General features: G+C 71.1%; 41 protein-coding genes, 2 rRNA genes, 1 other RNA gene and 1 riboswitch (2 of these 45 cut by a window edge). Of the genes, 26 read left to right on the forward strand and 18 right to left on the reverse strand.

The window, feature by feature from the left end; genetic code table 11:
• Positions 1-1,796, forward strand: a 23S ribosomal RNA gene (locus tag B4N89_RS18825) (it extends 1,332 nt beyond the left edge of the window).
• A gap of 126 nt (positions 1,797-1,922) precedes the next feature.
• Positions 1,923-2,039: ribosomal RNA gene (gene rrf / locus B4N89_RS18830) — 5S ribosomal RNA — on the forward strand.
• Between the two features lie 1,268 nt (positions 2,040-3,307).
• Here the strand turns inward: rrf and B4N89_RS18835 are convergent.
• The 5 genes from B4N89_RS18835 to B4N89_RS18855 are packed head-to-tail and all read right to left on the reverse strand — an operon-like array spanning position 3,308 to position 9,211.
• On the reverse strand, positions 3,308-4,603 hold the full coding sequence (locus tag B4N89_RS18835) for a DUF58 domain-containing protein (RefSeq protein WP_078977000.1): 1,296 nt from the start codon (positions 4,601-4,603) through the stop codon (positions 3,308-3,310).
• A 6-nt stretch (positions 4,604-4,609) separates the two neighbouring features.
• Positions 4,610-5,578: an AAA family ATPase gene (locus tag B4N89_RS18840; RefSeq protein WP_078977002.1), complete on the reverse strand. Its 969-nt coding sequence runs from the start codon at positions 5,576-5,578 to the stop codon at positions 4,610-4,612.
• Positions 5,575-6,825, reverse strand: coding sequence for a DUF4350 domain-containing protein (locus B4N89_RS18845; protein ID WP_107504169.1), 1,251 nt, complete (start codon positions 6,823-6,825; stop codon positions 5,575-5,577). Before B4N89_RS18845 ends, B4N89_RS18840 begins: the two co-directional genes overlap by 4 nt.
• Positions 6,822-7,487: a DUF4129 domain-containing protein gene (locus tag B4N89_RS18850; RefSeq protein ID WP_078977003.1), complete on the reverse strand. Its 666-nt coding sequence runs from the start codon at positions 7,485-7,487 to the stop codon at positions 6,822-6,824. The genes B4N89_RS18845 and B4N89_RS18850 overlap by 4 nt, the downstream gene beginning before the upstream one ends.
• Positions 7,484-9,211 (reverse strand): hypothetical protein, encoded by a 1,728-nt coding sequence (locus B4N89_RS18855; RefSeq protein ID WP_078977005.1) that lies wholly within the window; start codon positions 9,209-9,211, stop codon positions 7,484-7,486. The genes B4N89_RS18850 and B4N89_RS18855 overlap by 4 nt, the downstream gene beginning before the upstream one ends.
• 362 nt (positions 9,212-9,573) lie before the next feature.
• Between B4N89_RS18855 and mtrA the strand changes: the two genes are divergently transcribed.
• The 6 genes from mtrA (at position 9,574) to B4N89_RS18885 (ending at position 16,323) form a co-directional block, all read left to right on the forward strand.
• The gene (mtrA, locus tag B4N89_RS18860; protein WP_026219725.1) at positions 9,574-10,251 is read left to right on the forward strand and encodes an MtrAB system response regulator MtrA; all 678 of its coding nucleotides are present in this window, start codon (positions 9,574-9,576) and stop codon (positions 10,249-10,251) included.
• A 16-nt stretch (positions 10,252-10,267) separates the two neighbouring features.
• Entirely contained in the window at positions 10,268-12,052 is a 1,785-nt protein-coding gene (gene mtrB, locus B4N89_RS18865; protein ID WP_414646379.1) for an MtrAB system histidine kinase MtrB, read from the forward strand.
• Positions 12,049-13,824 (forward strand): LpqB family beta-propeller domain-containing protein, encoded by a 1,776-nt coding sequence (locus B4N89_RS18870; protein ID WP_078977009.1) that lies wholly within the window; start codon positions 12,049-12,051, stop codon positions 13,822-13,824. The genes mtrB and B4N89_RS18870 overlap by 4 nt, the downstream gene beginning before the upstream one ends.
• A gap of 635 nt (positions 13,825-14,459) precedes the next feature.
• The gene (locus tag B4N89_RS51500; RefSeq protein WP_235618951.1) at positions 14,460-14,825 is read left to right on the forward strand and encodes a phosphoribosyltransferase family protein; all 366 of its coding nucleotides are present in this window, start codon (positions 14,460-14,462) and stop codon (positions 14,823-14,825) included.
• Complete coding sequence (gene hpf, locus B4N89_RS18880; RefSeq protein ID WP_078977011.1) at positions 14,713-15,393, forward strand: ribosome hibernation-promoting factor, HPF/YfiA family; 681 nt, start codon at positions 14,713-14,715, stop codon at positions 15,391-15,393. The genes B4N89_RS51500 and hpf overlap by 113 nt, the downstream gene beginning before the upstream one ends.
• A gap of 219 nt (positions 15,394-15,612) precedes the next feature.
• Positions 15,613-16,323 (forward strand): response regulator, encoded by a 711-nt coding sequence (locus B4N89_RS18885; RefSeq protein ID WP_078979456.1) that lies wholly within the window; start codon positions 15,613-15,615, stop codon positions 16,321-16,323.
• Between the two features lie 78 nt (positions 16,324-16,401).
• Here B4N89_RS18885 and B4N89_RS18890 read toward each other — a convergent pair whose 3' ends face one another.
• Together B4N89_RS18890 and B4N89_RS18895 are read right to left on the reverse strand one after the other, a co-directional pair.
• Positions 16,402-17,610, reverse strand: coding sequence for a winged helix-turn-helix domain-containing protein (locus B4N89_RS18890; protein WP_078977013.1), 1,209 nt, complete (start codon positions 17,608-17,610; stop codon positions 16,402-16,404).
• 28 nt (positions 17,611-17,638) lie between these two features.
• A complete protein-coding gene (locus tag B4N89_RS18895; RefSeq protein WP_143658018.1) occupies positions 17,639-18,169 on the reverse strand; it encodes a GNAT family N-acetyltransferase in 531 nt (176 codons plus the stop codon).
• 139 nt (positions 18,170-18,308) lie between these two features.
• On the opposite strand from B4N89_RS18895, the gene secA reads away from it, so the two are divergent.
• Complete coding sequence (gene secA / locus B4N89_RS18900; RefSeq protein ID WP_078977016.1) at positions 18,309-21,077, forward strand: preprotein translocase subunit SecA; 2,769 nt, start codon at positions 18,309-18,311, stop codon at positions 21,075-21,077.
• A 943-nt stretch (positions 21,078-22,020) separates the two neighbouring features.
• Here the strand turns inward: secA and B4N89_RS49035 are convergent.
• Positions 22,021-22,635 (reverse strand): Rv3235 family protein, encoded by a 615-nt coding sequence (locus B4N89_RS49035; protein ID WP_078977018.1) that lies wholly within the window; start codon positions 22,633-22,635, stop codon positions 22,021-22,023.
• A 242-nt stretch (positions 22,636-22,877) separates the two neighbouring features.
• On the opposite strand from B4N89_RS49035, the gene B4N89_RS18910 reads away from it, so the two are divergent.
• The 3 genes from B4N89_RS18910 to pruA are packed head-to-tail and all read left to right on the forward strand — an operon-like array spanning position 22,878 to position 25,698.
• The gene (locus B4N89_RS18910) at positions 22,878-23,339 is read left to right on the forward strand and encodes a DUF6912 family protein (protein WP_078977019.1); all 462 of its coding nucleotides are present in this window, start codon (positions 22,878-22,880) and stop codon (positions 23,337-23,339) included.
• A 26-nt stretch (positions 23,340-23,365) separates the two neighbouring features.
• Entirely contained in the window at positions 23,366-24,025 is a 660-nt protein-coding gene (locus tag B4N89_RS18915; protein WP_078977021.1) for an HAD family hydrolase, read from the forward strand.
• A gap of 44 nt (positions 24,026-24,069) precedes the next feature.
• Positions 24,070-25,698, forward strand: a complete 1,629-nt coding sequence (gene pruA / locus B4N89_RS18920; RefSeq protein ID WP_078977022.1) for an L-glutamate gamma-semialdehyde dehydrogenase — start codon at positions 24,070-24,072, stop codon at positions 25,696-25,698.
• Between the two features lie 10 nt (positions 25,699-25,708).
• On the opposite strand, the gene B4N89_RS18925 is transcribed toward pruA, so the two are convergent.
• On the reverse strand, positions 25,709-26,272 hold the full coding sequence (locus tag B4N89_RS18925; RefSeq protein ID WP_078977023.1) for a DJ-1/PfpI family protein: 564 nt from the start codon (positions 26,270-26,272) through the stop codon (positions 25,709-25,711).
• A gap of 401 nt (positions 26,273-26,673) precedes the next feature.
• Here B4N89_RS18925 and B4N89_RS18930 point away from each other — a divergent pair, with 401 nt between their 5' ends.
• A complete protein-coding gene (locus tag B4N89_RS18930) occupies positions 26,674-31,557 on the forward strand; it encodes an NAD-glutamate dehydrogenase (protein WP_078977024.1) in 4,884 nt (1,627 codons plus the stop codon).
• Between the two features lie 78 nt (positions 31,558-31,635).
• Here the strand turns inward: B4N89_RS18930 and B4N89_RS18935 are convergent, their stop codons facing one another.
• The 5 genes from B4N89_RS18935 to B4N89_RS18955 form a co-directional block, all read right to left on the reverse strand.
• Positions 31,636-32,061, reverse strand: coding sequence for a hypothetical protein (locus B4N89_RS18935; protein ID WP_078977025.1), 426 nt, complete (start codon positions 32,059-32,061; stop codon positions 31,636-31,638).
• Positions 32,062-32,270: 209 nt separating this feature from the next.
• The gene (locus B4N89_RS18940; RefSeq protein WP_235618952.1) at positions 32,271-33,131 is read right to left on the reverse strand and encodes a carbohydrate ABC transporter permease; all 861 of its coding nucleotides are present in this window, start codon (positions 33,129-33,131) and stop codon (positions 32,271-32,273) included.
• A gap of 53 nt (positions 33,132-33,184) precedes the next feature.
• Positions 33,185-34,546, reverse strand: coding sequence for an ABC transporter permease subunit (locus B4N89_RS18945; RefSeq protein WP_078977027.1), 1,362 nt, complete (start codon positions 34,544-34,546; stop codon positions 33,185-33,187).
• 9 nt (positions 34,547-34,555) lie between these two features.
• On the reverse strand, positions 34,556-35,899 hold the full coding sequence (locus B4N89_RS18950) for an ABC transporter substrate-binding protein (RefSeq protein ID WP_078977028.1): 1,344 nt from the start codon (positions 35,897-35,899) through the stop codon (positions 34,556-34,558).
• On the reverse strand, positions 35,896-37,107 hold the full coding sequence (locus B4N89_RS18955) for an ABC transporter ATP-binding protein (protein ID WP_078977029.1): 1,212 nt from the start codon (positions 37,105-37,107) through the stop codon (positions 35,896-35,898). Before B4N89_RS18955 ends, B4N89_RS18950 begins: the two co-directional genes overlap by 4 nt.
• Before the next feature lie 159 nt (positions 37,108-37,266).
• Positions 37,267-37,354, forward strand: a riboswitch (ZMP/ZTP riboswitch).
• A 30-nt stretch (positions 37,355-37,384) separates the two neighbouring features.
• Here B4N89_RS18955 and glyA point away from each other — a divergent pair.
• Complete coding sequence (glyA, locus tag B4N89_RS18960) at positions 37,385-38,635, forward strand: serine hydroxymethyltransferase (protein ID WP_078977030.1); 1,251 nt, start codon at positions 37,385-37,387, stop codon at positions 38,633-38,635.
• A 114-nt stretch (positions 38,636-38,749) separates the two neighbouring features.
• Here glyA and B4N89_RS18965 read toward each other — a convergent pair whose 3' ends face one another.
• Positions 38,750-41,368 (reverse strand): FHA domain-containing protein, encoded by a 2,619-nt coding sequence (locus B4N89_RS18965; protein WP_078977031.1) that lies wholly within the window; start codon positions 41,366-41,368, stop codon positions 38,750-38,752.
• A gap of 315 nt (positions 41,369-41,683) precedes the next feature.
• On the opposite strand from B4N89_RS18965, the gene B4N89_RS18970 reads away from it, so the two are divergent.
• The 3 genes from B4N89_RS18970 (at position 41,684) to prfB (ending at position 46,612) form a co-directional block, all read left to right on the forward strand.
• On the forward strand, positions 41,684-43,255 hold the full coding sequence (locus B4N89_RS18970) for a serine/threonine-protein kinase (RefSeq protein ID WP_235618688.1): 1,572 nt from the start codon (positions 41,684-41,686) through the stop codon (positions 43,253-43,255).
• A 149-nt stretch (positions 43,256-43,404) separates the two neighbouring features.
• The gene (locus tag B4N89_RS53370) at positions 43,405-45,462 is read left to right on the forward strand and encodes a protein kinase domain-containing protein (protein ID WP_078977033.1); all 2,058 of its coding nucleotides are present in this window, start codon (positions 43,405-43,407) and stop codon (positions 45,460-45,462) included.
• A gap of 37 nt (positions 45,463-45,499) precedes the next feature.
• Positions 45,500-46,612, forward strand: a complete 1,113-nt coding sequence (gene prfB / locus B4N89_RS18980; protein ID WP_078977034.1) for a peptide chain release factor 2 — start codon at positions 45,500-45,502, stop codon at positions 46,610-46,612.
• A gap of 330 nt (positions 46,613-46,942) precedes the next feature.
• Here the strand turns inward: prfB and B4N89_RS47740 are convergent, their stop codons facing one another.
• Both B4N89_RS47740 and B4N89_RS18990 read right to left on the reverse strand, forming a co-directional pair.
• A complete protein-coding gene (locus B4N89_RS47740; RefSeq protein ID WP_143658019.1) occupies positions 46,943-47,863 on the reverse strand; it encodes a hypothetical protein in 921 nt (306 codons plus the stop codon).
• Positions 47,864-48,336: 473 nt separating this feature from the next.
• Positions 48,337-48,519: a hypothetical protein gene (locus tag B4N89_RS18990; RefSeq protein WP_078977035.1), complete on the reverse strand. Its 183-nt coding sequence runs from the start codon at positions 48,517-48,519 to the stop codon at positions 48,337-48,339.
• Positions 48,520-48,755: 236 nt separating this feature from the next.
• Between B4N89_RS18990 and ftsE the strand changes: the two genes are divergently transcribed.
• The 7 genes from ftsE (at position 48,756) to B4N89_RS19025 (ending at position 55,230) form a co-directional block, all read left to right on the forward strand.
• Entirely contained in the window at positions 48,756-49,445 is a 690-nt protein-coding gene (gene ftsE / locus B4N89_RS18995; RefSeq protein ID WP_078977036.1) for a cell division ATP-binding protein FtsE, read from the forward strand.
• A gap of 56 nt (positions 49,446-49,501) precedes the next feature.
• Positions 49,502-50,407, forward strand: coding sequence for a permease-like cell division protein FtsX (ftsX, locus tag B4N89_RS19000; protein ID WP_078977037.1), 906 nt, complete (start codon positions 49,502-49,504; stop codon positions 50,405-50,407).
• 171 nt (positions 50,408-50,578) lie between these two features.
• On the forward strand, positions 50,579-51,835 hold the full coding sequence (locus B4N89_RS19005) for a M23 family metallopeptidase (protein ID WP_143658020.1): 1,257 nt from the start codon (positions 50,579-50,581) through the stop codon (positions 51,833-51,835).
• Positions 51,836-51,884: 49 nt separating this feature from the next.
• Positions 51,885-52,364 (forward strand): SsrA-binding protein SmpB, encoded by a 480-nt coding sequence (smpB, locus tag B4N89_RS19010; RefSeq protein ID WP_078979457.1) that lies wholly within the window; start codon positions 51,885-51,887, stop codon positions 52,362-52,364.
• A 143-nt stretch (positions 52,365-52,507) separates the two neighbouring features.
• Positions 52,508-52,877, forward strand: a transfer-messenger RNA (tmRNA) gene (ssrA, locus tag B4N89_RS19015).
• A gap of 429 nt (positions 52,878-53,306) precedes the next feature.
• Positions 53,307-54,713 (forward strand): NAD-dependent malic enzyme, encoded by a 1,407-nt coding sequence (locus tag B4N89_RS19020; protein ID WP_078977039.1) that lies wholly within the window; start codon positions 53,307-53,309, stop codon positions 54,711-54,713.
• A gap of 235 nt (positions 54,714-54,948) precedes the next feature.
• A complete protein-coding gene (locus B4N89_RS19025; RefSeq protein ID WP_020553331.1) occupies positions 54,949-55,230 on the forward strand; it encodes an HU family DNA-binding protein in 282 nt (93 codons plus the stop codon).
• A 169-nt stretch (positions 55,231-55,399) separates the two neighbouring features.
• Here the strand turns inward: B4N89_RS19025 and murA are convergent, their stop codons facing one another.
• Positions 55,400-56,743, reverse strand: a complete 1,344-nt coding sequence (murA, locus tag B4N89_RS19030) for a UDP-N-acetylglucosamine 1-carboxyvinyltransferase (RefSeq protein ID WP_078977040.1) — start codon at positions 56,741-56,743, stop codon at positions 55,400-55,402.
• A 160-nt stretch (positions 56,744-56,903) separates the two neighbouring features.
• On the opposite strand from murA, the gene B4N89_RS19035 reads away from it, so the two are divergent.
• Positions 56,904-57,290: a hypothetical protein gene (locus B4N89_RS19035; RefSeq protein ID WP_201260861.1), complete on the forward strand. Its 387-nt coding sequence runs from the start codon at positions 56,904-56,906 to the stop codon at positions 57,288-57,290.
• Between the two features lie 5 nt (positions 57,291-57,295).
• Positions 57,296-57,671, forward strand: the 5' portion of a protein-coding gene (locus tag B4N89_RS19040) for a YqgE/AlgH family protein (protein ID WP_078977041.1). The gene runs 182 nt beyond the window's last position; the window shows 376 of its 558 coding nt (coding positions 1-376); its start codon is at positions 57,296-57,298; its stop codon lies off the right edge, out of view.

A 57,671-nucleotide genomic window follows, 5' to 3' on the forward strand; every position in this document is an offset into this window, starting at 1 on the left:
CAGCGAGTGAAGTCGCGGTGGAAACCAGTGGTGGACGCTGCACGAGTGAGAATGCAGGCATGAGTAGCGAATCACACGTGGGAAACGTGTGCGCCGGATGACCAAGGGTTCCTGGGGCAGGCTAATCCGCCCAGGGTAAGTCGGGACCTAAGGCGAGGCCGACAGGCGTAGTCGATGGACAACGGGTTGATATTCCCGTACCCGCTACGATGCGCCAGCGCCGAACCTCGTGATGTTAAGGCCGTGAAGCCGCCGGGATCCTTCGGGTGATCGGATGGGTGGAGCCGCCGAACCAATCGGGTAGTAGGTGAGCGATGGGGTGACGCAGGAAGGTAGTCCAGCCCGGGCGGTGGTAGTCCCGGGGTAAGGGTGTAGGGCGTCGTGTAGGCAAATCCGCACGACATACAGCCTGAGACCTGATGCCGACCCGATTGTGGGGAAGTGGATGATCCTATGCTGCCGAGAAAAGCCTCTAGCGAGTGTCGTGGCGGCCCGTACCCCAAACCGACTCAGGTGGTCAGGTAGAGAATACCAAGGCGTTCGGGTGAACTGTGGTTAAGGAACTCGGCAAAATGCCCCCGTAACTTCGGGAGAAGGGGGGCCATTGTTGGTGATCCCTCTTGCAGGGTGAGCTGGTGGTGGCCGCAGAGACCAGCGAGAAGCGACTGTTTACTAAAAACACAGGTCCGTGCGAAGTCGTAAGACGATGTATACGGACTGACGCCTGCCCGGTGCTGGAACGTTAAGGGGACCGGTTAGCTCTTCGGGGCGAGGCTGAGAACTTAAGCGCCAGTAAACGGCGGTGGTAACTATAACCATCCTAAGGTAGCGAAATTCCTTGTCGGGTAAGTTCCGACCTGCACGAATGGCGTAACGACTTCTCGACTGTCTCAACCACAGGCCCGGTGAAATTGCACTACGAGTAAAGATGCTCGTTTCGCGCAGCAGGACGGAAAGACCCCGGGACCTTTACTATAGTTTGATATTGGTGTTCGGTTCGGCTTGTGTAGGATAGGTGGGAGACTGTGAAGGGGACACGCCAGTGTTCTTGGAGTCGTCGTTGAAATACCACTCTGGTCGTGCTGGATGTCTAACCTGGGTCCGTGATCCGGATCAGGGACAGTGTCTGATGGGTAGTTTAACTGGGGCGGTTGCCTCCCAAAGGGTAACGGAGGCGCCCAAAGGTTCCCTCATCCTGGTTGGCAATCAGGTGTCGAGTGTAAGTGCACAAGGGAGCTTGACTGTGAGACCGACGGGTCGAGCAGGTGCGAAAGCAGGGACTAGTGATCCGGCGGTGGCTTGTGGAAGCGCCGTCGCTCAACGGATAAAAGGTACCCCGGGGATAACAGGCTGATCTTCCCCAAGAGTCCATATCGACGGGATGGTTTGGCACCTCGATGTCGGCTCGTCGCATCCTGGGGCTGGAGTAGGTCCCAAGGGTTGGGCTGTTCGCCCATTAAAGCGGTACGCGAGCTGGGTTTAGAACGTCGTGAGACAGTTCGGTCCCTATCCGCTGTGCGCGTAGGAGTCTTGAGAAGGGCTGTCCCTAGTACGAGAGGACCGGGACGGACGAACCTCTGGTGTGCCAGTTGTTCTGCCAAGGGCATGGCTGGTTGGCTACGTTCGGGAGGGATAACCGCTGAAAGCATCTAAGCGGGAAGCTTGCTTCGAGATGAGGACTCCCACCAGCTTCGGTTGGGTAAGGCCCCCGAGAGACGATCGGGTTGATAGGCCGGGTGTGGAAGCCCTGTGAGGGGTGGAGCTGACCGGTACTAATAGGCCGAGGACTTGTCCTCAGTTGCTACGCGTCCACTGTGTGGTTCCCGAACCGCAATCGGTTTCGGGGAACCTGTTTGATAATTGAATCACCGCATGTGATTTCTGGTTCACCGAACGGCCCATGGTTGTGGGTTCGATGGTTTTCCGGTGGTCTTGGCGGAGAGGAAACGCCCGGTCTCATTCCGAACCCGGAAGCTAAGCTCTCCAGCGCCGATGGTACTGCACTCGAAGGGGTGTGGGAGAGTAGGACGCCGCCGGAATCTACGTGTGAAAGGCCCGCCCCCTTTTCGGGGGCGGGCCTTTTGCGTTTTCCGGGCCCGGTTTCCCTTTTCCGGTGGGGGATGTGGGTGTGGGAGCCGGGTGTGGTGGGGGCCGGGCGGCTGGTGCGGGGCTGGTCCGGGTCGTGGAGTGGGCCGCCGCCGGTGGTGTGGGGCTGTGGGGTGGGCCGTTCGTCGTGGCGGGTGCCCGGGTCGGGGGGAAGAGCGGCCGGGGGCGGGTGGCGGGGAGGGGGTCGGGTTGGGTTCCGCCGGACTGGCGTTCCCGGGTGGGTGGGGTTTGGTTCGGCGTGCGTTGCGTCTGGGGTTGCGGGTGGCCGGTGCGGGGTTTGTCCGGTGACAGAGGTCGGCCGCCGCCGGCGTTCGAGGCTCCGAGACGAGGGGTCCTCGATGGAACGCGCGCCTTGCTCACCGAAAACCGGCTGGCAGCGGGGGCGGGGAGGGCGGCCGGGTCGAGTCCTCCGGGGAACCTTCCCGAGTGGGCCGCGTGTTTACGGCCGGCGGCGGCATGTGGGTGACGAAGGATCACGAACCCGGATCGCGATCGGCGGTTGCGGCCTTCGAGCTTCGGTGACCTTCGGTTTTGTGGCGTCGGGGCGGAAGGTCGAGCGTCGAGTGCCGGGGTTTCGTGCGCTGAGACCTCATTGAGGCCGTCGAGGAGACCGAAAGTGCCCGGTGAGGGCCCGAACCGGATCCCGAGACACCCCAAAACCCTCCCCCTTCGCACTGACCTGCGGTTTTCCCTCACACCCAGGCCACGACACCCCACGCCGTCCGGTTTCGAACCCCACCCCCCTGCAAACGCACGCCAAACGAACCCGACCCACTCGAGAACGCCAGTCCGGCGGAACCCAACCCGGCCCTCCTCTCTGCCGCCCGCCCCCGGCCGCTTTTAACCCCCGACCCGGGCACCCGCCCCGACGAACGGCCCACCCCATAGCCGCCGGCGGTCAACCACGCGTGCCGGACCAAGCCCGCACCAGCCGGCTCGCAACCCAAGGGCAACAGCACGCCGGAAACGCCCCACCCCGTGCCTGGGAGCGCATGAGGGCGGGGCCGTGGGGGCTGAGTGGTCGTGGCGTTGGCGTGCGGGGACGTCGAGCGGCGTGGTGGGCGTGTGATGCTCGGGGCGGGCCATGACTTGCCGGCTGCCGGGGCGCGGCGGTGCCCGGCCGAGTTGGGTGTGCGCAGCCGGGTTGGTGGCGCCGTCTGGGTGGCGGAGACGGATCCGGCCCCGGATCCGGTCCCGGCTTTTACAACCGGCCCGCCAGCTTCAGTGCCAGGTACATGTCCGTGACCGCCGACGCCAGTTCGCCCGGTGGTGCGTCCACCACTGTGACGTTTCGGCGGCGGAGGTCGGCTGCCGTGGTGCGGCGTTCGGCCAATTCCTTTTCCGCGGCGGCGGCTTCGTAGACGGCGGTTGCGTCGCCTCGGTGGGCTGCCATGTGGGTGATCGCCGGGTCGGCGACCGCGGCTACGATCACCTCGTGTCGGGCGGCCAGTTGCGGGAGTACCGGCAGGATGCCCTCTTGGACGGCCTCGCGTTCCAGGCCGGTCATCAGCACGATCAGTGAGCGGCGCGGGGAGCGGCGGAGGATTTCCGCGACCAGGCCGCGGGCGTCGGGTTCGACCAACTCCGGTTCCAGCGTGGCCATCGCCTGGACGAAGGCGGGGAGTATCCCGTTTCGGGGCGCGCGGCGGACCTCGGCGCGGACCCGGCGGTCGTAGGCGAGCAGGTCGACCCGGTCGCCCGCGTGGTTCGCCACCGCCGTCAGCAGCAGGGTCGCGTCCATCGCGGCGTCCAGGCGCGGGATGTCGCCGATTCGGCCCGCGGAGGTGCGGCCGGTGTCCAGGACGACCAGGATGTGCCGGTCGCGTTCGGGGCGCCATGTGCGCACCACGACGCCCTGGTTGCGGGCGGAGGCGCGCCAGTCGATCGACTTCGCGTCGTCGCCGGGCACGTACTCGCGGAGCGTGTCGAATTCGGTGCCGGCGCCCCGGGTGAGCAGGGCCGAGCGGCCGTCGAGTTCGCGCAGGCGTTCCAGCTTGGAGGGGAGCAGGCGGCGGCTGGGGAAGCCGGGCAGGACGCGCAGGCGCCACGGCACCAGGTGCGAGCCCTGGCGGGCGGCCAGGCCGAGGGGGCCGACGGAGCGCAGGGTGACCCGGTGGGCGTGCCGGTCGCCGCGGCGGGTCGGGGTCATCGTGGTGGTGACGCGGCGGCGTTCGCCGGCGGGTACGGCCAGGTCGTGGCGCTGCGTGGTGGTGCCGGTGCTCGGCGGCCAGGCGTCGCGCAGTCGGCCGCGCAGTGCCCGGGTGCCGGGGTTGGTCACGGTCAGCGTCACCTCGGCGGATTCGCCGAGGCGGACCGCGGTGTCGCCGGCGCGGGTGAAGGTCAGGTCGCGGACGCCGGCGGCGAGCAGCAGGTCGGTGAGTACGCCGAGCAGAAGCAGGCCCTCGACCACGGCCAGGCCGAGCAGCGAGGGCAGCAGCAGGCCGACCACCAAGGCGCCGATTGCCGCGGCCAGTACGGCGCGTCCGGTCAGGGCCATGGGCGGTTAACGCGGGACCGGGGTGTGGGCCAGTACGGAGTCGATGACCACGTCGGGGGTCACGCCCTCCATCTCGGCCTCGGCGCGCAGCCGTACGCGGTGCCGCAGTGCCGGGCGGGCCAGCGCCTTGACGTCGTCGGGGGTCACGTAGTCCCGGCCGGCGAGCCAGGCCCACGCGCGGGCGGCGGCGAGCAGCGCGGTGGCGCCGCGCGGGGAGACGCCCATGGCCAGCGACGGGGAGGTGCGGGTGGCCCGGCAGACGTCGACGACGTAGGCCAGCACGTCCGGCTCGACGCGCAGCTCGGCGACCGCCCGGCGGCCCGCGGCCAGATCGTCGGCGCCCGCCACCGGTCGTACCCCCGCGGCGGCGAGGTCGCGCGGGTCGAAGCCCTCCGCGTGTCGGCGCAACACGGTGATCTCGTCGCCGCGTTCCGGCATCGGCAGGGTGAGCTTGAGCAAAAACCGGTCCAGCTGGGCTTCGGGCAGCGGATAGGTGCCCTCGTACTCGATCGGGTTCTGCGTCGCGGCGACCAGGAACGGGTCGGGCAGCGGGCGCGTGGTGCCGTCGACCGAGACCTGCCGCTCCTCCATCGCCTCCAGGAGCGCGGCCTGGGTCTTGGGCGGGGTGCGGTTGATCTCGTCGGCGAGCAGCAGATTGGTGAACACCGGGCCCTCGCGGAACGAGAACGCGGCGGTGCGCGCGTCGTAGACCATCGAGCCGGTGACGTCGCCCGGCATCAGGTCCGGGGTGAACTGCACGCGGGTGGTGGTCAGTTCGAGGCTGCGGGCGAGGGCGCGCACCATCAGGGTCTTGGCCGTGCCGGGCACGCCCTCCAGGAGCACGTGGCCTCGGCACAGCAGGGCGATCACCAGGCCGGTGACGGCGGCGTCCTGGCCGACCACGGCCTTGCCGATCTCGCCGCGCAGGGCTTCGAGGGCGTCGCGCGCCCCGCGGGTCTGCTCGGGTGCGCTCACGTCGTGCGTACCTGCCTTATCAGCGCGTCGAGGTCGGCGGACAGGGTGACGAGGGCCTCGTCGCTCTCCGGGATCGCACCGTACAACAGGGCGTGCACGTGTGCGGACGTGTGGTCGGTGCGGGCGGTGATCGCGGCGGTGAGCGCGGCCTCGCCGGTGTCGCCGCCGAGCAGGCGCGCGAGGTGTTCGCGGGCGGCGGCGCGGAGCAGTTCGGCGGCGGTGTCCCGGGCCCGGCCGCGGCGGTACAGCCGGGCGCGGCCCTCGACGGTCTCGGCGGCGCGGACCACGACCGGCAGCGGTTCGGTCACGACCGGGCCGAGCCGGCGGGCCCGCCACAGCGCGAGCAGGACGGCGGCGACGGCCAGTTGGGCCGCGCCCCAGCGCCAGCCGGCGGGGAGCAGGTCCCACAACGAGTCGTCGGCGGGTGGGAGTTCGCCGCTGCCGGGCAGGTACCAGACCAGGTGCGGGTGGGCGCCGAGCAGGTTCAGGGCCAGCGCGGCGTTGCCGTGCGCGTCCAGGCGGTCGTTGGTGAGCATGGTGCCGGAGCCGAGTACGACCGTGTCCCTACCGGGGCCGGCCGGGGCGAGCACCAGGGTGGGCAGCCCCGCGTACGGGTAGCAGCCGGTGGCGGCGGGGAACGGGCCGAGGTCGAAGCGTCCGCCGCCGACGTCGGCGCTGCCCGCGCGTTGCGCCGCCGGGAGCCGGCAGTCCGGGTCCAGCTCGCGGCCGGAGGTGTCGCGGGCGGTGCGTACGCCGGGGGCCAGCGCGGTGAGCGCGGCCTGGTCGGGGCGGATCAGCACGGTGCGGGCCGGCGCGGCGGCGGCGAGGCGGGCCAGGTGCGCGTCGGTGATCAGGTCGGGGTAGGCCACCACGAGCGTGGTGTCGGGGCGGATCGCGCGCTCCGCCTCGTCGGCCGAGCGGACCAACTCCACTTCGACGCCTCGGGCACGCAGCAGTTGGGCCACCGCCTTGCTGCCGGCCTTGCCGGTCGAGCGCGGGTCGAGGCGGCCCTCGTGGCGGTCGCCCTGGACCAGTACAAGGGCGGAGACGACGACCACCACGAGGGCGACCAGGGCCAGCGGGACGCGCAGGCGGCGCCAGGTCTGCTCGGCGGTGCGGCCGAGGGGTGTGGGAGCGGGCAGGGCGGGGCCGGATGCGGCCGTGCCGGAGATGCCCGAGCTGTCCGGCGCGGGGGAGTCCGGTGCCGCGGGACCCGGTGCGCCGGGGCCCGCCGTGTCGGCGCTCATCCGGGGATCCGTTCGGCGGCGCGCGGGCGGGCGGCGGCGCAGCGGGTGTCGAGGTCGCGCAGCCGGTCGTCCAGGGCCCGGTCGGCGGTCCGGCCGCCGTAGTGCACGTCGTCGAAGATGGCGGCCGCGGCGCGCAGGTCCGCGGCGACCTCGGGCAGCGCCCGGCCGCCCTCGACGGCGGCCTCGTCGGCGGTGCGGCCCGGGCGTACGTCCAGCACGGCGCGTTCCTCCAGGTCCCGCACGATCGCGCGGAAACGTTCCCGGACCGCCTCGTCCCAGCGGCCGGCCGCGGCGTGTGCGTCGGCCGCCGCGCGGTGTCGGGCGGCGGGCATCGGGCCGTGCTCGCCGTACAGCGGCAACTCGGCGCGCCGGGCCGTGCGCAGGGGCCCCAGCCGCAGCCGCAGCAGGACGAGCGCGCCGATCAGCACGAGCACGATCACCGCGAGGCCGGTGAAGCCGCCGGGGGTGTTGTCGCCCGCCCGGGAGACCAGGTCGCCGAGGCGGTCGAAGAGCCAGTCCAGGATCCGGCGGACCGGGTTGGGGTCGTCGCGGTGGTACTCGACCCGGGACAGCTCGTCCCGGGCGGCATCCCGCGCGTCGTCGCGCGGGATGTCCACCGGTGCCCAGTCCCGGGGCAGGAGCGGGAGCGCGAGTCGGGTCACGCGGGCGTGGGTCCCGCGGCCGACCCGGTGCCGGTCTCCTCGTCCAGGACGCCGGCCGCGCGGGCGAGTTCGAGGTCGAGTGCCTCGCGGCGGATGCGCTGGTCGATGTAGAGCAGCGCGGTCGCGCCGGCGGCGAAGGGGTACAGCAGCGCGGAGGCGATCACCGCGCCGATGCCGGTGATCAGCAGGTCGACGAACGTGGGGTCGGGGATGTCGGACGTCTTGGAGGCGGTGATCGCGGTGAAGCCGTCGGAGACGAGCAGGAACGGCATCTGGATGATGCCGCCGACGATCGCCATGATCAGCCAGATCAGCAGCAGGATGCCGCACACGCGCCACCACGAGCCGGTGACGAGCTTGCGCGAGCGCTCCAGGGCCTTGCGGACCGTCTGCTTCTCCAGCATCAGGACGGGGCCGGCGAGGGTCAGGCAGACGTACAGGTAGATCGCCGCGACCACGCCGCCGATCAGGCCGGGGAGCAGCAGCAGCGCGCCGAGCCCGTCGGCGCCGACGGCGAGCAGGACCAGACCCGGCAGGATCGCCACGAGCAGTGTGCCGACGGGGACCAGCCAGGTCGCGAAGGTGACCCCGAGCAGGCGCGGCAGCAGCGGGCGGACCGCCTTCCAGGCCTGGGCCGCCGACATGGACTTGGCGATCACCGCGCGGCTGACCACGACGGTGAGCATCCCGGTGGCGGCGATCTGGCCGAGGGTGGAGACCACGATCGGCACGATCAGTACGGCGGAGGTGTCGCGCAGGTAGCGCCACAACTCCTCCCCGGTGGGGTCGTCGGAGAGGTCGCCGGGGGAGAACTCGCGGTTGAGCAGCCAGGTGGCCGGCACCTCGAGGCACTGGGTGAGCAGGGCGATCACGACGGCGATGCCGATCATGACCTTCCAGTGCGTACGCATCGCGGCGAACGCGCCGTCGAGGATCTCGCCGACGCTCAGCGGGCGCAGTGGGATCACGCCGGGCTTGGCGGCCTGGACGTAGGGGCCGTTCCAGCCGGGGGGCGCGCCCCAGAGGGGCTGGGTGCCGCCCCAGCGCGGGTCGGATGCGGCGCCGGGGTGATCGGCGCCCTGGTGCGGGGGTCCCCAGCCGGCGGCCGGGCCCTGGTGGGGCGGCCCCCAACCGGCGGCGGGGGGCTGGACCGGCGCCCAGCCCGGTGCGGGGGCCTGCGGCGCGGGCCGGTGGGACTCCGGGCCGGCGGGCTTGTCGAGCGAGGTCGGCTTGTCCGGGGCGCCCGGTCCGTCCGAGGGCGCGGCCTCGCCCGAGGTGGTCGGCTCGGAAGCGGCCGGTGCGCCCGGGGTGGCGCGATCGTCTGTGGCTCCCGATCGGTCCGACGTGGTGGGGCCGTCCGTCGTGCCCGGTCCGTCCGAGGGTGTGGCCTCGTGCGAGGCCGTCGGCTCGGAGGTGGTCGGTGCGCCCGGGGAGGTTGCCCCGAGGGAGGTCGGCTCGCCTGCGGAGGTCTGCTCCGGGCCGGCCGTCCCGTCCGAGGCCGTCGCTCCGTCCGCGCCCGCCGCGTCGCCTGAGCGTGACTCCGCAACTGTGGCCGCCGGGTCGGCCGGGGACGAGGGTGGCGCGGTTGATTCCGGCTCGGAGGCCGGGGGCGCCGCGCGCTCGGGCTCGGGCGCGGATCGGTCGGGTGACGTGGCGTCGTCCGCCGGGCGTGCTGCGTCCGGCCCCGGGGCGTCCGGGGTGGGCCGGCCGGGCGAGTCCGTCATGTCGATTGCGCTCCTCGTCCTGATGGGTGGTGACTCATCGTGGCATGCCCGTGCGGCCCCTTGGTGAACGGGCGGCCGGCGGATCCGAACGACGGGCCGGGCGGGCCGGCCGGGTGGACAACGACGGGCGCCCGGCCGCACGTTCCGGATGGCGTCCGGCGCCGGCCGCGAGGGTCGTGTCGATGGCCCGAAACGTCCGTTGCGTGCCCGGTCGGGACGGCGTACCTTCCGGCATTCGGGGTGACTCCGCACTCCATGGGCATGCCAATCGTCAGAGAAAAGTACGTTTTGTTCCCCGAGGACGCGGCCGGAATCGGTCGGATGAGTGCAGGTCACAATCCGGTAATGCGACGATGAGCCACATGAAGGGACGCGTCCTCATCGTTGACGACGACACCGCACTGTCCGAGATGCTCGGCATCGTGCTGCGTGGCGAAGGGTTCGAGCCGTCGTTCGTGGCGGACGGCGACAAGGCACTCCAGGCATTCCGGGACGTCAAACCGGACCTGGTGCTGCTCGACCTGATGCTGCCCGGCCGCGACGGCATCGACGTCTGCCGCCAGATCCGTGCCGAGTCCGGCGTGCCGATCGTGATGCTCACCGCCAAGAGCGACACGGTCGACGTCGTGGTCGGCCTGGAGTCCGGAGCAGACGACTATGTGATCAAACCGTTCAAGCCCAAGGAGCTTGTCGCTCGTGTGCGGGCCCGCCTGCGCAGAGCCGAGGAACCCACCCCGGAGCAACTGGTGATCGGCGATCTGGTGATCGACGTGGCCGGCCATGCCGTGAAGCGGGACGGGCAGAACATCGCGCTGACCCCGCTGGAGTTCGACCTCCTTGTCGCACTCGCCCGCAAGCCCTGGCAGGTGTTCACCCGCGAGGTACTGCTCGAACAGGTCTGGGGATACCGACACGCGGCCGACACCCGCCTGGTGAACGTCCATGTCCAGCGGCTGCGCTCGAAGATCGAGCGTGACCCCGAGCGTCCGGAGACGGTGGTCACGGTGCGCGGGGTCGGCTACAAGGCGGGACCGGCCTGACCTTGAGATCGTCCCGGTGAGCACCGCACAGCGGTCGCCCTCCCCGTCGGCCTGGTCCCTCGCCCTGCGTCGTGTGCGCGGCGGCGTGGGCCGTGTCATGGCGCTGTGGAACAGGTCGATCCAGTTCCGCGTCGTGGCCACCACCCTCGTGCTGTCCGTCGCCGTCACGGTGCTGCTCGGGGTGGTGGTGGTCGGCCAGGTCCGCAACGGCCTGCTCGACGCGAAGGTGGCCTCCGCCCGGTCCCAGGCCCAGGGCGGCTTCGCCGATGCCCGTACGCAGGCCGACGAGATCGCCACCAGCCCCGGCCGGCACGTCCAGGTGCCCACCGGCATGCCCGCCGGCACACCGGCAACCGGCAACCGGGTGAACACCGGCGACTGGCTCAACGCGCTGGTCAAGCAGCTCTCCAGTGGCGGCCAGGGGGTGTACGACGTGGCCGCGACCAGTCAGGACACGGTGGACAGCCCACCCGGGTCCGGCCGCAGCCCCCGCGCGTCCGGCGACGTGGTCCCCGACGCCAGCGTGCCGGCCGAACTGCGCCGCGAGGTCGGCCTCAAACACGGGGTGGCGCTGCTCCAGTACACCCAGATCGTGCGCGAGGGCCAGCACGGCGAGGGCCCGGCGGAGACCACCCGCGAGGCGGGCCTGGTGGTCGGCGCCCAGTTGGAGGACCCCGACGGCGGGTCGTACCAGCTGTACTACTTCTTCTCCTTCGGTCCCGAGGAGAAGACCCTGGGCCTGGTGCGCAGCACGCTGGCCACCGCCGGGGTCTTCCTCGTGCTGCTCCTGGTGGCGATCGCGGCGCTGGTGACCCGGTGGGTGGTCACCCCGGTGCGGATGGCGGCCCGGATCGCCGAGCGGTTGGCGGCGGGCCGACTGGAGGAGCGGATGCGGGTGGTCGGCGCGGACGACCTGGCCCGGCTGGGCTCGTCGTTCAACAAGATGGCGTCCAACCTGCAGAACCAGATCAGACAGCTGGAGGAGTTGTCCCGGGTGCAGCGCCGGTTCGTCTCCGACGTCTCGCACGAACTGCGCACCCCGCTGACCACCGTGCGGATGGCCGCCGACGTGCTGCACGAGGCGCGCGAGGACTTCGACCCGGCCACCCGGCGCTCGGCCGAACTGCTGCAGAACCAGCTGGACCGGTTCGAGGCCCTGCTGTCGGACCTGTTGGAGATCAGCCGGTTCGACGCGGGCGCGGCGGTGCTCGACGCCGAGCCGGTGGACCTGCGCGACCTGGTGCGGCGGGTGGTCGAGGGCGCCGAACCGCTGGCCGAGCGGCGCGGCAGCCGGCTCGTGGTGCGCGTGCCGGACAAGCCGTGCGTGGCCGAGGTCGATCCCCGGCGGATCGACCGGGTGCTGCGCAACCTGGTGGTCAACGCGATCGAGCACGGCGAGGGGCACGACGTGGTGGTCACCGTCGCCGCCGGCGAGGACTCGGTCGCGGTGGCCGTGCGCGACTACGGCGTGGGCCTCAAGCCCGGCGAGTCCTCGCTGGTGTTCGCCCGGTTCTGGCGGGCGGATCCGGCCAGGGCGCGGACCACCGGCGGTACCGGCCTGGGCCTGTCCATCGCGCTCGAGGACGCGCATCTGCACGGCGGCTGGCTCCAGGCCTGGGGCGAGCCGGGCGGCGGCTCGCAGTTCCGGCTGAGCCTGCCCAAGACCGCGGGCGGCGAGCTGGTGCGGTCCCCGCTGCCGTTGGAGCCCGAGGACTCGCGGGCCAATCGGGGCCTGGGTCCGGCGGGCTCGCCGTATCGGCGCGGCGTACGTACGGCCGGTTCCGCGGGAGGCAGTCGATGAGGCGGATCACCCCGTTCCTGGCCCTGCTGTGCGTGCTGTGCGCGCTCGGCGGCTGTGCGTCGATGCCGCACAGCGGCAGCGTGCGCGAGGCGGCCAAGGGCGGCACCAAGGACCAGGGCCCGGAGCAGCAGGTACGGGTGTTCGCCGTGCCGCCCAAGCCCGGCGAGCAGCCGTACGGCATGGTGGCCGGCTTCCTGGAGGCGGTCACCAGCGACGAACCCGACTACACCACCGCGCGCGCCTATCTGACCCCGGAGGCCCGGGCCAAGTGGGTGCCCACGCGCGAGATCGTGGTGCTCAACACGATCGCGAAGATCGAACTCGTGGCCGGCGCCGACGAGCGGACCTATCGGGCGGAGGTCTCCGGCACCCGGGTCGGCACCGTCGACAGCCGCAACGCCTACCAGCCCGAACAGCAGGTGGGCGCGCCCTACCTGGCGACGTTTCAACTGCACCTGGGTACCGACAACCAGTGGCGGATCGCCGACCTGCCCGACGGGTTGATCCTGTCCAACGCCGAGTTCCACCGGATCTACCGGTCGGTCAACACCTACTGGTTCGCCACGTCGATGCCGCTGGGCCAGGACGTCCTGGTGCCCGATCCGGTCTATCTGCGCAGCCGGGTGGGGCTGACCTCGGCGCTGGTGCGGCAACTGATGAACGGCCCCACCGACTGGCTGCGGCCGGTGGTGGAGACCGCCTTCCCGGCCGGCACCGAGCCCGCCGACCGGGTGGTGTCGATCGAGGACAACCGCACCGCCCGGGTCCAGCTCAACCGGCAGGCCAGACTCGCGCAGGGCAAGGGCTGCGAGCGCATGGCCGCGCAACTGCTGTTCACGCTGCGCCAGGTCTCGGGGGTGGACTCGGTCTCGATCACCGGCGGCGGCACGCCGATGTGCCTGCTCTCCGACGACGACGCGGCGCACTACGACCCCGCGCGGGCGGCCAAGACGCCCGGGCCCACGGGCTACTTCATCGCCAAGGGCGGCATGGTCAACGTGGTGCCCGGTGCGAACGGCAACCCGCCGGCGCTGCCGGGGCCCTTCGGCGACGGCACCTACAAGGTGGACCAGATCGCCGTCTCGCGGGACCAGTTCCGGCGCCGGATCGCGGGCATCGACACCGGCGGGCGCAAGTTGTGGGTCGGCGACGTGGACGGTCACGGCGAGGCCCAGGAGTGGCTGAACACCGCGCCCGGGTCGCTGTCGAGCCCGACCTGGGACGGCCGCGGCGTGTTGTGGGCGCTGGATCGCACCAGGAACGCCGAGCAGGTGCTGGCACTGTACGAGGACGAGCGGCGCCAGATCACCAAGGTCGCGGTCGACGTGGAAGGCATCCCCGCGGCCCGGATCACCGACCTGCGGTTGTCCTCGGACGGCGTGCGTGCGGCGCTGGTCCTGAACACCGGGCAGGTGCTGGTCGGCCGGGTCGAGCGGCGCGTGAGCAACGGGGTCGCGGCCATCACCATCGCCGCGCCGCGCTCGGTGCTCCCCTCGCTGGTCGAGGTCAAGGCGATCTCGTGGAACGGTGCGGACCGGCTGGTGGTGCTCGGCAAGGAGGGCCAGGGCGCGCTGCAGCCGCAGATCGTGGACATCGACGGCGGCATCTCGATCTCGGTCGCCTCGGTCAACGGCATGCTGCACATCGCCGCGCCGGACGGCGCCGACCAGCCGCTGCTGGCCGACTCCGGCGAGCAGAACATCTACCAGCTGTCCCAGGGCAACAACTGGACCAAGGTGCACAGCGGCACGTACCCGGTCTACCCGGGGTAGCGCCCGCGTCCGCAGCCCGTGCGCGCCCGGAGCCCGTCCGCCACGGCGCGCCATGACCGGATCGGGTGGTTGCGCGTGCGGCCGGGCCGTTTCGGGGCGCGGCGTGCGAGCTTGGGGATATGGAACGGCGTCGGGTGTTCGCGACATGGGCCGACCTGGTGTTGCCCGTGTGCTGCGCGGGCTGCGCCGCGCCGGGCGCGCAGTTGTGCGCCGCCTGTCGGGCGGTGTTCGTCCCGGCGGCGCGGCCGGCCGATCCGGTGCCCGCGCCCGAGGGGCTGCCGCCCGTACACGCGGTCACCGCCTACCAGGGGCCGGTGCGCTCGGTGCTCGCCGCCTACAAGGAGCACGGCGCGCGCCGCCTGGCCCGCCCCCTGGGGGATGCGCTGGCCCGGGCGGTGGCGGCCGGCCTCGCCGACCCGGCCGGGCCGTGCCTGCTGGTCCCGGTGCCGTCGACCCGCGCCGCGGTGCGTCGGCGCGGTCGGGACGCCACCCGGGAACTGGCGCTGCGCGCGGCCGCCCGGTTGCGCGCGGCCGGAGTCCCCGCGCGGGTGCTCCCGGCACTCCGGCATACCCGTCGGATCCGGGATCAGGCGGGCCTTTCGGCACATGAACGGAGGATGAACGTCCGCCGATCAATGATCGTTTCGGGCAGGTTGGCGCCCTTGTTTACGGGCATTAGTGTGGTGATCGTCGTCGATGATGTTTGCACCACCGGCGCAACTCTCGCGGAGGCGACCCGTGCGGTCCGAGCCGTGGGAGGGCGAGTCGAGGCGGCGGCCGTGGTGGCCGCGACCGCCCGGCGGCGCGGGACGGAGCAGGGCCGTCGGCGACCTGGTCGGTCGGATGGGTGCCCACCCCTCCGGCATGGCGCAATGGATGGAGTTCTGCGTGGACATTGTCGTCAAGGGCCGCAAGACCGAGGTACCCGAGCGTTTTCGCAAGCACTGTGTCGAGAAGCTGGACAAGATCCGCAAGCTCGACGACAAGGTGATCAGCGTTGACGTCGAGGTGACCAAGGAGCGGAACCCGCGGCTGGCGGAGCGCTCGGACCGGGTGGAGATCACGCTGAACACGCGTGGCCCCGTCATCCGGGGCGAAGCCGCCGCGTCCGACCCCTACGCCGCACTCGACCTGGCGTGCGCGAGACTCGAGGCACAGTTGCGCAAGGCCGCCGACCGGCGGCGCGTGCACCATGGTCACCGCTCCCCCGTCTCGGTGGGCGCGGCCACTGCGGAGATCAATCACGCCGATCGGCTCAATGGGGCCGTGGTGGCGTCCGCGGAAGACATCGAGGCTGTGAAGAACGGCGAACTGAGGCCCCAGCCGCACATGGCGGGCCCGATCGAGGTGGATGGCGAAGGCCCCCTCGTGGTTCGCGAGAAGGTACACGCCGGGCGTCCGATGGCGCTCGACCAGGCGCTGTACGAGATGGAGTTGGTAGGCCACGACTTCTATCTGTTCATCGATTCGAGCACCAAGTGGCCGAGTGTGGTGTACCGCCGGCACGGCTACGACTACGGTGTGATCCACCTCAAGCCCGAGGACCGCGAGGACGGCGGACCGCAGTAGTCGCGGTCGGGCCGTCGTCGCGCGCCCTCTGGTCGTGATTCGACGCCGAAACCCTTCGGGGTTTCGGCGTCGGTTGCGTCTTCGACCCTGGCGTTGCCTGGCGAATGTTCCGCTTCGCAAGTACGTTCCGTACATAACGCCCATCAGGGCCTGGTGTCGTGGCGATCACGTGGGATCATGTCCTGGACACGGATCGTGCCGACCCAGGGGGGAAACACGGTGGGTGAACAGTCTGTTCCGACCCGCGTGGAGCACGGCTCAGCGGGCGAACCGATTCGCGTGCTGGTGGTCGACGACCACGATCTGTTTCGCCGGGGTCTGGACATCGTGCTCGCGCCGGAGCCGGACATCACGGTGGTCGGCGAGGCCGGGGACGGCGCCGAGGCGCTGGAGGCCGCGCAGGACCTGCTGCCCGACATCGTCCTGATGGACGTGCGCATGCCCAGACGCGGCGGCATCGAGGCGTGCACCGCGATCAAGGAGGTCGCGCCCAGCACCCAGATCATCATGTTGACGATGAGCGAGGAAGAGGCCGACCTCTACGACGCGATCAAGGCCGGCGCGACCGGATACCTGCTCAAGGAGATCTCGCACGGCGAGGTGGCCTCGGCGATCCGCGCGGTGGCCGACGGGCAGTCGCAGATCAGCCCGTCGATGGCGGTCAAGCTGCTGACCGAGTTCAAGTCGATGAGCCGGCGCGACGACGAGCGCCGCCTGGTGCCGGCGCCGCGGCTGACCGACCGCGAGATCGAGGTGCTGCGCCTGGTGGCCACCGGGCGCAACAACCGCGACATCGCCAAGCAGTTGTTCATCAGCGAGAACACCGTGAAGAACCACGTGCGCAACATCCTCGAGAAATTGCAGCTGCATTCGCGCATGGAGGCCGTGGTCTACGCGATGCGGGAGAAGATCCTGGAGATCGGCGACTGAATCGGGGCGCCTCCGGTGCCCCGACCCGGGCCCTCCCGGGTGGGCCGGACGCGCGCACGCCCGGCCGACCCGCGGGCGTCAGCCCGCGAGCAGCGCGGTCAGCCGCGCCCGGGTGCTCTCGTGGTCCAGCGCCTCGATCCGCACGTCGTCGCACCCCACCCATCCGGCGGCCGCGCGCAGCGCGTCGGCCGCGCCGGCCAGCACCCGCTCGCCGACCGCGGCGCCGGCCTCGAAGGACATGCGCCGCGCCACCAGGGTGCGTCCCTCCCGGGCCGGGTCCACCCGACCGACCAGTCGCCCGCCCACCAGGATCGGCATCACGAAGTAGCCGTGCACCCGCTTGGCGGCCGGCACATACGCCTCCAGGCGGTGTTCGAAGCCGCCGAACACCCGGGCGGTGCGCGGGCGATCCCACACCAGTGAGTCGAACGGCGACAAGAGGGTGGCGCGATGACGCCCACGCGGCGGCGCGGCGAGCGCGTCGGGGTCGGCCCACACGCCCTCGCGCGCGGCGCGTGCGCCCCAGCCCGCGACCGCGACCGGGACCAGGCCGCTGCCGGGCAGGGCGGCGTCGACCTGCGCCCGGGTCAGCCGGTACTGGTCCATCAGGTCGGCCCGGGTGGCCACCCCGAGCTGGCGGCCCGCCAGGCGCACGAGGCGGCGCAGGCACTCCGCGTCGTCGGGCTCCTCGGCCAGCAGGGTCGCCGGGACCACACGTTCCGGCAGGTCGTACACCCGCTTCCAGCCGTCGCGGCGCACGCAGACCACGTCGCCGAAGGCCAGCGCGCGCTCGACGGCGATCTTGGTCTCGCTCCAGTCCCACCACTCGCCCTTGTTCTTGGCGCCGCCGAGCGCGGTCGCGGTGAGCGGGCCCTCGGTGCGCAGGCGTCCCAGGACGGTGTCGAACGACTCCTTCGACACCTGGTGGCCCCACAGGTGACCGCGGCCCCGATAGTGCCGGCGGCGGAAGGCGAAGTCCGGCCAGGTCGACATCGGCAGCACACAGGCCGCGTGCGACCAGTACTCGAACGCGGTCTCGCCGGACCAGTAGGCGCTCTCGACGGTGGAGCGGCCGACCGGGCCGAGCCGCGAGTAGGGCACCAGCTCGTGCGAGCGGGCCAGCGTGGAGATGGTGTCGAGTTGTACCGCGCCCAGCGAGTGCAGCACGCCGAGCACGCCCGCCCGGCGATCGGGGGCACCCAGCAGGCCCTGCGCGGCCAGCACGATGCGGCGGGCCTCGTCGGCGGTCAGCTCGGCGTCCGGCGTGAAGGTCGGCTGTGAGGTCATGGCCGCCACCTTAGAACGTGTGTTCGCATCAGGTGTCCGTGGCGAGCCGAGCGTGCAGATGTACGTCGGTGAACTCCTCGCCGAAGCCGGTGAGGCAGCCCCGCAGTACTCCTTCGAGTGCATATCCCGACGCGTTCGCGACCGCGCACGAGGCGGTGTTGGCCACCGCGTGGCGCAGTTCGAGGCGATGCAGATCCAGCGCGCCGAACGCCCAGCGGGTGAGCGCGCCGACCCCGTGCCGGGCCACTCCCCGGCCGCGCGAGGACTTCAGGGTCCAGTAGCCGACCTCGGCCGAGCGCCACTGCGGCGACACCTTCCACAGCGCCACATGGCCGTGGACCTCGCCGCTCACCGCGTCCATCACCGCGAAGGAGGGCCCGTCGCCGCTCGCCCAGCGCTGCTCGCGCGCGGCCAGCCACGCGTGTGGATCCTCGTCCTCGGGCACCGGCGGGCGGCGCGCGATCGACGCGTCGGCGAGCGCGCCGGCGATCACCTCGACGTCGTGTTCGTTCCAGGGCCGGAGCTGAAAGCGCCCCGCCGCGATCTCCACAGGTTCCATGCCGGTCACTGTGCCGGCTCGCGAGGCTCGATCCGGGCTTGCCTCCTCGCATACGATGGCCGTATCGGCGGGACGGGCCCCGCCGTGCCGTCACGTCCGAAAGGCGGGCGGGCGCCGTCGGGCAAGGAGCTCATCCAGCGTGTCTATCTTCGACAAGGTCCTGCGCGCCGGCGAGGGCAAAATCCTGCGCAAGCTCAACCGCATCGCAGATCAGATCGAGTCGATCGAAGACGACTTCAAGGACCTCTCCGACGCCGAGCTGCGTGCGCTGACGGACGAGTACAAGCAGCGCTACGCCGACGGGGAGACCCTCGACGACCTGCTTCCGGAAGCCTTCGCCACGGTGCGCGAGGCCGCGCGCCGCACGCTCGGTCAGCGGCACTACAAGGTGCAGCTGATGGGCGGTGCCGCGCTGCACCTGGGCAACATCGCCGAGATGCGCACCGGCGAGGGCAAGACCCTCGTCTCCACCCTGCCCGCCTACCTCAACGCCATCGCGGGCGAGGGTGTGCACGTGGTCACGGTCAACGACTACCTCGCCGAGCGCGACTCGGAGTGGATGGGTCGCGTGCACCGCTTCCTCGGTCTGACCGTGGGCTGCATCCTGGCCAACATGCCGCCGCACGAGCGGCGCAAGGCGTACGGCTACGACATCACGTACGGCACCAACAACGAGTTCGGCTTCGACTACCTGCGCGACAACATGGCGTGGTCGGCCGACGAGCTGGTGCAGCGCGGCCACTTCTTCGCCGTGGTCGACGAGGTCGACTCGATCCTCGTCGACGAGGCCCGCACCCCGCTGATCATCTCCGGCCCGGCCGACCAGGCCACGAAGTGGTACGCCGACTTCGCGACCATGGTCAAGCGGCTCAAGCGCGGCGAGGCCGCGAACCCGCTCAAGGGCATCGAGGAGACCGGCGACTACGACGTCGACGAGAAGAAGCGCACCGTCGCCATCCACGAGTCCGGCGTCGGCCGGGTCGAGGACTACCTGGGCATCGACAACCTCTACGAGGCGGTCAACACCCCGCTGGTCGGCTACCTGAACAACGCCATCAAGGCGAAGGAGCTGTACAAGCGGGACAAGGAGTACGTCGTCGTGGACGGCGAGGTGCTGATCGTCGACGAGCACACCGGCCGCATCCTCGCCGGTCGCCGCTACAACGAGGGCATGCACCAGGCGATCGAGGCCAAGGAGGGGGTGGACATCAAGGACGAGAACCAGACCCTGGCCACCGTCACCCTCCAGAACTTCTTCCGCCTGTACAAGAAGCTCGGCGGCATGACCGGTACCGCGATGACCGAGGCCGCCGAGTTCCACCAGATCTACAAGCTCGGCGTGGTGCCCATCCCCACCCACCGTTCGGTGCAGCGCGTGGACCAGTCCGACCTCGTGTACAAGACCGAGGAGGCCAAGTTCAACGCGGTGGTCGAGGACATCACGCAAAAGCACGAGAAGGGCCAGCCGGTCCTGGTCGGCACGACCAGCGTGGAGAAGTCCGAGTACCTGTCCGCCCAGTTGCGCAAGCGCGGCGTGCCGCACGAGGTGCTGAACGCCAAGCACCACGAGCGCGAGGCGCAGATCGTCGCGCAGGCCGGCCGCAAGGGCGCGGTCACGGTGGCCACGAACATGGCCGGCCGAGGCACCGACATCATGCTCGGCGGCAACCCGGACCACCTCGCCGCGGCCGAACTCGCGCAGCGCGGGCTGACCCCGGGCGAGACGCCGGAGGAGTACGAGGCGGCCTGGCCGGAGGCGCTGGAGAAGGCCAAGAAGGCGGTCAAGGCGGAGCACGAGGAGGTCTCCGACCTCGGCGGGCTGTACGTGCTCGGCACCGAGCGGCACGAGTCCCGCCGGATCGACAACCAGCTGCGCGGTCGTTCCGGGCGGCAGGGCGACCCGGGCGAGTCGCGGTTCTACCTGTCGCTGGGCGACGACCTGATGCGCCTGTTCAAGGCCAACATCGTCGAGCGGGTGCTGACCCTGGCCAACGTGCCCGAGGACCAGCCGATCGAGTCGAAGATGGTCTCGAACGCGATCAAGTCCGCGCAGACCCAGGTCGAGCAGCAGAACTTCGAGATCCGCAAGAACGTGCTCAAGTACGACGAGGTGCTGAACCGGCAGCGCGAGGTGATCTACGGCGAGCGCCGCCGGGTGCTGGCGGGGGAGAACCTGCAGGAGCAGATCGGGCACTTCATCGACGACACCGTCGAGGCGTACGTGCACGGTGCGACCGAGGGCTTCGCGGAGGAGTGGGACCTCGAGAAGTTGTGGGCCAACCTCAAGCGGCTGTACCCGGTCAGCATCACGATCGAGGAGGTCGAGGAGGAGTTCGGCGACCGCTCGGAGCTGGACACCGAGCAGCTGGTCGAACTGCTTCGGGCCGACGCCCAGGCCGCCTACGCGCTGCGTGAGGAGAAGCTGGGCGAGGAGGTCATGCGCGAGCTGGAGCGGCGGGTCATCCTGTCGGTGCTGGACCGCCGGTGGCGCGAGCACCTGTACGAGATGGACTACCTCCAGGAGGGCATCGGCCTGCGGGCGATGGCGCAGCGCGACCCGCTGGTGGAGTACCAGCGCGAGGGCTTCGACATGTTCAACGCCATGATGGAGGGCATCAAGGAGGAGTCGGTCGGCTACCTCTTCAACGTCGAGGTCGAGATCGAGCAGGTGCCGGAGGCGCCGAGCATCTCGATCGACAAGGCCGCGCCGCTGCCGGAGATCCACGCGAAGGGGCTGGACGCGCCCCAGCGGCCGGCGCACCTGCAGTACAGCGCGCCCACGATCGACGGCGAGGGTGGTGTGGTCACCTCCGAGGAGAACTTCGACGAGGACGCGGACGAGGTCGAGGAGGGCGCGACGCGGGCCGAGCGGCGGCGGGCGCAGCGGGCGAAGCGGAAGAAGAAGTAGGCGGGGTCCTCATGCGGGTCCTCATGCGCCGGACGGGCTGAGCGGACGTTGGTGGGCGGTGGTCGTGGCTGGTGGCGTGGGTCGGTTTGGGCCGGCCTGCGGCCCGCCGGTCCTCATGCGCCGGACGGGCTGAGAGGGCGCCGTTGGCGGCGGTTGTGGATGGCGGCCTCGGTCGGGCTTTGGCGGCCTGCGGCCTGCTGTCCTCAAGCGCCGGACGGGCTGGAGTTTGGTGGCGTAGGACTTTGAGGGCCCACCCCTCGTGCCCTACGCCCCGCGCCTAGCGCTTCGCGTCCTGCGCCTCGTGCCTCGTGCCCTGCGCCTCGCGCCCCGCGCCTCGCGCCTTCCGCCTCGTGCCATGCGCCCCGCGCCTCGCGCCTTCCGCCTCGTGCCATGCGCCCCGCGCCTCGCGCCTTCCGCCTCGTGCCATGCGCCCCGCGCCTCGCGCCTTCCGCCTCGTGCCATGCGCCCCGCGCCTCGCGCCTTCCGCCTCGTGCCATGCGCCCCGCGCCTCGCGCCCTGCGCCTCGCGCCTCGTGCCTCGCGCCCTGCGCCTCGCGCCTCGTGCCTCGCGCCCTGCGCCTCGCGCCTCGTGCCTCACGCCCTGCGCCTCGCGCCTCGTGCCCCGCGCCTCGTGCCCCGCGCCTCGTGCCCTGCGCCCCGCGTCCCGCGCCCCGCGCCTCGTGCCCTGCGCCCCGCGCCTCACGCCCCGTGCCCCGCGCCTCGTGCCCTGCGCCCTGCGCCTCGTGCCCTGCGCCCCGCGCCTCACGCCCCGTGCCCCGCGCCTCGTGCCCTGCGCCCTGCGCCTCGTGCCCTGCGCCCCGCGCCTCGCGCCTCGTGCCCCGCGCCTCGTGCCCTGCGTCCCGTGCCCTGCGCCTCGCGCCTCGCGTGGGGGATGGTGGGTGGGGGAGGGCCCGGGCCTGGGTTGGTTCGGGCCCTCTTTGTTTTCAGGTCAGTTCGTCGTGTTCCAGGGCTGTGCAGAGCCAGGTGTTGGTGGGGTGGCGGGTGGGGGCGTCGCGTTCCAGGCGGAAGGCCACTGTGAGGACCCAGGATGGGGCGCGTAGGCGGGCGTAGCCCTCGGCGATGCCTTCGGCGGGGGCGTGGCCGCCGCAGGACTCCACCCGTAGGTGTCCGACCCCGCGGGCGGCGAGGCGGCGGATCAGGTGTTGTGTGGTGCCGTAGACGGGGGCGGAGGCGTACGGGCGCAGCTGGGTGAGGGCGCGGCGGCCCGAGGCGATTTCGGCGAGCGCGTGGGCCAGTCGTCGAGAGCGCAGCCGGGCTTCGGTCGGGTCCGGTTCGGCCAGGGCCGGGACCAGGCGCAGCGCGGGGCGCGGGTTGGGTTGTGGCGCGAGCCGGGAGCCCGGCCGGGAGTCGGATCCGTGTTCGGGGTGGGGCAGCGGGTGCGGGGCGTGGGCCAGGTTGCCGTGGGTGAGGGTGCCGTGGTGTCCCCACGGGCGCAGCGGGATCACCTCGGCGACGGCCGGAGTGTCGAAGGGGGTTTCGCCTGCGGGGGCTCGGACCACGTACAGGTGTGGTGGCGAGCCGGTGTTCGTGTGGACCATGGGTCCTCCCCGTGAAGCGGATGTGCCGGTTGTGGCGCACGTCGTCCCGCTCGTTCCCCCGACCGGGACGTGTGCAGGCACTTCCTAGCCGGCCGGCGCCGCGCGGTCAACCATTCGTCTGGTCGGCGCTGCGATTACGCTGACGCGCGTCGACTCACGCGTGGTGGCGCCGGGTCGGCCCTCGTTTCGGCGCCCTTCGTCCCCGAAGGAGTGTCCGGATTTCACTCGATTGGAGTCGCCCGATGCGCGTGTTCATCCCTACGACGCCCGCCGGCCTGGCCGCGGTGCACGCCGCCGGCGGGGTCGAGTCGGCGCCGCTGCCGGCGTACGCGGTCACCGAGGCGTTTCGCGCGTGGTACGGGAGCGACGACGAGGAGGAGTTGGAGTACGGCGCGCTGACCCGTGCCGCCGAGGGTTCGCTGCGGTTGCTCGCGGCCGAACCGGGCGCGGTGCGTCGGGTCGTGCTCGCGGCGGACGTGCCGGACGCGCTGGTGGCCGAGCGGGCGCAGGACGGCCCGGGCGCGGTCCTGGTCGACGCGCGCGTGCCGCGCAAGCGGATCGCGGCGGTGCACATGGACACCGCCGACGCGGAGGAAGCGGTCGCCGCGGCGCTGGCGGGCGGGCTCACCGACGAGCTGATCGAGGCCGCCGAGGAGCACGAGCTGCTGTGGTTCGCGACACAGGAGCTGGCCGATCTGCTGTGACGGCCGGCAGGGCACAATCAAGGTCCATGACGAATCGGAATCCGCACCTGGTATGGGACTGGAACAGCACCCTGTTCCACGACTTGGACGCGATCATCGAGGCCACCAACGCCTCGTTCGCGCTGATCGGACTGCCGCCGATGACGCTGGAGCGTTATCGGGAGCTCTACTGCGTGCCGGTGCCGAAGTTCTACGAGAAGGTCGTCGGCCGGGTCCCGGACGCGGCCGAGTGGATCCGTCTCGACCAGGCCTTCCAGGAGGTCTACACCGTGCACAGCGCGCGCTGCGAGCTCGCCGTCGGCGCGGACGAGCTGCTGCACGCCTGGCAGCGCGAGGGCGGTACCCAGTCGCTGCTGTCGCTGACCGCGCACGAGGCGCTGATGCCGTTCGTGCGCCGGTTCGGGATCGAGGAGCGCTTCGTCCGCGTGGACGGGCGGGTGGGTCCGCCGGGCGGGGGCAAGGCCGAGCATCTGGTGCGGCACCTGGCCGCGCTGGAGCGGGACCCGGCCGACGTGGTGCTCATCGGCGACGCCGCCGACGACGCGGCGGCCGCGCTGCACGTGGGCGCGCGGGTGGTGCTGTACGCGGGCGGTTCGCACGCGCGGGCCGGCCTGGAGGGGGTCGGGGTGCCCGTGGTGGATTCGCTCGCCGAGGCGGTCGAGCTCGCGCGTACCTACGTGCGCTGACCCCCTCGCGCATCGATTGTCCGGTTCGTGGGCATTGCGCACCCATGGATGCTGTGACCCGGGTGCCCCGGCCGAGCAACGAACCCGTCCACGGCTACGCGCCGGGCAGCCCCGAGCGGGCCCGCCTGCGGGAGCGGCTCACCGCGTTGTCGGCCGCACCCGTGGACCTGCCGCACACCATCGGCGGCGAACACCGGATGGGCGCGGGCAAGCGGGTGCAACTCGTCCAGCCGCATCGGCGCGCGGGCGAACTGGGCACCCTCGCCAACGCGACCCACGACGACGCGCGGGCGGCGCTGACCGCGGCGAAGGAGGCCGCGCCCCAGTGGCGCGCGCTCGACTTCGACGACCGGGCGGCGATCCTCCTCAAGGCGGCCGACCTGCTCGCCGGGCCGTGGCGCGAGACCATCGCCGCCGCGACCATGCTCGGTCAGGGCAAGACGGCGCAGCAGGCGGAGATCGACGCGCCGTGCGAACTGATCGACTTCTGGCGGTTCAACGTCGATTTCGCCCGGCGGATCCTGGCCGAGCAGCCGATCAGTTCCCCCGGGGTGTGGAACCGGCTGGACCACCGGCCGCTGGAAGGCTTCGTGTACGCGGTCACCCCGTTCAACTTCACCGCCATCGCGGGCAACCTGCCGACCGCGCCCGCGCTGATGGGCAACGTGGTGTTGTGGAAGCCCTCGCCCACGCAGGCGCTGGCCGCGCACCACCTGATGCGGCTGTTGGAGGCGGCGGGTCTGCCGCCGGGGGTGATCAACCTGCTGCACGGCGACGGTGTGGCGGTCTCCGACGTGGCGCTGGCCGACCCGGACTTCGCGGGGCTGCACTTCACCGGGTCGACGGCGACCTTCAAGCGCCTGTGGCGGGGCATCGCCGACAACCTCGACGCCTACCACGGCTACCCCAGGATCGTCGGCGAGACCGGCGGCAAGGACTTCGTGGTCGCGCATCCCAGCGCCGACCACGACGTGTTGCGCACGGTGCTGGTGCGCGGCGCGTTCGAGTACCAGGGCCAGAAGTGTTCGGCCGCCTCGCGCGCCTACATCCCGCGCTCGATCTGGGAGAGCGAGTTCCGGGACGCGTTCCTGGCCGAGGTGGACGGGTTGTCGATGGGCGACGTGACCGATCTGAGCCACTTCATGGGCGCGGTGATCGACGAGCGCGCGTTCGCCAAGCTCAAGGCGGCGATCGACCGGGCGCACGCCACCGACGGTCTGCGGGTGCTCGCGGGCGGGACCTACGACGACGCGGTGGGCTGGTTCGTGCGGCCCACCGTGGTGCTCGCCGAGGATCCGTGGGACGAGGTGTTCACCACCGAGTACTTCGGGCCGTTCCTGGGCGTGCACGTGTACGAGGACCGCGACTGGGACACGATGCTGCGGCAGATGGAGTCGGCCGCGCCGTACGCGCTCACCGGCTCGGTGATCGCCCGCGATCGGCGCGCGCTGGCGCAGGGCACCGACTTCCTGCGCTTCGCGGCGGGCAACTTCTACCTCAACGACAAGCCCACCGGCGCGGTGGTGGGGCAGCAGCCGTTCGGCGGCGCGCGGGCGTCCGGCACCAACGACAAGGCCGGCGCGATGCAGAACCTGATGCGCTGGACCAGCACCCGCACGATCAAGGAGACGTTCGACCCGCCGACCGACTACCGCTATCCGCACATGGGCTGAGCGGTCGGGCTCAGGCCGGTGCCTTGGCGCGCAGGACCTGGACGAACTCGCGCATCCAGGCCGGGTGGTCGACCCAGCCGCGGGCGGAGACCAGGGTGCCGTCGACCACCGCCTCGCCGTCCACCCAGGTGGCGCCCGCCGCCCGTACGTCGGGCGCGATCGCCGGGTAGGCGGCGGTGCGGCGCCCGTTCAGCACCCCCGCGGCGGCGCTGACCAGCGGGCCGTGGCAGATCTGCGCGACCGGCTTCTCGGCCGTGAAGAAGTGCCGCACGATGCGCTGCACCACCGGGTTGTTGCGCAGGTACTCCGGAGCCCGGCCGCCCGGCAGCACCAGCGCCACGTAGTTCTCCGGCCGCACCTCCACGAAGGCGAAGTCGGCCGGCCACGTGTAGCCGGGCTTCTCGGTGAACGTGTCGTAGCCGTCGACGAAGTCGTGCACGACGAAGTTGAGCTTCTTGCGCGAGGGCCCGGCCACGTGTACGTCGTAGCCCTCCTCGCGCAGCCGCTGGTACGGGTAGAGCACCTCGAGCGATTCCGCCGCGTCGCCCGTGATCAACAGCACCTTCTTGGCCATGACGATCGTCTCCCCACCGAGTTCGTCCGCCCGCGTTGCGTCGTTGCTCCCGCACCCAAGGTGCCCCGAGCGTCCGTCCCGGGGCAATGGGCAATCGCCGGCGCTTCGGAACCCGGGGGCTCAGGGCGAGAGTGCTACGGGGTGTCCGGGCATAACCGAAAATTACTTACAGGGTGATCCGAGATCCCCTCTCGGCGGCCGAGGACCACGCGAGTAGCCTGACGATGCGGCGACGCCGTGCGGGTCGCGGGCCGAGACGACGGAGTCCCGGAACCACCACCGACGCGCCGACGTCGCCTGAAACAGGTACTCGCGACAAAGCGGGTACCGGCAGTACACGGCCGGGCACGCCCGGGGACGGCAATGGTCACGCAACGGCGCGCGACAGGAGCGGCAGCATCATGCAGAGCAAGCTGGACGAGGCGAAGGCGGAGCTTCTCGCCCGAGCGGCGGACGCGGCACGGGCGGCATCGTCACAGCACGGAGGCGGCGGGCCCGAGGGCCCGAACCGGGTGGACCTCGATGTCCTCCTGTCCCGCTATTACCGGCACACCGCACCCGACGACCTGATCGACCGCGACCCGGTCGACGTATACGGTGCGGCGATCTCGCACTGTCGACTCGCGGCGGAGCGCCCCCAGGGCACCGCACGGGTCCGGGCGTACACACCCACGGTGGAGGAGAACGGGTGGGCGTCGGGGCACACCGTGGTCGAGGTGGTCACCGACGACATGCCCTTCCTGGTGGACTCGGTCACCAACGAACTCTCCCGCCAGGAACGCAGCATCCACGTGGTGATCCACCCCCAGTTGATCGTCAGGCGCACCATCGCCGGCGAACTGTTGGAGATCGTGGACACCACCGACGCACACGGTGTGCCCGAGGACGCGCTCGTCGAGTCCTGGATGCACATCGAGATCGACCGCGAAACCGACCGCGAGGACCTGCGCGCGGTGGAGAGCGGGTTGCAGCGGATCGTCAGCGACGTGCGCGAGGTGGTCGAGGACTGGGCCAAGATGCGCGACACGTCGCTGCGGCTGGCCGACGAACTCGCCAACGACCCGCCGGCGACGCTGCCGGAGGAGGAGATCGGCGAGGCGTGGGAGCTGCTGCGCTGGCTCTCCGAGGACCACTTCACCTTCCTGGGATACCGCGAATACGACCTGGTCTGCGAAAACGACGAGGACGTGCTGCGCGCGGTGCCCGGCACCGGGCTCGGCATCCTGCGCGCCGACCAGGACCTGTCGGCGTCCTTCAGCCGACTGTCCACCCGGGCCCGGGCCAAGGCCCGGGAGAAACAGTTGCTGATCCTGACCAAGGCCAACTCGCGGGCCACCGTGCACCGCTCGGCCTACCTCGACTACATCGGCGTGAAGAAGTTCGACGCGGCCGGCAACGTGATCGGCGAGCGGCGCTTCCTGGGGCTGTTCAGCTCCGCCGCCTACACCGACAGCGTGCAGCGCATCCCCGTGGTGCGCCGCAAGGTGCACGCGGTGCTGGACAAGGCCGGCTTCCCGCCGGTCAGCCACGACGGCCGGGACCTGCTGCAGATCCTGGAGACGTACCCGCGCGACGACCTGTTCCAGATCGCCGTCGACGAACTGCACGACATCGTGATCAGCGTGCTCTACCTCCAGGAGCGGCGCCGGTTGCGGCTGTTCCTGCGCAAGGACGAGTACGGCCGGTTCTACTCGGCCCTGGTCTACCTGCCGCGCGACCGGTACACCACCGAGATCCGGCTCAAGATGCAGGACATCCTGCTCGCCGAGCTGGCCGGCTCCGTCGTCGACTACACCGCGCGCAACACCGAGTCCGTGCTCGCCCGCCTGCACTTCACCGTGCGCGTGCCCACCGGCGCCGAACTCGGCGACCCGGACGTGGACTACATCGAGCGCCTGCTCTCCGAGGCCACCCGCTCCTGGATCGACGACTTCGGCGAGGCCCTCGTCGCCGAATGCGGCGAGGAGAGCGCGTCCGAACTGTCCCGCCGCTACGCGCACGCGTTCGGCGAGGGGTACAAGTCGGACTTCCCGCCCCGGACCGCGGTCGCCGACCTCAAGCGGGTCGAGGAACTGACCCCCGAGGCGGACTTCACGCTCCACCTGTACGAGCCGATAGGAGCACTGCCGGGCGAGCGGCGCTTCAAGATCTACCGCATCGGCGACTACGTCTCGCTGTCCGAGGTGTTGCCGATCCTGCAGCGGATGGGTCTGGAGGTCGTCGACGAGCGGCCCTACGAACTGCACCGCGCCGACGGCACCGTGGCGTGGGTGTACGACTTCGGTCTGCGCTACGACGCCTCGGCGATGTACGGGCAGCCCGAGGACGTCAAGGAGCTGTTCCAGGACGCGTTCTCGGCGACCTGGACCGGGCGCGCGGAGAACGACGGGTTCAACGCGCTGGTCTTCCGGGCCGGGCTGACCTGGCGCCAGGCGATGGTGCTGCGCGCCTACGCCAAGTACCAGCGGCAGGCCGGGGTCACGTTCGGGCAGGACTACATCGAGGGCGTCCTCGTCTCCAACCCGCACACCACCCGACTCCTGGTGAACCTGTTCGAGGCCCGCTTCTCGCCCGGCCACCAGCAGGCCGGCACCGAGTTGGTGGACGGCATCGTGGAGGCCATCGAGGGTGCGCTCGACCAGGTCGCCAGCCTGGACGAGGACCGCATCCTGCGTTCCTTCCTGGCGATGATCAAGGCCACCTTGCGGACCAACTTCTTCCAGCACCGCGAGGACGGCGAGGCGCACGACTACCTCTCGCTGAAGTTCGACCCGCAGGAGATCCCGGACCTGCCGGCGCCGCGGCCCCGGTTCGAGATCTTCGTCTACTCGCCCCGGGTCGAGGGCGTGCACCTGCGCTTCGGCGCGGTCGCGCGCGGCGGGCTGCGCTGGTCCGACCGGCGCGAGGACTTCCGCACCGAGATCCTGGGCCTGGTCAAGGCGCAGATGGTCAAGAACACGGTGATCGTGCCGGTCGGCGCCAAGGGCGGATTCGTCTGCAAGCAACTGCCCGACCCGAGCGACCGCGAGGCCTGGCTGGCCGAGGGCGTCGCCTGCTACCGCACCTTCATCGGCGCCCTGCTCGACATCACCGACAACCTCGTCGACGGCGAGGTCGTGCCGCCGGCCGACGTGGTGCGCCACGACGGCGACGACACCTACCTGGTGGTGGCCGCCGACAAGGGCACCGCGACGTTCTCCGACATCGCCAACGCGGTGGCCGAGTCGTACGGGTTCTGGCTCGGCGACGCGTTCGCCTCCGGCGGCTCGGCCGGCTACGACCACAAGGGCATGGGCATCACCGCCCGCGGCGCGTGGGAGTCGGTCAAGCGGCACTTCCGCGAGCTGGGCCACGACACGCAGACCGAGGACTTCACCGTCGTCGGCATCGGCGACATGTCCGGCGACGTGTTCGGCAACGGCATGCTGCTCTCCGAGCACATCCGGCTGATCGCCGCGTTCGACCACCGGCACATCTTCCTGGACCCGAACCCGGAGGCGGCGGCCTCCTTCGCCGAGCGCCGCCGGTTGTTCGACCTGCCGCGCAGCTCGTGGGCGGACTACGACACGAGCCTGATCTCGGCCGGCGGCGGTGTGTACCCGCGCACCGCGAAGTCGGTGCCGATCAGCGCGCAGGTGCGCCAGGCCCTCGGACTGCGCGACGGGCTCGTCCGGCTCACCCCGGCCGAACTGATGAAGGCGATCCTGCAGGCCCCCGCGGACCTGTTCTGGAACGGCGGCATCGGCACCTACATCAAGTCGAGCGGCGAGTCGCACGCCGACGTCGGCGACAAGGCCAACGACGCCATCCGGGTCAACGGCGCCGACCTGCGGGTCAAGGTCGTCGGCGAGGGCGGCAACCTGGGCTGCACCCAGCTGGGCCGGGTCGAGTTCGCGCTCGCGGGCGGGCGGATCAACACCGACGCGATCGACAACTCGGCGGGCGTGGACACCTCGGACCACGAGGTGAACATCAAGATCCTGCTCAACCAGGTCACCGCGGCCGGCGACATGACCGGCAAGCAGCGCAACCAACTGCTCGCGCAGATGACCGACGAGGTCGGCCGGCTGGTCCTGGCCGCCAACTACGGCCAGAACTGGGCGCTGGCCAACGCGGTGGCACAGGCGTCCAGCCTGCTGCACGTGCACATGCGCTACATGCGCCGGATGGTCCGCGACGGGCACCTCGACCGGGAGATCGAGTTCCTGCCGACGGATCGTCAACTGCGCGAGCGGCAACAGAACGGGCAGGCGCTGACCCAGCCCGAACTGGCCGTGCTCCTGGCCTACACGAAGATCGTGATGGCCCAGGACCTGATCGCCTCCGACCTGCCCGACGACCCGTTCCTGGCCCGGGAGTTGTACCGCTACTTCCCGAGCGCGCTGCGGGCGCGGTTCGTCGAGCAGATGGACCGGCACCCGCTGCGCCGGGACATCATCACCACCGTCGTGGTGAACGAGGTGGTCAACCTCGCGGGCATCACGTTCATGTTCCGCATGCGCGAGGAGACCGGCGCCTCGGCGGAGGAGGTTGCCCGGGCGCACATCACCGCGCGCGAGATCTTCGGCGCGGACCGGATCATGGGCGCCATCGCGGCATTGGACAACAAGGTCCCGGCCGAGATGCAGACCACCCTGCGGCTGCACAGCCGGCGGCTGATCGAGCGGGCCACCCGCTGGTTCCTGGGCAGCCGGCGCGAGATCGACATCGCCGCGCAGGTGGAGCTGTTCCGCGACGGCGTGGCCGAGGTGATCGCACACCTGCCCAAGGTGCTGCGCGGCTCGGACCTGGCCTGGATGGACGGGCTGTACGAGCAGTTCACCGCGGCGGGCGTGCCCACCGAACTGGCCACCGCGGTGGCCGGGATGTCCTCGGCGTACGCGGCCCTGGACATCGTCGAGGTGGCGACCGAATCCGATCGCGGCGTGGTCGACGTCGCCCAGGTGTACTTCGACATCGCCGACCGGCTGCCGATCGCGCACCTGCTCGACCGCATCATCGAACTGCCGCGCAGCGACCGGTGGAAGTCGATGGCGCGGGCCTCGCTGCGCGAGGACCTGTACGCGGCGCAGGCCGGGCTCACCGCCGACGTGCTCGCCTCCGGCGAGCCGGAGGACACCCCGGAGCTGCGGTTCAAGGCGTGGGAGCACAAGAACGCGCCGGTCCTGGTGCGGGCGCGGTCCACGCTGGAGGAGTTGCAGGAGGCGGAGAGCTACGACCTGGCGACGCTGTCGGTCGCCATGCGGGTGATCCGTACGCTGCTGCGCACGGGCGCCAAGAGCTGATCGACGCGAACGACCGCCGGCCCGGAACCCCCAGGGGTTCCGGGCCGGCGGCCTGCGGTGCGGTGTTCCGCGCGTCTTCTACGGTTCGAGCATGAGCAGTTCGTGTCGGCTGCGCTCGCGCACGGCCCACCAGCACGGCAGGTAGACCACCGCCGGCACCCCGGCCACCAGGATCGACCACGTCGGACAGGCCATCAGTATCGCCACCAGCGCGACGAACACGTGGATCAGGCCCACCGCGGCCGCGCGTCCCAGCGCGCCGGTGCCGCGCCGCAGCGCGTCGCGCACCCCGACCACGCCGAAACCGCACATCACGGCGATGCCCGCGCACAACACCGACGCGATCAGCAGCAGATCACCGAGCCCCTCCAGGCTCTTGCGGTCGTCGCGCACCGCGAACGACATCACCGCCAAGGTGCCCGCGCCCGCGCTCATCAGCAGTGTCTCGACGGCCAACGCGATCAGCAGCGTGCGGAGAAAACCGATCCGACGACTTCCCCTCATTGTTCCCCCGAAATGACGTTTGCCCCCCGTTTGATGCGCCCCCGAACCGGTTTCGCAACAGGGGTGGCACCCTACGCCTTCGGACGATGCCACACGGAATCGCGTTCCCGACGGCGGTATCCGTAACGAGTCCGGCACGAAACGCCGAGGCCGCGAGGCGGTTGCCCGGATGTTCCCGGACCGCCCCGCGGCCGTTGCCCACCGGTCGACTACTTCACGGCGCCCGCCATCACGCCCTGCACGAAGTAGCGCTGGAAGCCGAAGAACACGAGCACCGGGACGATCAGCGACAGGAACGCTCCGGGGGCCAGCACGTCGATGTTGGCGCCGAACGCCCGGGACTGCGACTGCAGGGCCACCGTCAGCGGCGCCGATTCGGTGTCCGCGTAGATCAGCGCGATCAGCATGTCGTTCCACACCCACAGGAACTGGAAGATGCCGAGCGAGGCGATCGCGGGCAGCCCCAGCGGCAGGATGACCCGGAAGAAGATGGTCAGGTCCGTACCGCCGTCCATCCGCGCGGCCTCCAGCAGATCGCGGGGGATGCCCGCGAAGTAGTTGCGGAGCAGGAACACCGCGAACGGCAGGCCGAACGCGACGTGGAAGAGCACCACGCCGGTGATCGTGCCGAACAGACCGGTGTCCCCGTACAACTTCGAGATCGGGATCAGCGCCACCTGCACCGGCACCACGAGCAGCCCGACCACGACCAGGAACAGCCAGTCCCGACCGGGGAATTCCAGCCAGGCGAAGGCGTAGGCGGCGAGCGAGCCGATCAGGATCACCAGGAGCGTGCTGGGCACGGTGATCCAGATCGTGTTGAAGAACGCCCGGGTCATGTCCTTGTTGTCGAGCAGCTTGTCGTAGTTCGAGAAGGTCAGGTCGCTTGGCTTGCCGAGCACCTTCCACCAGCCGGACTTGCTCATCTCCTGCGGATCGCGCAGCGAGGACACCAGCAGGCCGAACGTGGGCATCAGCCAGAACAGCGCGATCAGCGCCAGCAGGACCGCCGCCAGGCCGCCGCCGGTGCGGCCGACGATCCGCGAGGCGAGGCCGCGCTTGATCCCCATCTCCGGTCGTGGCGGCGGGGAGGGCTTCGTCAGGTCGGGGGCCGCGGGCGCGCTCACCGGTTCTCCCTTCGGAAGCGACGGATGTTGAACAACATCGCCGGCAGCACCAGCAGGAACAGCAGGATGCCGATGGCACTGCCCAGGCCCTGGTTGTTGCCGCCGCCGAAGGAGGCGATGTACATCTGCAGGGCCAGGACGTTGGCCTCCTTCTGCGACGAGCCCAGCGAGATGATGTACACCAGGTCGAAGATCTTCAGCACGTTGATCACCAGGGTGACCATCACCACCACGAGCACCGGCGCGAGCAGCGGGATGGTGACCCGGCGAAAGACCTGCCACTCGGTCGCGCCGTCCACCCGGGCCGCCTCCAGCGCGTCCCGGGGGATCGCGGCCAGGCCCGCGGCGATCAGCACCATCGCGAAGCCGGCCCACATCCAGATGTAGGCGCCGATGATCGCGGCGGTGATCAGGTTCGGCCCGAGCCAGTCGTAACCGGCGAACGACTTGGCGAAGTTGGACGCGGCCAGGCGCAGTTGCACCGGGCCGTCCTTGGCGGCGGACGCGGGCAGGGTGAACGAGCCGTCCTTGCCGGTGGTGGTGCTCGCGACGGTGTGTCCGCCCCGGACCGCCTCCACCTTCACGCCCGGCAGCCCCTTCTCACCCGGGTCGACCACGCCGGGTTTGCCGGCGTTGCCCTTGCTGAAGTCGACCCAGACCACGCCGCCCAGGCCGCCGGCGGGCGGCACGCCGGGCCGGGCGTTTCGCGCGTCGCCGGGGATCTTGTCCGCGGGCAGCGCCACCAGCGGCAGCAGCGCGGTGCCGTCGGCCGCGGTGCCGGCCTTGGTGAGGAAGCCGCCGCCCTGGGGGGCGAGTACGGCGTCGTTGCGCGGGCGGGCGCCCGGATACGGCGCGCCCTCGCTGAACATGTCGTGCACGCCGGTCATCACCGCGTTGGCCACGCCCTGGTCCGGGTCGCGGTCGTACACCAGCCGGAAGGTGATGCCGGCGGCCAGCATGGACACCGCCATCGGCATGAACACGATCAGCTTGAACGCGGTGGCGAAGCGCACGCGTTCGGTGAGCACCGCGAAGACCAGGCCGAGCGCGGTGACCGCGGCGGGCACCACCAGGACCCAGATCAGGTTGTTCTTCAGCGCGGTGAACGTGTTGTCGTCGGTGAACAGTTCCTTGTAGTTGTCGATGCCCACGAAGTCCGACCAGCCGTCCGCGCCGAACAGGCTGCGGATCAGCGACCACACGATCGGATAGGCGACCAGGACGGCGAGCATGACGACGGCCGGCAGCAGGAACAGCCAGCCGAGCAGGGTGCCCGAACCGAGCCCGCGCGGGGTGCGCGCGGGCGTCGGCTTTGTCTTCTCGGGCACCGCGACCTGTGCGGGTGCCTTGTCACTCATGGCCGTCGATCACCCGGCCGAGTAGGCCTTGGCGGCGTCCGCCTCCAGCTTGGCCTGCGCCCCCGCGACATCGGAGGGATTGCGCAGGAAGTCCTGGAGGTCGCGCCACTCGCCTTCGCCCTTGGTGCCGCCGAAGGCCGCAGGCGCCTGGTCGGAGAGGTCGAAGCGGAAGTCCTCGCCCGCCGCGATCAGGTTCTTCGCGATCCCGCGCGTGGTGTCGTCGCGATAGGCCGCGAAGTCCAGGTTCTTGTTCGGCGAGAGGTAACCGCCCTGCTCCGCCCACACCTTGGCCGCGTCCGGCGAGGCCAGGTACTTCAGCAGCGCCTGGGCGCCGGGGGAGTCCTTCATCGCCACCGCCACGTCGCCGCCGGTGACCACCGGCGCCTTGCCGGTGCCGACCGCGGGGAAGCCGAAGAACTTCGCGTCGGTGCCGATCTTGGCCTTGGTGTCCTTGATGATGTTGGTGCCGATGAAGTCGCCGCCCGCGATCATGCCCGCCTTCGCCGGGTCGCCGAACGCCTGCGGTACGGACGCGGGGAACTCGGTCTGGAGCACGCCGCCGGAGCCGCCGGGGAACCAGTCGCTCTTGCCGAAGACCTGGGCCAGCGTCTCCAGGGCGGTCTTCACCGAGGGGTCGGTCCACGGGATCTTGTGCTTGGCCAGTTGGTCGTACTTCTCCGGGCCCGCCTGGCTCAGGTAGATGTTCTCGAACCAGTCGGTGAGCACCCAGCCGTCGGCGCCGCCGATCGCGAACGGCGGTGTGCCCGAGTCGGAGATCAGGCCCGCGTTCTTGAGCAGGTCGTCCCAGGTCTTCGCCTCGGTCGCGCCGGCGTTCTCGTAGACCTTGGCGTTGTACCAGATCAGCGACTTGTTGGCGCCCTTGTAGTACACGCCGTAGAGCTTGTCCTGGTAGGAGCCGAGCTTTTGCCACTGGCCGGAGAAGTTGGCCTGCACGGTCTGCTGCACGTCGGGCGCGAGCGGCTTGATCCAGCCCTTTTGCGCGAACTGCTGGAGTACGCCCGGCTGGGCCAGGAACGCCACGTCCGGCGGCGCGTTGCCCTCGACCCGCTGACCCAGGAACGTGGAGGCGCTGTCACCGGTGGGGATGAACTCGGTCTTGGCCCCCGTACGCTTCTCGAAGTCGGCGAGCACCTTCTTGAACGCGGCCTGTTCGTCACCGGTCCACACCGCCGCGACGCTCACCGTGGTGCCGTCCAGCCGGGGTACCGGCGCACCGCCGCCGCTCGGCGTCGAGTCGCTCTTCTTGTCCTTGCCGTCGCCGTCGTCGCTGCAGGCCGCGAGACCCATGGCGAGCATCGAGGCGACCGCCAAGGCGCCCACAAGCCGCTTCACGCATCCTCCGTAATGGACAGACCCGTCTCCGGGTCGAAGAAGTGCAGCCGGTCGGTCGCCACCCGCATCACCACGCCGGCGCCCTCGCGGGCGCGGGTGCGCGGGCCGAAGCGGGCCACGAGTTCGGAGTGCGCCGCGTCCGGATCGGGCACCTGCTCCTCCGCGCCGACGTCGCGCGCCAGTTCCTGGACGTCCTCGGTCACCGCCGGCGGCGCGTCGAGGCTCACATGGACCAGCACCTCGGAACCCATCGCCTCGACCAGGTCGGCCTCGGCCCGCAACACCGCGCCCGGCGCGGGCTCGGCGCCCTCCAGGGCGGCGTCGTGCAGGTCCTCGGGCCGGATGCCGACGATCAACGAACGCCCGGTGTATCCGGCCAGCGCCGGCCGGGCGGCGAGCACCTCGGCAGGCACGGACAACCGCTGACTGCCCACGTCCACCGCGAAGTCGCCCGCCTTGTCGCGGGTCAGCCCGCCGGTGAGCAGGTTCATCGCGGGCGAGCCGATGAAGCCGGCCACGAACAGGTTGACCGGGTGGTCGTACAACTCCTGGGGTGGCGCGACCTGCTGGAGCACGCCCTTCTTCATCACCGCGACCCGATCGCCGAGGGTCATCGCCTCGGTCTGATCGTGCGTCACATACAGCGTGGTGACGCCGAGTTCGCGGGTCAGCCGGGCGATCTGGGCGCGCATCTGCACGCGTAGCTTCGCGTCGAGATTGGACAGCGGTTCGTCCATCAGGAACGCCTGGGGCTCACGGACGATCGCCCGGCCCATCGCCACCCGTTGCCGCTGTCCGCCGGAGAGTTGGCGCGGTTTGCGGCCCAGGTGCTCGGCCAGACCCAGCGTCCGTGCCGCCCGGTCGACCCGCTCGCGGATCTCCGCCTTGGGCAATTTCCGCAATCGGAGCCCGAATCCGATGTTGTCCCGCACGTTCAGGTGCGGATACAGGGCGTAGCTCTGGAACACCATCGCCACGTCCCGATCCCGCGAGGGGATCCGGTTGACCACCCGGTCCCCGATGCTGACCGTGCCCTCGCTGATCTCCTCCAGGCCGGCCACCATGCGTAACGCGGTGGTCTTGCCACATCCGGACGGACCGACCAATACCAGGAACTCTCCGTCCGCAACGGTCAGATCGAGCGAGGTGACCGCTCTCGTGCCGTCGGTGTAAACCTTTCCGACCCCATCCAGAACCACTTCCGCCACGAATTTCCCCCGAGGGTGGACAGATGTCGCCTTCCGATGTCCTGTCGTACGCCTGGTGTGGCGTTCGCCACAAGCCCTGCCCCGCGCAACGAGCCTTATTCGTGACTTTCGATCATCAGTGCGTGATGGGGAGACGGATGCCGGTCGCGCTCCGTATGCTGACCGTGCCGCGACTGGCGTACACGTGGAATGACCACGGGGGAGCGGCGGTTCCGCCGACGAGGTGTCGTCCGCCTGGGCACCCGGCTCACATTCAGCTGTGAACCGAGCCGGAGGAATGATGGACCGTCATGTCGAACTCGGCCGTACCGACCCGGAGATCGCGTCGCTCGTGCGGGCCGAGGAGGTGCTGCAGCAGGACACGCTGCGGCTGATCCCGAGTGAGAACTACGTCTCGGCCGCCGTGTTGGAGGCGACCGGGACGGTGCTCACCAACAAGTATTCCGAGGGATATCCCGGCCGGCGCTACTACGAAGGCCAGCAAAACGTCGACCCGATCGAGAACATCGCGCGCGAGCGGGCGAAGTCGCTGTTCGGCGTGGACCACGCCAACGTGCAGCCCTACTCGGGCTCGCCGGCCAACCTCGCGGTCTACCTCGCCTTCGCCCGGCCCGGTGACACGGTGCTGGGCATGGCGCTGCCGAGCGGCGGACACCTCACCCACGGCTGGGGCGTGTCCGCGACCGGGACGTGGTTCCGGGGCGTGCGCTACGGGGTGCGCGCGGACACCGGGCGCACCGACCTCGACGAGGTGCGCGACGTGGCCCTGCGGGAGCGGCCGAGGCTGATCTTCTGCGGTGGTACGGCCGTGCCGCGCACGGTGGACTTCGCCGCGTTCGCGGAGATCGCCCGCGAGGTGGACGCGATCCTGGTCGCGGACGTGGCGCACATCGCCGGGCTGATCGCGGCCGGGGTGCACCCCTCGCCGGTCCCGCACGTGGACGTGGTGTCCACGACCACGCACAAGACGCTGCGTGGCCCGCGCGGGGCGATGCTGATGTGCCGCGCCGAGCATGCCAAGGCGATCGACAAGGCGGTCTTCCCGGGCCTGCAAGGGGGCCCGCACAACCACACCACGGCGGCGATCGCGGTCGCGCTGCGCGAGGCGGCGACGGAGGACTTCCGGGCCTATGCGCGCCAGGTGGTGGCGAACGCGAAGCGACTGGGGGAGGAACTGGCCGCGCGCGGCTTCGAGTTGGTGTCGGGCGGGACGGACACGCACCTGCTCTTGGTGGACCTGACGCGGCGCGCGGTGCCGGGCAAGGTCGCGGCGCGGGCGCTGGATCGAGCGGGGATCGTGGTCAACTACAACACGGTGCCGTTCGACACCCGGTCGCCGTTCGATCCTTCGGGGATCCGGTTGGGGACGCCGGCGCTGACGTCGCGCGGCGTGGGGGAGGACGACATGGCGTTGGTCGCGGGGTGGATCGATCGGGTGGTCGGGGGATCGGAGGACGAGGAGGCTCGCGTGCGGGGTGAGGTGCGGGAGTTCCTGGGGCGGTTTCCGGCGCCCGGGTTGCCCTTGTAGTCGGTTGGCTCGGGTGGGGTGTACCCGCCCGTTGCGCTTGGTGTTCGGGCTTCGGGACCACCGCGTTCGGGGCGGCGCTTCGGCCTGTTGGGCTTGGTGGCTGCCGGGGTTGGGCTACCGGGCCTTTTGGGTCAGGTGCAAAGGGGCCCTGGGCCATAGGCGCGATTGCAGTGGGGTGCCCAGTTGTTCGGCGGCGCGGCGGACCGCGCCGGTGAGCAGGGCCAGGTCGGTGGGGCCGTTGCCGCCGCCGACCGGGGTGGGGCGGCGGGCCAGGCGGTTGCCCATCTCCTGCCACTCCTGGCGGACGACGGTGGGTCGCAGCGTGGCCGTGCGCGGCATCCGGCCGGTCACCCGGCCGCCCTGGAAGGGGATCACCGCGCCGTCGCGGCCGCGCACGAAACCCCGGCCCGGGTAGTCCTCGTCCACGCCTGCCGCGTCCTCGACGTCGATCAGCACGCGGGAGGACTGCGGATCGTCCACGCGCAGGGCGATCCGCAGTTCGGCGCCCGCCGCGGCCTCGATCTCCAGGCTCCGGGCGGGCCGGCCCGTGGTCACCAGCAGGTGTACGCCGTGCGCGCCGCCGCGGTGGGCCACGTCGGCGAGGCCCTTGACGCACCCCGGGTAGGTCTCGGCCAACAGGTCTATGTCGTCCACCGCCACCACGAGGCGGGGCAGCGCCCCGTCGGGGCCCGCCCGGTACGCCTCGAACGAGGTGCCGCGCAGCAGTCCCTCGCGGCGGTCCAACTCGTCGCGCACGGCGGCGATCGCGTCGCCCGTGGCCGAGACGTCGGCGGGCGAGCCCACCACGTGCGGCAGATCGGACAGCCCCTCCGGACCCCGGACCAGCGCGATGGCCAACTCGTCGGGCCGGTTCGCCACCGCGAGCGAGCACAACACGGAGGCCAGCAGCTCGGAGCGGCCCGAGCGGGCGGCCCCGCCGATCACCACGTGCGGACCCTCGGTGGACAGGTCGACGGTGATCGCCCCGCGCGCGTCCGAGCCGAGCACCGCGCGCGGCGAGTGGCCCGCCTCGCGCCAGCCCGCGAGCAGCTTGGCGGGGGTGAGCAGGTCCAGGTTGAGCAGGTCGAGCAGGCGCACCGACTCGGGCAGCGGCGAGGTGACCCGGCGGGTGGCCTCGCGCAGCGGGGCCAGCGCGCGGGCGAAGCGGTCCGCCCAGGCGGAGGACACCGCGTCGGCGACCACGTCGGTCAAGCGGCGGGTGCCCGGTCCGAGCAGGTCGATCCGGGTGCCCACCTCGCCGGTGACGTGGGCCACCGCCGAGCACTGCGCCGGCAGGTCCTCGGCCCGCTCGTCCAGGCACAGCGCGTGAACGCCGGCCGCGGGACCCTCGACCAGGAGCCGGACGATCTCCGGCCGGGCGGCCAGTCGGCCGGCGCCGTCGAGCACGACCACGGTGCGCCGGGCCGGCACCCGCTCGGCGGTGTCGACGCGATCGAGCAGTTCGCCGGCGCGGGCCAGCACCTGCTCCGGGCCCAGGCCGACCAGGAGTCGGCAGTCCTGGCCCTCGCCCGGCCGCAGATGCGGCAACCAGCGGGCCCAGGACCAGTCGGCGGCGGTGGCGGCGTCGGCACACAGCACGACCAGTTCGACGTCCTGCGGTCCGTGCAGCCCGGCGAGTTGGGCGACCACCGAGCGGGCCAGACCGAGCAGCCGAAGCCGCGGTCCGGCCAGGCCGAGGACGGTGTCCTTGATCGAGACGGTGACCGGTACCGAGAACGCGGTCAGCGTGCGCTCCGCGCCGTCGACGGCCGAGGCCGGCGGCTCCACCAGGGTCACCCGCGACGGCAGGTCGCCCACTCCCAGGCGCACGCTCAGCGCCTCCGGGTGGCCGGCCGCGCGCTCCCAGATCCGGCCCGCCGGACCCGGCTCGCCGGTGGCCAGCGCGTCGAGCAGCAGTGTGGCCGGGTCGGGCGACTGGTCGCGGCGCCAGCGCACCTCGTCGAGCAGCGCCGAGCGGGCCGCGGCCTCGATCGTCTCCCGCTCGGTGCCGCCCGCCTTGCGGCGCAGCGCGAACGGCCGGCGCCGGCCGGGCGCCTCCTCGGGCAGTTCGAAGCGGGCCCGGGCGGGCACCGGCAACTGCGCGCGGGCGACCCGGCGGACCTCGATGTGGCCGGCGCCGTCGGCCCGCGCCGGGGCGCCGGAGGCGTCGTCGGGCGAGCCGTAGGGCTGGGGCAGGAACGTCTGCAGGGTGGACTCGCCGACCCGCAGCAGCGATCCCGGCGGCAGGTCGACCGGTTCGCGTCCCACCGGCATGCCGTCCACGGTGGTGCCGTTGGTCGAGTCGAGGTCGGCGACCCGGATGCGACCGGGCTCTATCCACAGTTCGGCGTGCAGCCGGGACAGGTCCGGATCGCCCAGACGCACCTCGGCCTCGGGCGCGCGGCCGATCCGTACCCCGCCCTGGTGCAGCAGGTGCACGCCACCCGCGTCCGGCCCGCCCACCACCCGCAGTTGCGCGGACCCGGCGGAGGGGGAGGGGGAGCCGAGCGCGTCGACGGTGATCAGGGCGCCGTCCACCAGGGGTGGTCGGCCCACGGGGGTGTCGTCGCGCAGCCGCACGTCGCCCACCCAAAAACGCCGGCCGTCGGTACCGGAGGCGGTCCGCAGCGCGCCGGCGATCCCCGCGAAGGTCGTCCCGGACGGCGCGGTGACGAGCACGTCGGCGCCCGGTCCGGTCCGCTGCGGTCCGTGCACGGTGAGCCGGATCTGCATGCGCGCCCTCCCTCCTCCGAGCAGAAAACAAGAGGCATCCTCGCACCCACGACCGTCATGTCGCCCACGGCCGGACGGACGAAGGTTCTTGTCCGAATTTCGACCGCAAACGACCGGGTCGCCGGCGAATCGCCCGAACACGGGAGCGACCCCGACCCCCACCGCGCCGCCCCACGACGTCGACCCCCGTGTCGAGTATCCGCCGAGAACCCGATCGGACGAGGTTCGACCCCGGCGGCCGAACCGTACCTGCGATCGATGCGTCCCTACCCGAGTACCACCTAGGGTGGGAGGCAACCCGGCACCACCGCCCAGGTGGCGGACAGGACAGTGGGGAGCGGCGTGGACCGGCCGGTCGGCAGCAAGTATCTGCTCCAGGAGACCCTGGGGCGCGGAGCCAGTGGCACCGTCTGGCGCGCGAGCGTGCGCGACTCCGGCGAGGTGGTCGCGGTCAAGGTGCTGCGCGAGGAGTTGGGTACCGACCCGGACGTGGTCACCCGCTTCCTGCGCGAGCGCTCGCTGCTGCTCAACCTGCGCCACCCCAACCTCGTACACGTGCGCGACCTCGTCGTCGAGGGCGAGACGCTCGCCCTCGTGATGGACCTGATCGACGGTCCCGACCTGCGCACCTACCTGCGCGAGAACGGCCCGCTCCCGGCCGCCCCCGCAGCGCTGACGATGGCTCAGATCTGCGACGCGTTGAGCGTGACACACGCCGACGGGGTGATACACCGCGACCTCAAACCGGCCAACATCATGCTGGCCCGCAACGGCGACTCGCTCTACCCGATGCTGACCGACTTCGGCATCGCCCGGCTCGCCGACTCGCCCGCGCTCACCCGCACCCACGAACTCGTCGGCACCCCCAGCTACGTGGCCCCGGAGACCGCCGAGGGCCGCCCGCTCACCCCCGCCGTGGACGTCTACGCGGCGGGCGTGGTGCTCTACGAACTGGTCGCCGGACACCCGCCGTTCCGCGACACCAACCCGATCGCGCTGCTGCACCACCACCTGACCGAGCTGCCGGCGCGGCCGGCGGGAATGCCCGACGCCTACTGGCTGATCACCGAGCGCTGCCTGGCCAAACAACCCGAGGTGCGGCCCGACGCGGCGGGCCTCGGCCGCGCGTTGCGGATGGCCGCCGACGTGGTCTCCGGCGCGCGGCCCGACGACGGCTCGATCGCACAGGTGCTGGCCGCGAGCGCGTTCGGCGCCCGAGCCGGCGGCGGGGCCGCCGACGCCACCCGCGCGCTCCCGCAGACCCGGGCCGGCTACCCGAGCGCGCCGACCACTCCGCCGCCGACGCCGCCGGCACCGCCCGCGTCGCCGAACGCCACCCGGGTGATGAGCACGCAGCCGCCCGGCTACCCGCAACCGCAGCAACCGCCGCCCACACGGCCACAACCGGCGCAGCAGGCCCCGCACCACCCGCCGCCCGCCTACGCCGAGCCGGTGCAGCACAGCCGGCCCGGCCCGCCGGCGCAGGCCGACCCCGGCCCGCCGCCGCCCCCACCGCCCCCGTCGCGCTACCGCCGCGACGAGGCGGCCGAACGCGAGCCCCGACGCCGACCGCGCGCGGTGCGCGAGCCGGAGGAGCCCAGGGAGCGCGAGCCGCGCGATCGCCGCGAACGCGAGCCGCGCCGGCGGCGGTTCCGGCTCACCAGCATTCCCGGCGTGGGCTGCACCATCGGCTGTCTGCTGCGGCTGGTCATCATCGCCGCGGTCCTGTTCGCCGTCTACTGGTTCAGCCCGCTGCACGACTGGGTGAACTCCGCGATCGACACCTTCGATACCGTTCGAGGCTGGTACGACGACGTCAAGGACTTCGTCACCGGCAACGACGGCGGCGACAAGGGCGACGGCAGCGGCGGTGGCGGCAAGAACTGACGCGAAGTCATCCCCCGGTCGCCCGCGTCGAGGACGACCTCGTACACGCCGTCCTGTCCGACGGTCCCCGGATTCGGGGGCCGGCCGCGTAGGGTGCGGTCGGGGAAGTCCGCTGTGAGCACCACGCTCGCTGGGTCCACGGAGCTGCTTTGGCACGCAAGATCGGTAGCCGATACGTCGCCCTGAAGGTGCTCGGGCGCGGCGCCAGCGGGACCGTCTGGCAGGGCGAGGGCCCCGAGGGACCCGTCGCGATCAAGCTGCTGCGCGAAGACCTCGCGTCCGACCAGGTGTTGGTCGCCCGCTTCGTACAGGAGCGCACCGCGCTGACCAGTCTCGACCACCCCAACATCGTGGGCGTGCACGACCTGGTCGTCGACGGCACCGACCTCGCCCTGGTGATGGACCTGGTGATCGGCCCCGACCTGCGGGCCCGGCTGGAGCGCGAACGGGTGCTCACCCCGCGCCTGGCCGCCGCGATCGTCGCCGACGTCGCCGACGGCCTGTCCGCCGCACACGCGGAAGGGGTGATCCACCGCGACGTCAAGCCCGAGAACATCCTGATCGACACCTCGGGCGGGGTCTCCCGGGCCCGACTCACCGACTTCGGCATCGCGCGCCTGGTCGACGCGCCGCGCCGCACCCGGGCCACCCGGATCATCGGCACGCCCGACTACCTGGCCCCCGAGATCATCGAGGGCCTGCAGCCGACGGCCGCGGTGGACGTGTACGCGCTGGCCACCGTCCTGTACGAACTGCTCACCGGCTGGACGCCGTTCGGCGGCGGACACCCCGGCGCGGTGCTGCGCCGCCACGTCACCGAACCGGTGCCCGGCATCCCCGGGCTGCCCGACCCGCTCGCCGCGGTGCTCGCGTCCTGCCTGTCCAAGGCGCCCGCCGCGCGGCTGACCGCCCGCGAGTTCGGCGAGCGGCTGCGCTCGGCGCTGCCCGCGCTGATCGGCCTGCCCGCGTTCGACGTCCCCGACCCCAACGGCACCGCGGGCCGCCAGGACACCCCCGTGCCGCGCCCGGCCGGCGTGGTCCCGCTGGTCTCCGGCATCTCCGAGGCCGCCGACGGCAGCCGGGACACGCATACCAACCTGACCCGCCCGGTGTTCGAGGAGGCGGTCCCGGTGCAGTCGCACCGGCGCGGCAAACCGGCGCGCGGCGGCCGGCGCCGGTGGGTCGCGGTGCTCGGCGGCGTGCTGGCCGTGGTCGTGATCGGCGCGGGCGCGATGTGGTTGGGCAAGGACGACGACGACCCGGCCCGCCCCGCCGGACAAAGCTCCGGGTCGCCCACCGACACCGCGCCCGGACCGGCCCGCGGCTCCGAAGGACCGTCGCCGCAGCGGGCCCCCGGCAGCTACGCGTGGGCCGCGTTCGCACCGCTGCCCGCCGCGCCCGTGCTGCTCCAGGGCGGCCCCGCCGCGGCCCGGGTCGACGCGGACCGCAGCTACCTCGTGCAGCGCGACGGCGACGGCGGGCTCTGGTACGTCGTCGGCGACGGCGCGCGCTGGGGCGAATGGCGCAGGCTGCCCACCTTCCGCACCACCGACGACCCCGCGGCGGTGGCCACCGGACCCGGTCGGATGGACGTGTTCGCCGTCGGCGCGAGCGACAAACTGCTGTATCGCGCCACGTTCGCCGACGGCCGCTTCGGCGAGTGGACCAGGACCGACGCCAAGACCAAGCTCACGGGCGCGCCCGCGGCGGTGGCCACCGGCGACCGGATCGACATCGTGGCCCGCACCGCGAGCGACGGCCTGGCCGCCGGGTCGCTCACCGGCGGCGGCTGGAGCGGCTTCACCACGGTGCCCAGCGCCGGCCGGATCGAGGCGGCGCCCGCGCTGACCGCGAGCGGCCCCGGCACGCTGGACGCCTTCGTGGTGCGCGCGGGCGACCACGCGGTGCTGCACATTCCCAGCGTCGACGGCACCTGGCGCGAGCCGGAGCGGGTCAACCTCGCCGCGTCGGCGCGCCCGGCCGCCGCCTGGAGCCAGGTCCGCGGCCTGGTCGTACTGGCCCGCGACGGCAACGGGCGACTGCTCGGCGCGGTGCCCGGCGAGGGCGGCTGGCGGCCGGTCGACCCGAACACCGCCAGCGCCGACGCCCCCGCCGCGGCGGCCGTCGGCGCCGACCGGGTCGACGTGTACGTCCGCGCCGACAACGGCCGCCTGCAGGCCGCCGCGTCGACCCCCGACGCGGGCTGAGTCCCGAGTCGGGCCGCCGTCCACTTAGGATGGGTGCGTGGCTGCCGTTGATCCTTCCGAAGAGCTCAAGTCCGTCGAGTCGACCATGGGGTCGATCGAGGCCGTCCTCGACCTCGACAAGATGCGGGCCGACGTGGCCGCTCTCAACGAGAAGGCGGCGGCGCCGGATCTGTGGGACGACCCCGAGGCCGCGCAGAAGGTGACCAGCCGGCTGTCGTTCCTCCAGGGCGAACTGCGCCGGGTCGAGGACCTGCGCCGCCGGATCGACGACGTGAACGTCCTGTTCGAGCTGGCCGAGGGCGAGGACGACGCGGACACCCGCGCCGAGGCCGAGAGCGAGCTGGCGTCGGTGCACAAGGCGGTCGGCGAACTCGAGGTCCGCACGCTGCTGTCCGGCGAATACGACGCGCGCGAGGCGCTGGTGACCATCCGCTCCGAGGCCGGCGGTGTGGACGCCGCCGACTTCGCCGAGATGTTGCTGCGGATGTACACCCGCTGGGCCGAGCGGCACGGCTACCCGACCGAGGTCTACGACACCTCCTACGCGGAGGAGGCCGGCATCAAGTCGGCCACCTTCGCGGTCAAGGTGCCCTATGCCTACGGCACGCTGTCCGTCGAGCAGGGCACGCACCGCCTGGTGCGCATCTCCCCGTTCGACAACCAGGGCCGGCGACAGACCTCGTTCGCGGGGGTCGAGGTGTTGCCGGTGGTCGAGCAGAGCGACCGGGTCGACATCGACGAGTCCGAACTGCGGGTCGACGTCTACCGTTCGTCCGGTCCCGGCGGCCAGGGCGTCAACACCACCGACTCGGCGGTGCGGATCACGCACATCCCGACCGGCATCGTGGTGTCCTGCCAGAACGAGCGCTCGCAGATCCAGAACCGCGCCTCCGCGATGGCCGTGCTCTCCGCCAAGCTGCTGGAGCGCCAGCGCCAGGAGGAGCAGGCCCGGATGAACGCGCTCAAGGGCGAGGGCTCGTCCTGGGGCAACCAGATGCGCTCCTACGTCCTGCACCCGTACCAGATGGTCAAGGACCTGCGCACCGAATTCGAGGTCGGCAATCCGCAGTCGGTGCTCGACGGCGAGATCGACGGCTTCATCGAGGCCGGTATCCGCTGGCGCAAAACCCAGCAGACCGCCGCCGCGTAGCCGCGGCCGGCCGCCGGAAATTCCGGTGAACAAGTCGATTTCACGGCCCGGGGCCCCCACGATTCGGCGGGGGTTCCGGGCCGTGTGGCGTTGCGCTTTCGTGCCGATTTTCGCGGCGAATCGGAATTAACCCCCGCAACCCTCTCCGAACGCCCTTGACGCGGCATCCGCCCGGTTACCAGTCTGAACAGCGGCATTACCGCGACGCATCCGATCAAGGGGAGTCCGAGGCGCATCGACAGATGGCACGGACGCGCGTCGGGTGATGCCCAACGGCGTTTGGGACCCCACCCGCGCCGGCGCGGATACGGGGATCTCATCCAACTGGGGTTAATTGATGTCAACCAAAATGCGCGTCCGGACGGCTCGGATAGCCGCCGCCGCGCTGTTCGCGGCGGGCGCGTCCTTCGCGGTCGCCGGTGTGGCGAGCGCGACGGACGGCGGTCCGGACGACGGGTGCGAGCAGACGCACACGTGCCCGGGCGGCCCCGGCGGCGCCTCGACGGGTACGTCGACCGGTACGTCCACGGGCACGTCGACGGGCACCTCCACCGGTACGTCGACCGGTACGTCCACGGGTACCTCGACCGGTACCTCGGCGGGCACGTCCACCGGCACCTCGACGGGGACCTCCACCGGCACGTCGACGGGTACCTCGACCGGTACGTCGACGGGGACGTCCACGGGCACCTCCGCGGGTACCTCGACCGGCACGTCCACGGGGACCTCGACGGGCACCTCCACCGGTACGTCGACCGGTACGTCCACGGGTACCTCGACCGGTACCTCGGCGGGCACGTCCACCGGCACCTCGACCGGTACGTCGACGGGGACCTCGACCGGCACTTCGGCCGGTACGTCGACGGGGACGTCCACCGGTACCTCGACGGGCACCTCGTCGGGTACTTCGACGGGCACGTCGACGGGCACGTCGGCCGGGACCTCCACGGGCACCTCGACCGGTACGTCCGCGGGCACCTCGACGGGCACGTCGTCGGGCACCTCGGCCGGGAGCACCAAGGGCAACTCGGGCGGCTCGGGCGACACCAGCAAGGGCAACTCGGGCGGCAGCACCGGTGGCAACACCTGTGACGCCACGCACGCCTCCGGCGGGCTGGACCTGAACTGCGGCGGCGACGGGAACACCCGGACGAGCAGCGGCAACGACCAGCAGAACGCCCCCGTCCGCGACTTCGGCGGCGGCGACACCGCACCGGCGCAGCAGGCCGCGAAGAAAGAACTGGCCGACACCGGTTCCGGCGCCAACATGGCGTTCCTGATCGTCGGCGGTGCCGCGATGGCGGCCGGTGGCTTCACCTTCACCGTGCTCCCCGCGCGGCTTCGGCGCCGCCAGGCCGAGGCGGCCTGAGTCGAAGACTTGTGCCCCGGCGCGGCGGTGCCGGGGCACTGAATCCGCCGTCCCGGTGTTCCGAGCCGGGCGCACCGCGGTCATCGCGAGTGCGTCTGTGAAACGGTCGGCCCGGAACCGGGGGCGGTGGGCGGTTCCCGCGGTACGCGGTCGGGCCCTGTGCCCGGCCCGAGAACGGGGCGCCCGCTCGGATCGGTCCGCGCCGGACAGCTGCCGGCAAGGGCGGGTCCGGGTTCCGGAAGCCGCGGAGCACCGCTGCACAGCGCGAAGGCCCTGGGGGCACCCAGGGCCTTCGTCGTGTCCGGTCTCGGCCTGTGCCGGGCTCTCTCTCGGCGGCCGGCGCGCTTCGGGCGGCTCAGCCGCCCACGCGGGCCAGCAGCAGCGCACACGCCAGGACGAGCAGGGCGAGTGCCGCCAGCATCGCGGGGTTGATCCCGCCGGAGCCCCGGAGGCGTTCGCGACTGGCCCGGCACGTCGGGCAACGACCCTCCGTGACCAGTCCGGCGCAGTTCGCACACACCAGGCGGTCCAAGGTCATCTCGACTCCTCCGCCTCGATTGCTCCGTTATCACGCATCGATACGCATAACGCTCACGACGCGGCGGGAAGTTCCCGTCCGCCTCCACTGTGCCGCTTACACTCACGGAATGGCCATGCCCGACGACCACTCTGTTCGAGCCTGGGCGCCCGGCTCCCGACAGTGTGGTCCCTTGGCCTCCTCTGTGCCCCCAGCTGCATGCCCTGCCCCCTACACTGGCGCACCGTGATGCAACCGTGATCCGATTCGACAACGTCAGCAAGACCTACCCGAAGCAGCCGCGCCCCGCGTTGCACGACGTCTCCCTCGAAGTGGAGAAGGGTGAGTTCGTCTTCCTCGTCGGGTCCTCGGGCTCGGGTAAGTCCACCTTCCTGCGGCTGGTCCTCAAGGAGGAGCGGCCGTCCCTGGGCAACATCTTCGTGGCGGGCAAGGACCTCGGCCGACTGTCCAACTGGAAGGTGCCCGCGCTGCGCCGCCAGGTGGGCACGGTCTTCCAGGACTTCCGCCTGCTGCCGAACAAGACGGTGTACCAGAACGTCGCGTTCGCGCTCGAGGTGATCGGCAAGCCTCGGGGCACGATCCGCAAGGTGGTACCGGAGGTTTTGGACCTGGTGGGGCTGGGCGGCAAGGAAGAGCGCATGCCCGGCGAGCTGTCCGGTGGTGAGCAGCAACGGGTGGCGATCGCCCGGGCCTTCGTGAACCGGCCGATGATCCTGATCGCCGACGAACCCACCGGCAACCTCGACCCGCAGAACAGCGTCGGCATCATGAAGCTGCTCGACCGGATCAACCGGACGGGCACCACGATCCTGATGGCCACGCACGACCAGGCGATCGTGGACCAGATGCGCAAGCGCGTCATCGAGCTGGAGCAGGGCCGACTCGTCCGCGACCAGTCTCGCGGCGTGTACGGCTACCAGCACTGATCCACCGGACCACCCCGGCGCGGCAGTCCGGCCGCGCCCCTAGCGACTAGGACATCATGCGCGCCCAGTTCGTCCTCTCGGAGATCGGAGTCGGTCTCCGCCGGAACCTGACCATGACGATCGCGGTGATCGTCAGTGTCGCGCTGTCCCTCACGCTGGCCGGAGCGGGTCTGCTGCTGCGGGTTCAGGTGAACGAGATGAAGGACTTCTGGTACGACCGGGTCGAGGTCTCGATCTTCCTGTGCGGCAAGAGCGACCACGGGCCCGGTTGTGAGGGCGGCGAGGTCTCGAACGAGCAGCGTGAGGGGTTCCGCGCGGAACTCAGCCGGATGCCCCTCGTGGAGAAGACCTACTACGAGACCAAGCAGGAGGCGTTCCAGCACTTCAAGGAGCAGAACAAGGAATCGCCGATCTCCGGCAGCGTGACCGCCGATCAGCTGCCGGAATCCTTCCGGGTCAAATTGAAGGACCCGACCAAGTACCAGGTGGTGGCCAGCGCGTTCCAGGGGCGCCCGGGTGTGCAGTCCGTCCAGGACCAGCGCAAGATCCTGGAGCCGTTCTTCAAACTGCTGAAGAACGCGCAGTGGGCGGCGCTCGGGGTGATGGTCTTCATGCTCCTGGTGGCGATCCTGCTGATCGTCAATACCGCCCGGGTGTCCGCGTTCAGCCGCCGGCGGGAAACCGGGATCATGCGCCTGGTCGGCGCGTCGAACCTGTACATCCAATTGCCGTTCATCATGGAATCGGCGATCGCCGGGCTGCTGGGCGGTCTGATGGCGACCGGGTTGTTGAGCGCCGGGTTCTACTTCGGGGTGAAACAGGGGCTCGGTCAGCAGTTCAGCGCGTTCGATCTGATCGGCTGGGGCCCGGTGTTGATGACCCTGCCGTGGCTGATCGTGTTCGGCGCGGTGATGTCGGCGATCGCGTCGTTCTTCACCCTGCTGAAGTACCTCAAGGTCTGAGCACCGGCCGGACACCGGCTACCCGGAGCGGCCCGAGAGCCCCGCGGCGCCACGGCGCGGCGGGGCTCTCGAACGTCTGTATGCGGCCGGATGGGTTTCGTGTGGGTTCGTATTACTTCCATACCGGTGTGTTCAGTGGCAATTCATGTGCGTTCCGCGTTTCTTGTGATCATGCGCAGAACTCGGACCAGGCGACTCGGATTGTCGGTGCTCGTGGTGATCACGGCCGCCGCGGTGGGTTTCGTGCCCGCGTACGCCGACGGCGACGGCGACGGGGACGTGCGGGCCCGGAAGCAGCGCGCCGACGCGGCGGCCCGGGACATGCGGGCCGACCTGGACGCGTCGCTGGCCCGGTTGTCCGCGGCGGAGAAGGCGTACGCCGAGGCCGAGGCGGCCGCGCCGGGGGCCCGGGCCGCGGCCGACGCCGCCCGGGCGAAGGTGGCCGAGGCGCGGGCCCGTACCGCCGAGCTGAGCCACGGCGTGGAGCTGGCGGACGCCGCGGTGACGACCGCGGAGGCCGAGTTGCGCGACGTGGCCGCCTCGACCCAGGCGGTGCGCGACGACGTGGCGCAGTTGGTGGGTCGGGCGTACCGCAGCGGGCAGATGGCGCAGTTGTCGATGATCCTGCGCGCGCAGACCCCCGCGGAGCTGCTGAGCAGCCTGGAGAGCTATCGGCGCATGGTGCAGACGGACCACGAGACGATCGCGCGCCTGGAGCGCACCCGGGACGCGGTGGAGGCCCGCCGGGCCGAGCTGGAGCGGCGCCGCGAGGAGGCCCGGCGCAGGCACGCCGAGGCCGGGCGGAACCTGGCCGAGGTGGTCGCGCTGGAGAAGACCGCGACCGAGGCGGCGGCGAGGGTGACCGCGCTCGGCGCGCAGCGCGAGGCCGCGCTGGTCACCGCGCGCGAGGAGAAGGCGGCCGACCAGCAGCGCTACGAGGCGATCCGCACCGAGCAGAAGCGGCTGACCGAGCTGGTCAACCGCAGCAACGCGCCCGCCCGCGGGGTCGGGTCGCAGCCGTCCTCGGCCAAGGGCGGCGCGCTGTCCTACCCGGTCCGCGGCTCGATCAGCTCGGGCTTCGGGATGCGCTACCACCCGATCCTGGAGTACACGAAGCTGCACACCGGCACCGATTTCGCGGTCCCCGAGGGCACCGCGGTGGCCGCCGCCCGCGAGGGCACGGTGGTGCAGACCGGCTACAACGCGGCGTACGGCTACCGCGTGGTGCTCTCCCACGGGCGGGTCGGCGGCGTCGCGCTGACCACGACGTACAACCACCTGTCCCGGATCACCGTGCGCGAGGGGCAGCGGGTGGCCCGGGGCGGCCAGGTCGGCCGCTCCGGCAACACCGGCTGGTCCACCGGCGCGCACCTGCACTTCGAGGTGCTGGTGGACGGCGACTTCGTCGACCCGGTCCTGTGGATGTAGCCCCCGTCGGGGTAATGGGCTTGCGGCCATGCGCGAGAATACAGAGATCATGGCGAAAGAGATCGGGCGCAAACTCATCGCCCAGAACAAGAAGGCGCGGCACGACTACCTGATCGAGGACACCCTCGAGGTCGGGCTCGTGCTGACCGGCACCGAGGTCAAGTCGCTGCGGGCCGGCAAGGCGTCCCTGGTGGACGGCTTCGCGAGCATCGACGGCGGCGAGGTGTGGCTGCACAACGTGCACATCTCGGAATACTCCCAGGGCACGTGGACCAATCACACGGCGCGGCGCAAGCGGAAGTTGCTGCTGCACCGGCACGAGATCGACAAGCTGGTCCAGTCGACCCAGGAGACGGGCCACACGCTGGTGCCGCTGAGCCTGTACTTCAAGGACGGCCGGGCGAAGCTCGAACTGGCGCTGGCCAAGGGCAAGAAGAACTACGACAAACGACAGACCCTGCGCGAACAGCAGGACAGGCGGGAGACGGAGCGCGTGATGTCGAAGTACGTGCGCGGCCGTAGCCACTGAACCGGCGGCGAGGGTGACCGGCGGGGAATGAAGTGGACCGGTCCGACGTTGGACCGTACGATGTGCCTGGTTCGGCTCGAGCAAGCGTGGCGAGTCGGGCCGTCGAGCAGGACACCCTCGGGTGGTTGCTTGAAAATTCAATAGGGGGTGATCGGTTTCGACTGCGGCTGTCGAAGCAGAGGAAGCGAGCCGAGGAAGCGACAATGATCTCGTTAACCATATGTCGCAAACAAATAATCGCCGATACCAAGCGCGATTCCTTCGCCCTCGCTGCCTAAGCGAGTATCCGAAGGTGTCAGACCGGGTGCGTCCCCGCCCCGGACCCTGGCATAATCTAGGGGACTTCACCGCCCGACCCGGTTACGGGGTCGTTCGGGACAAAAAACAGTAACTGGGCCCGTCGGTGTCTTGTCCACGTGAACACCGGGGCCGAGAAAATCGTTGTGGACTGCGCTCGGAGAAGCTCTGGTTCCGCACCGTAGGACGCGGGTTCAATTCCCGCCACCTCCACCCCTGTTGAAAAGCAGTGAAAGCAGAGCCCGGTGTGTCCGCACACCGGGCTCTGCTTCGTTCTGCCGCGCTGGGCGTTTGAGGCGGTCCCGGCATACGAAAGCGGCGGTCCCCTGGGGGCCGCCGCTTTCTGCGTCGAGGACACCGACCCGCCAATGCTCGCCTCTCGGCAAGTGGTCCCTCGTGGGGACTAATGGTTGGGCCCGGGGGCTTGGATCGAGCCGGTGTCGTCGACCAGCGTAACCGACCGTCCCGTCGAGGCCGGGAGGATCGGCGAAGGACGAGGATCACAGTTTGCGTGGTCGGGGAGTCCGGGTAGGGGCGGGCCCCGGCTGCCCCGGCCGGCACGCCGATGTCCACGAAGTGAGACCATCGGGAGCGATGCGACGTCGTGGGAAACGGGCGTCGCAGCGATCGGAGGAGAAAGAGTTCATGCCCGCAGCGCCCAGCGCCTCGTACTCGATCACGGCTCGACTGGAGGTCCCCGCAGGGGGTCCGTCGGTCAGTCGGCTCACCAACACGGTGGAATCCGCCGGGGGGTCGATCACCGCGCTCGACGTCACCGCGTCCGGCCACGAGCGCCTGCGGATCGACGTCACGATCGCCGCTACCTCGACCGATCACGCCGACCGGCTCGTGGAGGCGATCCGCGAGATCGAGGGCGTCACCCTCGGCAAGGTCTCGGACCGCACCTTCCTGATGCACCTCGGCGGCAAGATCGAGATGCAGTCCAAGCACCCGATCCGCAACCGCGACGACCTCTCGATGGTCTACACCCCGGGCGTGGCGCGGGTGTGCCTGGCCATCGCGGAGAACCCGGACGACGCGCGCCGGCTGACCATCAAGCGCAACACCGTCGCGGTGGTCACCGACGGCTCCGCGGTGCTCGGCCTGGGCAACATCGGCCCCAAGGCCGCGCTGCCGGTCATGGAGGGCAAGGCGGCCCTGTTCAAGCGCTTCGCGGGGATCGACGCGTGGCCGATCTGCCTGGACACCCAGGACCCGGACGAGATCGTCCGGGCCGTGCAGGTGATGGCGCCGGGCTTCGCCGGGATCAACCTGGAGGACATCTCCGCGCCGCGCTGCTTCGAGATCGAGCGCCGGCTCCGCGAGACGCTGGACATCCCGGTCTTCCACGACGACCAGCACGGCACCGCGATCGTGGTGCTCGCGGCGCTCACCAACGCGCTGCGGGTGGTCGGCAAGAAGATCCAGGACGTGCGCATCGTCATGTCGGGCGCGGGCGCGGCCGGCACCGCCATCCTCAAGCTGCTCCTCTCCGCGGGCGCGGGCCACGTGGTGGTCGCGGACGTGCGCGGCGTGGTGCACACCGGGCGCGAGGACCTGGGCACGGACCTGCGCTGGATCGCCGAGCACACCAACGAGCAGGGCCTGACCGGCACGCTCAAGGAGGCCGTGGTCGGCGCGGACGTCTTCGTGGGCGTGTCGGCGCCGAACGTACTCGACGGCTCCGACATCGCCGCGATGGCCGCCGACTCGATCGTGTTCGCGCTGGCCAACCCGGATCCCGAGGTGGACCCGGCGGCGGCCCTGGAGCACGCCGCGGTGGTCGCCACCGGGCGCAGCGACTTCCCCAACCAGATCAACAACGTGCTGGTCTTCCCGGGCGTCTTCCGCGGCCTCGTGGACGCGCAGAGCCGGCACATCAGCGACGACATGCTGCTCGCGGCCGCGCGGGCGCTGGCGTCGGTGGTCTCCGACGACGAAGTCAACCCGAACTACATCATCCCGAGCGTTTTCCACCCGGAGGTCTCCTCGGTGGTCGCCGCGGCGGTGCGGGACGCGGTGTTGGCGGAGCGTCAGAACCCTGCGGGATGATCGTCGTACTGTCGGTCCGTATCCCGGTTGCGGGGCCCCCCGAACGGCCCCGTAATCTGCCGGAACCGCGAAATCACGGGGCTTTCCCAGTGATTTGGCGTGTCCTTGATTAGCTTCCGGGCATGGATGAGTGCAGGATTCGTCCCCGGGGCAAGAACAGCGAGTTGGACTGAACCACGTTTGCGACCACGTTCCGTGGTCGTCGGCGGAGGTCAGCAAGACACGGGAGTGACACATGAACCGCAGTGAGCTGGTGGCCGCCCTCGCGGAGCGCGCCGACGTGACCCGCAAGGACGCGGACGCCGTACTGAGCGCGCTCGCCGACGTGGTCGGCGAGATCGTCGCCAAGGGCGACGAGAAGGTCTCCATCCCGGGCTTCCTCACCTTCGAGCGCACCCACCGTGCCGCCCGCACCGCGCGGAACCCGCAGACCGGCGACCCGATCGACATCCCCGCCGGCTACGGCGTCAAGGTTTCGGCGGGCTCGAAGCTCAAGGCCGCGGCCTCGGGCAAGTAAGTCCGTAGCAGCCCCGGTGGAAACCGGAAGGGCGGCTTCCCCAGCGGGGGAAGCCGCCCTTCCGGCGTTGTGGGGCCCGAGCGGCCCCGCGCGGCCCTCCTCGGGCCCCTGAGACCCCGGGAAGGGGCCATCGTGCACCGAGGGGCCGCGGGAAACGGCCGACGAACGGCTAGGCGACGCTCTCGGCGACCCGCATCGGCAGCTCCACGCGGGCGCCCAGCGCCTCCAGCTTGGCCTGGAAGTCCTCGTAGCCGCGCTCGATCAGGTCGATGCCGGTGACCCGTGAGGTGCCCTCCGCGGCGAGCGCGGCGATCAGGTACGAGAAACCTGCCCGCAGGTCGGGGATGTCCAGGTCGGTGGCGTGCAGCTTGGCCGGCCCGGAGATGACCGCGGAGTGCTGGAAGTTGCGCTGGCCGAACCGGCAGGGCGTACCGCCCAGGCACTCGCTGTAGAGCTGGATCGTGGCGCCCATCTGGTTCAGCGCCGAGGTGAAGCCGAGCCGCCGCTCGTACACCGTCTCGTGCACGATCGACAGCCCCGTGGCCTGGGTCAGCGCGACCACCAGCGGCTGCTGCCAGTCGGTCTGGAAGCCGGGGTGCACGTCGGTCTCCAGGGCGATCGCGTTGAGCGGCCCGCCCGGGTGCCAGAAGCGGATGCCCTCGTCCTCGATCGAGAACGCGCCGCCGACCTGCCGGAAGACGTTCAGGAACGTCATCATGTCCAGCTGGCGGGCGCCGCGGACGTAGATGTCACCGTGCGTGGCCAGGGCCGCACAGGCCCACGACGCGGCCTCCAGCCGGTCCGGCAGGGCGCGGTGGTCGTAGCCGCCGAGCTTGGCGACGCCCGTGATCCGGATCACCCGGTCGGTGGTGACCGAGATGATCGCGCCCATCTTCTGGAGCACGCAGATCAGATCTATGATCTCCGGCTCCACCGCCGCGTTGGACAACTCGGTGGTCCCCTCCGCGCGCACCGCCGCGAGCAGCACCTGCTCGGTGGCGCCCACGCTGGGGAACGGCAGCCGCACCTTCGCGCCCTCGAGGCCGTTGGGCGCCTCGATGTAGAGCCCCTCGGGGCGCTTGGTGATCACCGCGCCGAACTCGCGCAGCACGCTCAGGTGGAAGTCGATCGGCCGGTCGCCGATCATGCAGCCGCCCAGGTCCGGGATGAACGCGCGGCCGAGGCGGTGCAGCAGCGGGCCGCAGAGCAGGATCGGGATCCGGCTGGAGCCGGCGTGCGCGTCGATGTCCGCGACGTTGGCCTGTTCCACCTGGGTGGGGTCCATCAGCAGTTCGCCGGGCTCGTCGCCGTCGCGCACCGCCACGCCGTGCAGTTGCAGCAGGCCCTTGACGATGCGCACGTCGCTGATCTCCGGGACGTTGCGCAGTCGGCTCGGCGCCTCGCCCAGGAGGGCGGCCACCATCGCCTTGGGCACCAGGTTCTTGGCCCCCTTGACCCGAACCTCGCCTTCCAGCGGGGAACCGCCGTGAACCAAGAGCACGTCGTCTTGCATGAATCCTCGCACTTCTGTGGGTGCCGGAACCGACAGGGAAGATGGGCCGACAGCGCTACACGGTAGTCGGATCCGCACCGGTCCCGTGGCGGGTTGTGGTGCCGACGAGGCCCGGGGAACCCGGGGAAAAGCGGCGTCGTGCCGTGGACGAGGAGTGCGGATGGCCGGGGGAACATGGGGCGGCAGGCTCGCGTACTGCGCGTTCGCGGCGGCGGTGCTGGTAAATCTCTACCTCCTGTTCAATCCCGGCAGTCCGGGTGACCCGGCGCCGTTCGTTCCACATCGTGACAAGATCGTGCATTTTCTCTCCTTCGCCGCCATTGCCTGGACGGGTCGGCGTGTCGGAATCGGTGCGCTGCCGCTCGGCGCGCTGCTCGTGGGGCACGCGGTGGAGAGCGAACTGGTCCAGCACTTCCTGCTGCCGCACCGCAGCGGCGATCCGTGGGACGTGCTCGCGGACGTGTGCGGGATCGGCGCCGGCCTCGCCCTCGCCGGCCGACTTCCTCGCCGGGCGGCGCACCCTGACGCGGCGGTTGCGGGATCATGAGCCCTATGACCGAGGTATCGCTCACCGGACGCCTGCTCGTGGCCACGCCCGCGCTGGCCGATCCGAACTTCGACCGGTGTGTGGTCTTCCTCCTGGAGCACGACGAGGACGGCACCCTCGGCGTGGTGATCAACCGACCCAGCCCGGTGGACGTCGACGACGTGCTCGTGCCCTGGTCCAAGATCGTCAGCGAGCCGTCCGTGGTGTTCCAGGGCGGGCCGGTCGCGATGGACTCGGCGCTCGCCATCGCCTCGGTACCGGGCGGCGCGGAGCCGCTGGGGTGGCGTCGGGTGCACGGCGGTCTCGGGCTGGTGGACCTGGACGTGCCGCCGGAGCTGGTGGCCGCCGACTTCGGGTCGATGCGGGTCTTCGCGGGCTACG

Origin of the sequence: Embleya scabrispora (assembly GCF_002024165.1) — a bacterium.
GTDB classification, from domain to species: domain Bacteria; phylum Actinomycetota; class Actinomycetes; order Streptomycetales; family Streptomycetaceae; genus Embleya; species Embleya scabrispora_A.

Excerpts from the sequence above, each read along its gene's own strand:
- B4N89_RS18835 (WP_078977000.1), bottom strand. The coding sequence starts at position 4,603 with ATGGCCCTGACCGGACGCGCCGTACTGGCCGCGGCAATCGGCGCCTTG.
- B4N89_RS18845 (WP_107504169.1), bottom strand. The coding sequence starts at position 6,825 with ATGAGCGCCGACACGGCGGGCCCCGGCGCACCGGGTCCCGCGGCACCG.
- B4N89_RS18855 (WP_078977005.1), bottom strand. The coding sequence starts at position 9,211 with ATGACGGACTCGCCCGGCCGGCCCACCCCGGACGCCCCGGGGCCGGAC.
- mtrA (WP_026219725.1), top strand. The coding sequence starts at position 9,574 with ATGAAGGGACGCGTCCTCATCGTTGACGACGACACCGCACTGTCCGAG.
- B4N89_RS18870 (WP_078977009.1), top strand. The coding sequence starts at position 12,049 with ATGAGGCGGATCACCCCGTTCCTGGCCCTGCTGTGCGTGCTGTGCGCG.
- B4N89_RS51500 (WP_235618951.1), top strand. The coding sequence starts at position 14,460 with ATGATCGTTTCGGGCAGGTTGGCGCCCTTGTTTACGGGCATTAGTGTG.
- B4N89_RS18890 (WP_078977013.1), bottom strand. The coding sequence starts at position 17,610 with ATGACCTCACAGCCGACCTTCACGCCGGACGCCGAGCTGACCGCCGAC.
- B4N89_RS18895 (WP_143658018.1), bottom strand. The coding sequence starts at position 18,169 with ATGGAACCTGTGGAGATCGCGGCGGGGCGCTTTCAGCTCCGGCCCTGG.
- B4N89_RS49035 (WP_078977018.1), bottom strand. The coding sequence starts at position 22,635 with ATGGTCCACACGAACACCGGCTCGCCACCACACCTGTACGTGGTCCGA.
- B4N89_RS18910 (WP_078977019.1), top strand. The coding sequence starts at position 22,878 with ATGCGCGTGTTCATCCCTACGACGCCCGCCGGCCTGGCCGCGGTGCAC.
- B4N89_RS18915 (WP_078977021.1), top strand. The coding sequence starts at position 23,366 with ATGACGAATCGGAATCCGCACCTGGTATGGGACTGGAACAGCACCCTG.
- pruA (WP_078977022.1), top strand. The coding sequence starts at position 24,070 with ATGGATGCTGTGACCCGGGTGCCCCGGCCGAGCAACGAACCCGTCCAC.
- B4N89_RS18925 (WP_078977023.1), bottom strand. The coding sequence starts at position 26,272 with ATGGCCAAGAAGGTGCTGTTGATCACGGGCGACGCGGCGGAATCGCTC.
- B4N89_RS18930 (WP_078977024.1), top strand. The coding sequence starts at position 26,674 with ATGCAGAGCAAGCTGGACGAGGCGAAGGCGGAGCTTCTCGCCCGAGCG.
- B4N89_RS18935 (WP_078977025.1), bottom strand. The coding sequence starts at position 32,061 with ATGAGGGGAAGTCGTCGGATCGGTTTTCTCCGCACGCTGCTGATCGCG.
- B4N89_RS18940 (WP_235618952.1), bottom strand. The coding sequence starts at position 33,131 with ATGGGGATCAAGCGCGGCCTCGCCTCGCGGATCGTCGGCCGCACCGGC.
- B4N89_RS18945 (WP_078977027.1), bottom strand. The coding sequence starts at position 34,546 with ATGAGTGACAAGGCACCCGCACAGGTCGCGGTGCCCGAGAAGACAAAG.
- glyA (WP_078977030.1), top strand. The coding sequence starts at position 37,385 with ATGATGGACCGTCATGTCGAACTCGGCCGTACCGACCCGGAGATCGCG.
- B4N89_RS18965 (WP_078977031.1), bottom strand. The coding sequence starts at position 41,368 with ATGCAGATCCGGCTCACCGTGCACGGACCGCAGCGGACCGGACCGGGC.
- B4N89_RS18990 (WP_078977035.1), bottom strand. The coding sequence starts at position 48,519 with ATGACCTTGGACCGCCTGGTGTGTGCGAACTGCGCCGGACTGGTCACG.
- ftsX (WP_078977037.1), top strand. The coding sequence starts at position 49,502 with ATGCGCGCCCAGTTCGTCCTCTCGGAGATCGGAGTCGGTCTCCGCCGG.
- B4N89_RS19005 (WP_143658020.1), top strand. The coding sequence starts at position 50,579 with ATGCGCAGAACTCGGACCAGGCGACTCGGATTGTCGGTGCTCGTGGTG.
- smpB (WP_078979457.1), top strand. The coding sequence starts at position 51,885 with ATGGCGAAAGAGATCGGGCGCAAACTCATCGCCCAGAACAAGAAGGCG.
- B4N89_RS19020 (WP_078977039.1), top strand. The coding sequence starts at position 53,307 with ATGCCCGCAGCGCCCAGCGCCTCGTACTCGATCACGGCTCGACTGGAG.
- B4N89_RS19025 (WP_020553331.1), top strand. The coding sequence starts at position 54,949 with ATGAACCGCAGTGAGCTGGTGGCCGCCCTCGCGGAGCGCGCCGACGTG.
- murA (WP_078977040.1), bottom strand. The coding sequence starts at position 56,743 with ATGCAAGACGACGTGCTCTTGGTTCACGGCGGTTCCCCGCTGGAAGGC.
- B4N89_RS19035 (WP_201260861.1), top strand. The coding sequence starts at position 56,904 with ATGGCCGGGGGAACATGGGGCGGCAGGCTCGCGTACTGCGCGTTCGCG.